50 protein-coding genes (2 of these 50 cut by a window edge) are annotated in these 57,671 nt (G+C 61.8%); 26 read left to right on the top strand and 24 right to left on the bottom strand.

All coding sequences use genetic code 11. The features are described 5' to 3' along the window. The 4 genes from R4P64_RS15680 to R4P64_RS15665 all read right to left on the bottom strand — a co-directional run. Positions 1 to 637, bottom strand: partial view of a glycerol-3-phosphate dehydrogenase/oxidase gene (locus tag R4P64_RS15680; protein WP_317821595.1) — the start only. Its footprint begins 908 nt before the window's first position; the window shows 637 of its 1,545 coding nt (coding positions 1–637); the start codon lies at positions 635 to 637; its stop codon lies off the left edge, out of view. Between the two features lie 4 nt (positions 638 to 641). Beyond that, a complete protein-coding gene (locus tag R4P64_RS15675; protein ID WP_033234835.1) occupies positions 642 to 1,280 on the bottom strand; it encodes a TetR/AcrR family transcriptional regulator in 639 nt (212 codons plus the stop codon). 65 nt (positions 1,281 to 1,345) lie between these two features. After that, positions 1,346 to 2,059 carry a PIG-L deacetylase family protein gene (locus tag R4P64_RS15670; RefSeq protein WP_219111613.1) on the bottom strand — a complete coding sequence of 238 codons (714 nt, stop codon included), beginning with the start codon at positions 2,057 to 2,059 and terminating at the stop codon, positions 1,346 to 1,348. 18 nt (positions 2,060 to 2,077) lie between these two features. Further along, positions 2,078 to 2,254 (bottom strand): hypothetical protein, encoded by a 177-nt coding sequence (locus tag R4P64_RS15665; RefSeq protein ID WP_033234837.1) that lies wholly within the window; start codon positions 2,252 to 2,254, stop codon positions 2,078 to 2,080. Positions 2,255 to 2,483: 229 nt separating this feature from the next. Here R4P64_RS15665 and R4P64_RS15660 point away from each other — a divergent pair, with 229 nt between their 5' ends. From R4P64_RS15660 to R4P64_RS15650, 3 genes are read left to right on the top strand one after another with little or no spacing between them, the layout of a single operon-like run. Beyond that, entirely contained in the window at positions 2,484 to 3,080 is a 597-nt protein-coding gene (locus tag R4P64_RS15660) for a biotin transporter BioY (protein WP_033234838.1), read from the top strand. Positions 3,081 to 3,087: 7 nt separating this feature from the next. Further along, positions 3,088 to 3,768 (top strand): energy-coupling factor ABC transporter ATP-binding protein, encoded by a 681-nt coding sequence (locus tag R4P64_RS15655; RefSeq protein WP_033234839.1) that lies wholly within the window; start codon positions 3,088 to 3,090, stop codon positions 3,766 to 3,768. Continuing rightward, a complete protein-coding gene (locus R4P64_RS15650; RefSeq protein ID WP_033234840.1) occupies positions 3,765 to 4,370 on the top strand; it encodes an energy-coupling factor transporter transmembrane component T family protein in 606 nt (201 codons plus the stop codon). The genes R4P64_RS15655 and R4P64_RS15650 overlap by 4 nt, the downstream gene beginning before the upstream one ends. Before the next feature lie 12 nt (positions 4,371 to 4,382). On the opposite strand, the gene pspM is transcribed toward R4P64_RS15650, so the two are convergent. The 5 genes from pspM to pgsA all read right to left on the bottom strand — a co-directional run bounded on the left by pspM (position 4,383) and on the right by pgsA (position 7,934). Further along, positions 4,383 to 5,165, bottom strand: a complete 783-nt coding sequence (gene pspM / locus R4P64_RS15645; RefSeq protein ID WP_245005988.1) for a phage shock envelope stress response protein PspM — start codon at positions 5,163 to 5,165, stop codon at positions 4,383 to 4,385. Positions 5,166 to 5,270: 105 nt separating this feature from the next. Then, on the bottom strand, positions 5,271 to 6,083 hold the full coding sequence (locus tag R4P64_RS15640; protein WP_033234841.1) for a PspA/IM30 family protein: 813 nt from the start codon (positions 6,081 to 6,083) through the stop codon (positions 5,271 to 5,273). A gap of 166 nt (positions 6,084 to 6,249) precedes the next feature. Then, positions 6,250 to 6,639, bottom strand: coding sequence for a helix-turn-helix domain-containing protein (locus R4P64_RS15635; protein ID WP_033234842.1), 390 nt, complete (start codon positions 6,637 to 6,639; stop codon positions 6,250 to 6,252). Positions 6,640 to 6,785: 146 nt separating this feature from the next. Continuing rightward, entirely contained in the window at positions 6,786 to 7,283 is a 498-nt protein-coding gene (locus tag R4P64_RS15630; protein ID WP_141485968.1) for a CinA family protein, read from the bottom strand. Between the two features lie 3 nt (positions 7,284 to 7,286). Next, a complete protein-coding gene (gene pgsA / locus R4P64_RS15625; RefSeq protein ID WP_045067376.1) occupies positions 7,287 to 7,934 on the bottom strand; it encodes a CDP-diacylglycerol--glycerol-3-phosphate 3-phosphatidyltransferase in 648 nt (215 codons plus the stop codon). Between the two features lie 120 nt (positions 7,935 to 8,054). On the opposite strand from pgsA, the gene R4P64_RS15620 reads away from it, so the two are divergent. Beyond that, the gene (locus R4P64_RS15620; RefSeq protein ID WP_033234845.1) at positions 8,055 to 8,579 is read left to right on the top strand and encodes an amino-acid N-acetyltransferase; all 525 of its coding nucleotides are present in this window, start codon (positions 8,055 to 8,057) and stop codon (positions 8,577 to 8,579) included. A 31-nt stretch (positions 8,580 to 8,610) separates the two neighbouring features. Beyond that, positions 8,611 to 8,892, top strand: a complete 282-nt coding sequence (locus R4P64_RS15615; RefSeq protein WP_033234846.1) for a YciI family protein — start codon at positions 8,611 to 8,613, stop codon at positions 8,890 to 8,892. Between the two features lie 6 nt (positions 8,893 to 8,898). Here the strand turns inward: R4P64_RS15615 and R4P64_RS15610 are convergent, their stop codons facing one another. From R4P64_RS15610 to thyX, 6 genes are all read right to left on the bottom strand, one after another. After that, entirely contained in the window at positions 8,899 to 9,873 is a 975-nt protein-coding gene (locus R4P64_RS15610; protein WP_045067374.1) for a TerC family protein, read from the bottom strand. 47 nt (positions 9,874 to 9,920) lie between these two features. Then, on the bottom strand, positions 9,921 to 12,725 hold the full coding sequence (locus tag R4P64_RS15605) for a DNA translocase FtsK (RefSeq protein WP_052683555.1): 2,805 nt from the start codon (positions 12,723 to 12,725) through the stop codon (positions 9,921 to 9,923). Positions 12,726 to 12,839: 114 nt separating this feature from the next. Beyond that, positions 12,840 to 13,463: a TIGR03085 family metal-binding protein gene (locus R4P64_RS15600; RefSeq protein WP_317821588.1), complete on the bottom strand. Its 624-nt coding sequence runs from the start codon at positions 13,461 to 13,463 to the stop codon at positions 12,840 to 12,842. Between the two features lie 46 nt (positions 13,464 to 13,509). After that, positions 13,510 to 15,516: a ribonuclease J gene (locus tag R4P64_RS15595; protein WP_033234848.1), complete on the bottom strand. Its 2,007-nt coding sequence runs from the start codon at positions 15,514 to 15,516 to the stop codon at positions 13,510 to 13,512. Further along, positions 15,517 to 16,422: a 4-hydroxy-tetrahydrodipicolinate synthase gene (gene dapA, locus R4P64_RS15590; protein WP_033234849.1), complete on the bottom strand. Its 906-nt coding sequence runs from the start codon at positions 16,420 to 16,422 to the stop codon at positions 15,517 to 15,519. Between the two features lie 69 nt (positions 16,423 to 16,491). Beyond that, complete coding sequence (thyX, locus tag R4P64_RS15585) at positions 16,492 to 17,241, bottom strand: FAD-dependent thymidylate synthase (protein WP_033235005.1); 750 nt, start codon at positions 17,239 to 17,241, stop codon at positions 16,492 to 16,494. 157 nt (positions 17,242 to 17,398) lie between these two features. On the opposite strand from thyX, the gene R4P64_RS15580 reads away from it, so the two are divergent. The 19 genes from R4P64_RS15580 (at position 17,399) to R4P64_RS15490 (ending at position 36,029) form a co-directional block, all read left to right on the top strand. After that, a complete protein-coding gene (locus R4P64_RS15580; RefSeq protein ID WP_033234850.1) occupies positions 17,399 to 17,857 on the top strand; it encodes a toxin-antitoxin system HicB family antitoxin in 459 nt (152 codons plus the stop codon). Positions 17,858 to 17,919: 62 nt separating this feature from the next. After that, positions 17,920 to 18,354, top strand: a complete 435-nt coding sequence (locus tag R4P64_RS15575) for an SRPBCC family protein (RefSeq protein ID WP_033234851.1) — start codon at positions 17,920 to 17,922, stop codon at positions 18,352 to 18,354. Between the two features lie 160 nt (positions 18,355 to 18,514). Next, positions 18,515 to 18,937, top strand: coding sequence for a response regulator transcription factor (locus R4P64_RS15570; protein WP_033234852.1), 423 nt, complete (start codon positions 18,515 to 18,517; stop codon positions 18,935 to 18,937). Positions 18,938 to 19,169: 232 nt separating this feature from the next. Then, positions 19,170 to 19,529, top strand: coding sequence for an NADH-quinone oxidoreductase subunit A (locus tag R4P64_RS15565; RefSeq protein WP_092808434.1), 360 nt, complete (start codon positions 19,170 to 19,172; stop codon positions 19,527 to 19,529). Positions 19,530 to 19,607: 78 nt separating this feature from the next. Then, on the top strand, positions 19,608 to 20,162 hold the full coding sequence (locus tag R4P64_RS15560) for a NuoB/complex I 20 kDa subunit family protein (RefSeq protein ID WP_033234854.1): 555 nt from the start codon (positions 19,608 to 19,610) through the stop codon (positions 20,160 to 20,162). Beyond that, a complete protein-coding gene (locus R4P64_RS15555; protein WP_317821586.1) occupies positions 20,159 to 20,821 on the top strand; it encodes an NADH-quinone oxidoreductase subunit C in 663 nt (220 codons plus the stop codon). The genes R4P64_RS15560 and R4P64_RS15555 overlap by 4 nt, the downstream gene beginning before the upstream one ends. An 8-nt stretch (positions 20,822 to 20,829) precedes the next feature. Then, positions 20,830 to 22,146, top strand: coding sequence for an NADH dehydrogenase (quinone) subunit D (nuoD, locus tag R4P64_RS15550; protein ID WP_411742674.1), 1,317 nt, complete (start codon positions 20,830 to 20,832; stop codon positions 22,144 to 22,146). Then, positions 22,143 to 22,958: an NADH-quinone oxidoreductase subunit NuoE gene (gene nuoE, locus R4P64_RS15545; protein ID WP_317821584.1), complete on the top strand. Its 816-nt coding sequence runs from the start codon at positions 22,143 to 22,145 to the stop codon at positions 22,956 to 22,958. The genes nuoD and nuoE overlap by 4 nt, the downstream gene beginning before the upstream one ends. A gap of 1 nt (position 22,959) precedes the next feature. Further along, the gene (nuoF, locus tag R4P64_RS15540; RefSeq protein WP_095886056.1) at positions 22,960 to 24,261 is read left to right on the top strand and encodes an NADH-quinone oxidoreductase subunit NuoF; all 1,302 of its coding nucleotides are present in this window, start codon (positions 22,960 to 22,962) and stop codon (positions 24,259 to 24,261) included. Further along, a complete protein-coding gene (locus tag R4P64_RS15535) occupies positions 24,258 to 26,672 on the top strand; it encodes an NADH-quinone oxidoreductase subunit G (RefSeq protein ID WP_317821583.1) in 2,415 nt (804 codons plus the stop codon). The genes nuoF and R4P64_RS15535 overlap by 4 nt, the downstream gene beginning before the upstream one ends. Positions 26,673 to 26,755: 83 nt before the next feature. Beyond that, on the top strand, positions 26,756 to 28,015 hold the full coding sequence (nuoH, locus tag R4P64_RS15530; RefSeq protein ID WP_411742679.1) for an NADH-quinone oxidoreductase subunit NuoH: 1,260 nt from the start codon (positions 26,756 to 26,758) through the stop codon (positions 28,013 to 28,015). Beyond that, positions 28,008 to 28,535, top strand: a complete 528-nt coding sequence (nuoI, locus tag R4P64_RS15525) for an NADH-quinone oxidoreductase subunit NuoI (RefSeq protein WP_033234861.1) — start codon at positions 28,008 to 28,010, stop codon at positions 28,533 to 28,535. Before nuoH ends, nuoI begins: the two co-directional genes overlap by 8 nt. Beyond that, positions 28,532 to 29,329, top strand: coding sequence for an NADH-quinone oxidoreductase subunit J (locus R4P64_RS15520; RefSeq protein ID WP_317821581.1), 798 nt, complete (start codon positions 28,532 to 28,534; stop codon positions 29,327 to 29,329). Before nuoI ends, R4P64_RS15520 begins: the two co-directional genes overlap by 4 nt. After that, entirely contained in the window at positions 29,326 to 29,625 is a 300-nt protein-coding gene (gene nuoK, locus R4P64_RS15515; protein WP_033234863.1) for an NADH-quinone oxidoreductase subunit NuoK, read from the top strand. The genes R4P64_RS15520 and nuoK overlap by 4 nt, the downstream gene beginning before the upstream one ends. Position 29,626: 1 nt before the next feature. Beyond that, positions 29,627 to 31,519, top strand: coding sequence for an NADH-quinone oxidoreductase subunit L (nuoL, locus tag R4P64_RS15510; RefSeq protein ID WP_233366172.1), 1,893 nt, complete (start codon positions 29,627 to 29,629; stop codon positions 31,517 to 31,519). Next, positions 31,516 to 33,135, top strand: coding sequence for an NADH-quinone oxidoreductase subunit M (locus tag R4P64_RS15505; protein WP_317821632.1), 1,620 nt, complete (start codon positions 31,516 to 31,518; stop codon positions 33,133 to 33,135). The genes nuoL and R4P64_RS15505 overlap by 4 nt, the downstream gene beginning before the upstream one ends. Beyond that, positions 33,132 to 34,727 (top strand): NADH-quinone oxidoreductase subunit NuoN, encoded by a 1,596-nt coding sequence (gene nuoN / locus R4P64_RS15500; RefSeq protein ID WP_033234865.1) that lies wholly within the window; start codon positions 33,132 to 33,134, stop codon positions 34,725 to 34,727. The genes R4P64_RS15505 and nuoN overlap by 4 nt, the downstream gene beginning before the upstream one ends. Positions 34,728 to 34,746: 19 nt before the next feature. Next, on the top strand, positions 34,747 to 35,403 hold the full coding sequence (locus R4P64_RS15495; protein ID WP_317821577.1) for a lysoplasmalogenase: 657 nt from the start codon (positions 34,747 to 34,749) through the stop codon (positions 35,401 to 35,403). After that, positions 35,400 to 36,029: a class I SAM-dependent methyltransferase gene (locus R4P64_RS15490; RefSeq protein WP_092808442.1), complete on the top strand. Its 630-nt coding sequence runs from the start codon at positions 35,400 to 35,402 to the stop codon at positions 36,027 to 36,029. The genes R4P64_RS15495 and R4P64_RS15490 overlap by 4 nt, the downstream gene beginning before the upstream one ends. A gap of 6 nt (positions 36,030 to 36,035) precedes the next feature. On the opposite strand, the gene R4P64_RS15485 is transcribed toward R4P64_RS15490, so the two are convergent. From R4P64_RS15485 to R4P64_RS15465, 5 genes are all read right to left on the bottom strand, one after another. Beyond that, the gene (locus R4P64_RS15485; RefSeq protein ID WP_317821575.1) at positions 36,036 to 37,292 is read right to left on the bottom strand and encodes a DUF1214 domain-containing protein; all 1,257 of its coding nucleotides are present in this window, start codon (positions 37,290 to 37,292) and stop codon (positions 36,036 to 36,038) included. A gap of 26 nt (positions 37,293 to 37,318) precedes the next feature. Beyond that, entirely contained in the window at positions 37,319 to 37,942 is a 624-nt protein-coding gene (locus tag R4P64_RS15480; RefSeq protein WP_317821573.1) for a helix-turn-helix domain-containing protein, read from the bottom strand. Positions 37,943 to 38,004: 62 nt separating this feature from the next. Then, entirely contained in the window at positions 38,005 to 38,241 is a 237-nt protein-coding gene (locus R4P64_RS15475) for an RGCVC family protein (protein WP_092808583.1), read from the bottom strand. A gap of 138 nt (positions 38,242 to 38,379) precedes the next feature. After that, on the bottom strand, positions 38,380 to 38,721 hold the full coding sequence (locus tag R4P64_RS15470) for a hypothetical protein (RefSeq protein ID WP_317540554.1): 342 nt from the start codon (positions 38,719 to 38,721) through the stop codon (positions 38,380 to 38,382). A 132-nt stretch (positions 38,722 to 38,853) separates the two neighbouring features. Further along, positions 38,854 to 40,401, bottom strand: coding sequence for an ABC transporter substrate-binding protein (locus R4P64_RS15465; RefSeq protein WP_317821571.1), 1,548 nt, complete (start codon positions 40,399 to 40,401; stop codon positions 38,854 to 38,856). 1,025 nt (positions 40,402 to 41,426) lie between these two features. Between R4P64_RS15465 and R4P64_RS15460 the strand changes: the two genes are divergently transcribed. Both R4P64_RS15460 and R4P64_RS15455 read left to right on the top strand, forming a co-directional pair. Continuing rightward, entirely contained in the window at positions 41,427 to 42,191 is a 765-nt protein-coding gene (locus R4P64_RS15460; RefSeq protein WP_411742673.1) for a histidine phosphatase family protein, read from the top strand. Positions 42,192 to 43,366: 1,175 nt separating this feature from the next. Continuing rightward, positions 43,367 to 44,638, top strand: a complete 1,272-nt coding sequence (locus tag R4P64_RS15455; RefSeq protein WP_317821568.1) for an alanine racemase — start codon at positions 43,367 to 43,369, stop codon at positions 44,636 to 44,638. A gap of 40 nt (positions 44,639 to 44,678) precedes the next feature. Here the strand turns inward: R4P64_RS15455 and R4P64_RS15450 are convergent, their stop codons facing one another. The 4 genes in view from R4P64_RS15450 to R4P64_RS15435 are tightly spaced (each overlapping or abutting the next) and all read right to left on the bottom strand, a layout consistent with a single transcriptional unit that may run on beyond the window. After that, positions 44,679 to 45,521 (bottom strand): siderophore-interacting protein, encoded by an 843-nt coding sequence (locus R4P64_RS15450; RefSeq protein WP_317821566.1) that lies wholly within the window; start codon positions 45,519 to 45,521, stop codon positions 44,679 to 44,681. Further along, entirely contained in the window at positions 45,518 to 46,831 is a 1,314-nt protein-coding gene (gene entS, locus R4P64_RS15445; RefSeq protein ID WP_095886037.1) for an enterobactin transporter EntS, read from the bottom strand. The genes R4P64_RS15450 and entS overlap by 4 nt, the downstream gene beginning before the upstream one ends. Continuing rightward, a complete protein-coding gene (locus R4P64_RS15440) occupies positions 46,828 to 47,841 on the bottom strand; it encodes a Fe2+-enterobactin ABC transporter substrate-binding protein (RefSeq protein ID WP_033235010.1) in 1,014 nt (337 codons plus the stop codon). The genes entS and R4P64_RS15440 overlap by 4 nt, the downstream gene beginning before the upstream one ends. Beyond that, positions 47,841 to 57,671 carry the 3' portion of a non-ribosomal peptide synthetase gene (locus R4P64_RS15435; RefSeq protein ID WP_317821562.1) on the bottom strand. The gene runs 2,622 nt beyond the window's last position, so the window shows 9,831 of its 12,453 coding nt (coding positions 2,623–12,453); its start codon lies off the right edge, out of view; the stop codon is at positions 47,841 to 47,843. The genes R4P64_RS15440 and R4P64_RS15435 overlap by 1 nt, the downstream gene beginning before the upstream one ends.

The raw sequence follows: 57,671 nt of genomic DNA, 5'->3' as shown, positions 1-57,671 counted from the left end.
TGGTCAGAATCCGAGCACCGAAAGATGCCGCTGTGCGGGCGATGTTCACAACCAGTCGAGCGTCGTCGATCAACTGACCGTCGTAGGCCGTCAGCGCACCACGAAGGTCCGCCTGCCGTACCGCCGGCACCAACTCTCGTGCCCGAGACGCGCTCACCGCGCGCGAGCGAGGCAACACCGACGACGGTGTCCGAGCCGTTGCCCGCAAGACGTCACCGGCTAGAAATCCGGTACGCACCAAGGACTTTCCGAAGAACGACGTCTGCGGGAGCAACGGTACGAGTTGCGGCATCGCCCGTACGAGATGCGGCGCCGTTCGCGTCATGAGGATTCCGCGTTCGACAGCACTCTCACGGGCAATACCGATATTTCCCGACGCAAGATACCGAAGTCCGCCGTGAGCGAGCTTGGAACTCCACCGACTGGTACCGAAGGCCAGGTCGTGCTTGTCCACCAACACAACGCTCAGGCCACGCGTCGCGGCGTCCAAAGCCACACCGACACCGGTGATTCCGCCGCCGATAACCAGAAGATCCACAGAACTTCCGCGTGAGAGTTCGTCCCACTCGCGTGTCCGACGGGCGGCGTTGAGCGCCGACGGATCGGCATTCGGTGCACTGCGATCGCTGTCGGCCATCGTTCTAACCGTCCGTTCCTGCAGTCGGCGTCAGGTACGCCGACACCGCAATTCTCAACTGCTGCACCGCTGCATCGGCAGAAAGTCGATCCTGCAGTGTCGGTGCCGAGAACACCACCGACTGTGCCATCAGCAACAGCATGGACGCTATCTCGTCAGCATTTCCGTGACGGATCGATCCGTCCTGCTGCCCGGCTGTCACCACAGCAGTCATGAGTTCGAGTATCGACTTCTGGCTGGCACCAATGCGATCCACGATGTAGGTGGTCAGCAATTCCTGATCCGTCGACCGGATCTTCACGAACAGCGGATGATCGCGGATCTCGGCGACAACGTCGACCACTGCGGAGAGAAGAAGATCCCGAGCCGAACCCGTCGTCTGTATGTCGGGGAGGACCTCCCGAATTTCGCGAGTGAGGAGGTCTGCGACAACTGCTCTGGTATCCGTCCAGCGCCGGTAGACCGTCGGCCGGCTGACGCCGGCGCGCCGAGCGATCTCGGCCAACGTGGTGCGCTGCATACCGAAATCGAGCACGCACGATCGCGCGGCATCAAGAATGAGATTGTCGATCGCGAGGTTTGGAGTGCGCTGACCGTCGCCCTTTCGCGGCAGGACTTGATCATCTGCGTTACGGATTGCCATCGTCTGTAACACGCTACCCGACGCGCCGTCCGGCAGTGCGACTAGTACACGGCGTGTTCCGACTATCAGAAATAGTACAACTCGAACCCGACGGCACGGTCGGCCTCGAAGCCGGGCTTCGGCCCCGACACCATGTCGATCTGAGCCTGCGCCTGCACGCGTACCGGAATCTCACTCAGCGCCGCCAGATACCGTGAATGCTCGGCCAAGGAATCCACCGCTCGCGCCACCGTTGTACTCACGTCGACGCCGTGAGTCGGTGTCATCGAATTCACTGCAACCCACCGAACTCCGGTCCACGGTTCGAGTCCGACGTCCGACAGTTCCGGAAAGATCCACTCGTTGGCCGCGTCCGCGGTCGCGTCAAGGACACTGATTCCCAGCGCTCGATGATCGGCACTGTTGAGATAGCCAGGGCCCCAGGTGTTCGAGAAGTTCATCGTCACCACCAGTTCCGGCCGGTGCCGCCTGATCGCGGCTGCCAAGACGGAACGCAATTCGAGTCCGGCAATCAGTCGACCATCAGGAAGACCCAGGAACTCGACTTCACTCACTCCCACAACAGCGGCGCTGCGACGCTCTTCTGCCTCGCGGATGGGTCCGGACTCCGCCGGCGGCAGTCCTGCAATCCCGGCTTCCCCGCTCGTCGCGAGTACGTATCTGACGTCCTTGCCTTGATCCGTCCAGCGGGCTACCGCTGCAGCTGCGCCGTACTCGATGTCATCCGGATGGGCGACGACCACAATCGCGCGCTGCCAGTCCTCGGGGAATGGTTCCATACCGCACGATTGTGCCTGTCACATCCTCGAAACGGGTGTGTTTTCATCGTTGCCCGACATCGCCTTCACGAGGAAGTAGATGCCGACGCCCAGCGCGCCGACCACCAGAATCCAGAACAGACCCTTGATCAACGCGCCGACCACTGCAAGCGCGATCCACACGAGGACCACAGCCAACACGATTTTCCAGAACATGACGTACCTTCCTTGCCGTGAGCTTTCGGACTGGCTTAGAGAAAGTCCGTGACACCAGCCTGACACGTTCGGCCGGACAAAGCAGCAGCTCACCGGCAAGATCAGGTAAAGATCAGGGTTCACCCTGATCAACCATGACGAGACTGGGCATGCATCCAAAACACCCGTGATTCGCGCTGACGTAGACTCGCGAAGTTCCATCCAGTACGCCCTAAGGAGCACGTTCGCCGTGTCTACCACCCGAATTCCGGCCCGCGACCTCGCGCACGTTGCAGTGTTCGCGGCCCTCATCATCGCGTTGGGTCTACCGGGGGCGATCAACATCGGAATCTCCGGTGTGCCGATCACCCTTCAATCACTCGGTGTGATGATGGCCGGTGCGCTCCTCGGGCCTCGCAAGGCCGTACTGGCGGTGCTGACCGTGATCGCGCTCGGCCTGGTCGGGCTACCGGTGCTCGCCGGCGGGCGGACTGCATTATTTGCGCTGTCGAGTCCCACTGCCGGGTTCTTGATCGGCTGGATACCTGCGGCGTTTGTCATCGGATGGCTGACGACGAAGATGCTCCCGAAGTACCGAATCATTCCTGGAATCGGCATCAACCTTCTCGGCGGTGTTGTTGTTCTCTACCTCTTCGGAATCGCCGGGATGATGATCCGTGGACACATGACCTTCCTCGCCGCGTGGACCGCCAACGCCGCCTTCATCCCCCTCGATGCTGCGAAAGCCGTTGTCACCGCAGTGGTCGCCGCTCAGGTCCATCGTGCGTATCCGGCACTGCTTCGTGACAGCGTCGCCGCACGCGCAAAAACAGCAGTGGCGAACTGATTCCTCGATGAGCGAGATCATCTTCGAAGGCGTCGGGCACAGTTTCGGCGAACGCACCGTGCTCGATCGTGTCGACCTGACACTGACCGAGCAGCGCATCGGGATTGTCGGTGCAAACGGAAGCGGCAAGTCGACGCTAGCCCGCATGATCAACGGATTGGTGATTCCGGCAACAGGTTCCGTCCGTATCGACGGTTTGGATACCGCCAAGAAGGGACGCGACGTACGCAAGCACGTCGGCTTTGTGTTCACCGATCCCAATCATCAGATTGTCATGCCGACCGTCGCCGAGGACATCGAGTTTTCGCTGCGGCGAAGCGGACTCGGCAAGGCTGAACGGGCCCAGAAAGTCTCGTCGGTCCTCGAGCGCTTCGGATTGGCGTCACACAGCGACCATCCCACCCACCAACTGTCCGGCGGTCAGAAACAACTTCTTGCCCTGGCCGCCATCATGGTGACCGAGCCGAAGGTACTGGTGGCGGACGAACCGACAACGCTGCTCGATCTGCGCAACTCGCAGCTCATCAGCTCTGTCTTCGCGTCCCTCACACAGCAGTTGATCGTGGTGACCCACCAACTGGATCTGCTCTCCTCGTTCGATCGAGTTCTGGTGATCGATCGAGGGCTTGTCGTGGCCGACGGCCCGCCCGCGGAGTCCGTCGACTTCTACCGTTCCCTCGTCTCGTGACCACACTCGGCCACTACCGCGCCGGCACGTCCATCCTCCATCGGGCGCGGCCTGGCTACAAACTTCTCGCGCTGATCGTCGCAATCGTCGCGGTATCGGTATTCGTGCGCAGCCCTTGGCAATTGGTGCCACCCACCGTTGTTGTTGTTGCGCTCTACGTAGCCGCGCGGATTCCGTTCCGCATTGCGATCGCCCATCTGCGCCCGGCATTGTGGATGCTGCTGTTCATCGGCGGATTCCAGATACTCGTCGCCGGGTGGGAGCGCGCGGCCGTCGTCTGTGGCGTTCTGATCCTGTCGATCGCGCTGGCCGCGCTCATGGGTCTGACAACCCGCATTTCGGAAATGCTCGACGCCATCACGGCTTTCCTCACCCCGCTGCGCCGATTCGGGGTCAATCCCGAAAGAATCGCGCTCTTGCTGGCGATGACCATCCGGTGCATCCCGTTGATGTTCGAGGTCATCACACAGGTGTCCGAAGCACGCAAGGCCCGCGGTCTCGGCTTCTCACTGCGATCCTTTGCCGTTCCCGTCATCATCGGAACCCTCATGACCGCCGACGCGATGGGTGAGGCACTGGCTGCGCGCGGAGCTGACGACTGAACGCGGACCAGCTCAGCGATACTTCTGGGTGATCTCGTCGACCTCGCCGATCGCGTCGGCCAGGCTGGACAGACGCTCTGCGGCCGCGTGCAGAGCCGACAGTTCACGGTTGAATCCCACCAGGGCAGACGGGGTATGCGGCGCCGTCAAGGTGGCGGCTGAATTGACGAGATCCTCGTACTGACCGAGTCCGGCCTGCAGTTCGCGAACGGCACCTGCGATAGTCGGTTCGAGTGTCTCGGCAACCTTGGGGGTCGATGTCACGGCCCGTTCCATCGACGCGATATCGGACGACACCGCAAACATCGCGCGCAATGCGGAATCTGCAGTCACGGTGATCTCGTCGAGTTCGCCGGGATCGATGGTGTCTGCGCGTCGCAGCACACCAAGAATTTCGAACAGCGACGTTTCTGCTCCGACCAGTCGTGACATCGGTATGAACGCGCGCGAGGACGACGGTGGCAGTCGCCGCCGGATCGGAGCGGGCGGCGGCCCGGCGTTCATCGCCCGGTAGCGCCCGACCGCAACAACAGCGGGTACCGCAAACAATGCGGCTCCCCCACCAGCGACAACAACAGACCATTCCGGCGCCGACGCCACCGCAAGCCCGGCAGTGCCGATCACGGTTCCACCGGAGATGAATCCCCAGCGCTGAGCGCGTCGCCTCGCACGTGCTCGTTTGCGCTCGAATTTTGCCCGCGGATCTTGCCACCGCCGGGCTGCCTCCGCAGCGGACGCCGTCACTTCGCGGAGCGAATCTGCAGTACGGCCCAGCGCACCGAATGCGCCGGACATGGAAACAGGAACGGCCGACCTGGGCTCTCGCTCAGGCCGGCCACCTCGTGAAGAAAACATCAGTGTGTCGAATCGTGTATCTCTGGAAAACTGCAGACCGTGGATCTACTGGCCGGTGGTTCCGGCAGCAGGCGGCTGCTTTTCGATTGATGTCGGCGCAGGTGCCGCCGCAGTCCCACCGGACGGCAGTGCCTCGCCCTTCATGGATGCGCGAATCTGCTCGAGTCGGCTGTGCCCGGCCATCTGCACGGAAGCCTGCTGGACCTCCATCATCCGACCCTGCACCGAGTTCTGGGCAAGTTCGGCCGAGCCGAGGGCATTTGCGTAGCGACGCTCGATCTTGTCGCGAACGGCGTCCAGGCTTGGCGTGTTGCCGGGTGCGGACAGCGTGCTGTCCATGGATCGCAGCGATTCGCTGACGCGTTCCTGCATCTTGGCCTGCTCGAGCTGGCTGAGCAGCTTCGTGCGCTCGGCAACCTTGGCCTGAAGCGTCATAGCGTTCTGTTCGACGGCCTTCTTCGCCTGCGCAGCAGCCTGCAACGACTGATCGTGCAGCGCCTTGAGATCCTCGACACCCTGCTCGGCGGTGACGAGCTGAGCGGCAAAAGCCTCAGCGGCATTTGTGTACTGGATCGCCTTGTCGTTGTCGCCCGCGGCGGCAGCCTGATCGGCGAGGTTGACGGCCTGACGCGCGTTGGCGTTGAGCTTTTCGACCTCGTCGAGCTGACGACTGAGCTTCATTTCAAGCTGACGCTGGTTACCGATCACCGACGCGGCCTGCTGCGAGAGCGCCTGGTGCTGACGCTGCGCGTCCTCGATCGCCTGCTGGATCTGGATCTTCGGGTCGGCGTTCTCGTCGATCTTCGAATTGAAGAGCGCCATCAGGTACTTCCAGCCCTTGACGAAAGGATTAGCCATGGGTTTGATCCTGCCTCCATCTGATGCGCCGCGCGCTACGCGACCCGGTGAACGACCGTCGCACACCGAAACTCACCAATACATCAGGGCTGCGCTCCAACTGCCCTGACCCTGCACTGCCATACCGGTATATCTACAGAATCTATCGGGTTCAAGCGGCCAGTAGCTACGCAGCAGCCAAACTGCGCGCGTTGGGCGCCGGAATCACCACTCGGGTATCCCGGGCGATGGACGGCGAACCGGACACCTGTGCCGACACAGCAGCGGCTGCACCGGTCGGCGCGGCACCGGAAACCGGACGACCGAGCGCAGAGTTGGACTTCTTGGTGGCCAGAGTTTCACTGACGTCGACCAACACGTCGGACAGCGGTACGGCAAGCGCATCGCAGATCGCGGCCAGCAGTTCACTCGACGCTTCCTTGCGTCCACGTTCCACCTCGGACAGGTAGCCCAAGCTCACACGCGCACTGTTCGACACCTCACGTAGCGTGCGACTCTGCGAAACGCGCGTACGCCGGAGACTGTCACCGATTGCCTCACGCAATAGCAGCGCCATCTCGCTCCTCCTTCATCCGTCGTGCCGTACCTGTCTTTTCACAGGTCCGCACCGTCACCTGGCCACATCGGTACCGTCTCGACACCGTGGCTGTTGCACACCTTCACAACAGTCAACGTCCGAACTCGACCGATTGGTTCCCGAGCCTATCGTGCCCGGCGCTCTTCAACACGATCACATAACCGCGACACGGCTGCCGCGACTGCAGCGATTCGAATCTCCCACCGCTCTCCTGTCAACGACAGACGCTCACACAGAGTTCCGTCGGGCCCGGCAATCCCCAAGAACACCGTGCCGACAGGGTTCCCGTCTTGTTCGGTCGGCCCCGCTACACCGGTCAGTCCGACACCCCAATCGGCGACGCACCGAGTGCGGGCACCGTCGGCCAGAGCAATCGCCGTGGATGCGGACACCGGGCCGTCGAGTGCCAACGCATCGGGATCTACGCCTGCCAGCGTCGCTTTCAGATCGGTGGCGTACACCACCAGGCCGCCGCGCAGGACTTGGCTCGATCCGGGAACCGACGCCAGCGCAGCAGTGAACAGTCCGGCCGTCAGCGACTCGGCAGCCGCGACGCTCTCCCCTGCCACCACCAACGCGGCGATCAGTTCGCCGACACCGAGGTCGAGCAGCGGATCGCGCACAGGTCAGTGTCCGTCTCGTTCGGCGAACCGGACGCCGGCCCGCAATCTGATGGCTTGAACAACATATTCGAGGCCGGTGACCACGGTCAGCACAACCGCCGCGGCCATCAGGAGCCAGCTGACCACGTCCCAGCTGCTCGGCAAAGGGCACAGGTAGAAACCGATCGCTACGGCCTGGACGAGGGTCTTGAGCTTGCCGCCCTTGCCGGCAGGAATCACGGCATGGCGGAGCACGGCAAAACGCAGCAGCGTGATTCCGAGTTCGCGGGCGATGATCACGCCGGTCACCCACCACGACAGGTCACCGAGTACCGACAACCCGATAAGCGCAGCGCCGATCAGTGCCTTGTCCGCGATGGGATCCATCAACTTGCCGAAGTCGGTGACCAGACCGTATTTCCTGGCCAACTGGCCGTCGATCCGGTCGGTCACCGCGGCGACGATGAAGATCGCCATCGCGCCCAGACGCCACGACGTCGACTGACCGTCGTCGACAAAAAGCACGACGAGAAAGACCGGAACAAGAACGATCCGAATCATTGTCAAGATGTTCGCGATATTGAAAAGTGGGACGGGTTTGTCGGCCGGTGTTTCTCCAGTGGGCCCTACAGCAGCCCGATGGGCATCTGCTTGATCACGCGGGGAACTCATCGGATCACCGCGCGGAAGGCGGGCCGAACCCGGACGGTGACCGGGCGGGCGAGGTATTTCGTGGAGCGGACAGGCACGCGACTCAGAATATCGGTAGACCCATTGACTAATGTGCACCACATGACTTCCACCGCGCGCAGCGACACCGAAAGCCACTTGATCGTGCGGCGGGCACGAACATCCGACGTCCCGGAAATCAAACGCCTCATCGACATCTATGCCGGCAAGATTCTGCTGGAAAAGAACCTGGTGACGTTGTACGAGGCTGTGCAGGAGTTCTGGGTCGCCGAAAAGGACGGCCAAATTCTGGGTTGCGGGGCGATGCACGTCCTGTGGGCGGACCTCGGCGAGATTCGCACTGTGGCAGTCGATCCCACCGTCAAGGGTCAGGGAGCAGGCTTCCAGGTGGTCGACAAACTGATCGAAGTTGCACGCGAGTTGGAATTGGAGCGGTTGTTCGTGTTGACCTTCGAGACCGACTTCTTCCACCGCCACGGCTTTGTCGAAATCGAGGGAACTCCGGTCACCGCCGAGGTCTATACCGAGATGTGCCGGTCATACGACGCCGGTGTCGCCGAGTTCCTCGATCTCAGCTACGTCAAACCCAACACCCTCGGCAATACCCGTATGCTTCTGACGCTCTGATCGGTTCACTCACATCCCGAAAGCGGTCCCGATGTCGTTGTTCCTCGTCGAATACACCTATGACCCCGCAAAAAACGCCGAGCGTGACGCCCTCCGCCCCGATCACCGGGCATGGCTCGGTGATCTTCTCGAGCGTGACATCGTCGTGACGTCCGGCCCGTTCGCCGACGGCCTCGGAGCACTCATCATCGTCGACACGGCAGACGCCGACACCGTGGCACTTCTCTTCACGCACGATCCGTTTGCCAAAGCCGATCTAGTCGCGAATATCCGGATCACCGAGTGGGTGCCGGTACTGGGTCAGTTGGCCTGAACCTACTCAGGCGCGGTCGCGGGTCTTCATCAGGCTCGCGACCGTGGTCACGGCCAACACACCGATGATGACGGACAGGGACAATGCCGTCGAAATCTCCGGCACGCTGACGTGTTCGCCGCCGTTGACAAACGGCAGCGTGTTCTCGTGCAATGCGTGCAGGACAAGCTTGACGCCGATGAAGGCGAGGATGATCGACAGCCCATACGAGAGGTAGACCAACCGCTCGAGCAGTCCGCCGATGAGGAAATACAGTTGGCGTAGGCCCATCAACGCAAAGGCGTTGGCGGTGAACACGATGTACGGCTCCTGGGTCAGACCGTAGATCGCCGGGATGGAATCCAGCGCGAACAACACGTCCGCAAATCCGATGGCAATGAGCGCCAACATCAACGGCGTAATGACACGCTTGCCGTCGATCCTGGTGATCAATTTGTCGCCGTCGTACTCCTCGGTAGTGGGCAGTACACGCTTCACAATGCTGATGATGCGGCTGTCACGTTTCTCTTCGGCTTCCTTCTCGTGTCCGTGGTCGCGGACCAACGTGTACGCGGTGTAGATCAGGAAGGCTCCGAAGAGGTAGAACACCCAGCTGTAGGCATTGATGGCCGCAGCGCCCACCGCAATGAAAATCCCTCGCATCACCAATGCGAGCACGATTCCGATCAGCAGGACCTTCTGCTGGTACTGGGGCGGGACCGCAAACGTCGACATGATGATGACAAACACAAAAAGGTTGTCGACGGACAGCGCCTTCTCCGTGACGTAGCCGGCAAAGTACTCGCCGCCGTACGTCGTCCCCCAGATCCACATCACGATCAGGCCGAAAATTATCGCGATCGAGATGTAGACCGTCGACCAGAAGGCCGACTCACGGAAGGTCGGTGCATGAGGCGTCCGGACATGCGCGAAGAAATCGAAGACAAACAGGCCGAGTATCACCACTATCGTGATAACCCACGTCAACGGTGTCACATGCACGAGCAGCCTCCGATCGTCTGCCGACGGTTACCCGCCGACCCACGTCACTAGTCGTCGGATGAACTATCCTCCGGATCGCCGCCCCGAATGGACCACAACAATCCGTCCAACTCGTCGGGCTTCACCAGCACCTCGCGAGCCTTGGACCCTTCACTCGGTCCCACGATTCCACGATTCTCCATGAGGTCGATGAGTCGTCCGGCCTTCGCGAACCCGACGCGCAGTTTGCGTTGCAGCATCGACGTGGAACCGAACTGGCTGGTCACGACAAGTTCGACAGCTTGCAGCAGCACGTCCATGTCGTCCCCGATATCGGGATCGACGTCCTTCTTCTCGCCGGCCTTCGCCGCGGTGACGCCTTCGGTGTACTCGGGTTCTGCTTGGTTCTTCGCAAAATCCACGACCGCGGTAATTTCTTCGTCCGTGATGAATGCGCCCTGCATACGGGTCGGCTTACCCGCACCCATGGGGAGGAACAGTCCGTCACCCATACCGATGAGCTTCTCGGCTCCCGGCTGATCGAGGATGACTCGCGAGTCCGTCAAGGACGACGTCGCAAACGCCAATCGGGACGGCACGTTCGTCTTGATCAGACCGGTGACGACGTCGACGGACGGGCGCTGTGTCGCGAGCACCAAGTGGATACCCGCGGCACGTGCCTTCTGCGTGATTCGCACGATGGCCTCTTCGACATCACGCGGAGCGGTCATCATGAGGTCTGCCAACTCGTCGACGATCGCCAGGATGTAGGGGTACGGCCGGTAGACGCGTTCGCTACCCAGCGGTGCGGTGATCTCGCCGGATTTCACCTTCGCATTGAAATCGTCGATGTGGCGTACCCGGTTGACCTGCATGTCCTGGTAGCGCTGCTCCATCTCCTCGACCAGCCACGCAAGCGCGGCCGCCGCCTTCTTCGGCTGCGTGATGATGGGCGTGATCAAGTGCGGAATACCCTCGTACGGCGTCAGTTCGACCATCTTGGGGTCGATCAGGATCATCCGAACTTCGTCGGGAGTCGCGCGGGTCAGCAGCGACACGAGCATCGAGTTCACGAAGCTCGACTTACCCGAACCGGTGGAACCGGCAACCAGCAAGTGGGGCATCTTCGCGAGGTTCGCATGGACGAAGTCGCCCTCGATGTCCTTACCCAGTCCGATCACGAGCGGGTGGTGTTCGCGTCGCATGCTCGGCGCCGTCAGCACGTCGGCCAAGCGGACCAGTTCGCGGTCCGAGTTGGGCACCTCGATGCCCACGGCCGACTTGCCCGGAATCGGAGCGAGAAGACGCACGTTGTCGGTGGCCACCGCGTACGCGATGTTTCGAGCGAGCGCGGTGATCTTCTCGACCTTGACGCCAGGACCGAGTTCCACCTCGTATCGCGTTACTGTCGGTCCGCGCGTGAATCCGGTGACGGCAGCATCGATCTTGAACTGTTCGAGTACCTCGCTGATCGCCTCGATCATCGCGTCGTTCGCCGAACTGCGCAGCTTCGGCGGGTCGCCGTCGATCAGCAGCGATGTGGGCGGAAGGTTGTAGTCGCCGTCCGTCACACGATCGGTGACAAAGCTTTCGGCCTCTTCGGGTTCCGGCTCGGGCTTGGGTGCCGGCTTCGCCACCGGAACCGATCGCGCGGGAGGTCTGGTCCGGGTCACCGGCTTTTCGGCGACCGGCGCTTCCGCAGCGGAGGCGGTCTCGTCCGCTGCCGGGGCAACTTCGTCCGGGTCCGCTGACCACAGGTCGAGGATTTCGGTCTTCTTGTCGCCGGATTCGAATTCGTCCGTCGGGTAGTTGTCGATCGGCGCCCGGCGGCTCGACCGTTTGGACGGCCGCAGCGGAGGCTCCGCATACGTGTCCACCGGATAACCGTCGGCGTCGAACTCCGATGACTCGTACGAGCCTCCGCCGTAGTCGCGACCGTAGCTGTCGTCGTCGAATTCGCTGCCGTAGTCCTCGAATTCGTCGTCGTCGCCGGACGGAGATCCGAAGAAGGACTGAAACTTGCCGGGGACCTGTCGCAGGGTGGTTCCGGTCAACAACAAGATTCCGAAGCCGACGGCGATCACCAGCAACGGCACCGAGAGCCAGGCCGTCAGACCATTGGTCAATGGTCCGCCGACAACAGAGCCGACAAATCCGGCTCCGATTTCACGTGTGTCCGCAGTTGTCTCCGCACCGGAACCGATGTGCCACAAGCCCAGTGCGGGTAGCCCCACCAGCAACGAACCCATGATGAGACGGGTCCGGATCTCGGGGCGTGGCTCCGTGCGCATCAGCAGGATTGCGATTCCGACACACAAGATCGGCAGAACGGCCGACACAGCACCGAACACCGCGCGAACGGCCGTTTCGATTCCGCCGCCGATCGGTCCACCCGCCGCGAACCACACACTGCCCGCGACGACAACACTGAAAGCAATGAGCCCGAGGGCAATTCCGTCGCGTCGGTGGCCTGCCTCGATATCGCCGACTTTGCTCACCGTGCGAGTGGTAGCGCCGACGCCACGAGCGGCCAGCGACCACCCGGCGGCAATGCCTTTGCCGACAACATCGAGCGGGCTTGCGCTCTGCTTCGATTTTGCGACCGGCCGACGAGCCGCCGAGGACGCACCGGACGCCTTCCTGGGGGCTGCCTTCTTCGCCGGCGCTTTCCTCGGGGTCGATTTGGCTCCTTTACCCGCTCCCGCGCGGCCACCGGCGTGCGACGCCGTCGTGACATTGCGGGGGGTGGAGACTGTTCGTGTTCGCGACTTTGCCGCGGGAGTTGACGCTGACGACCTGGTCGATGCCCTGGACGCGGACGTGCTTGTACTCGAACCTGTACCGGATCCTCGGGCGCTCGACTTACCTGCCATGACGTTCAGGCTAGTCGGTGCAACCCCATCCGGACCATCCGCAACACCAGCAACACCGTTCATACGTGCGAATCGTGATGTTCGCTACGCCGGCCGAATGGATCGAGCGCCGAATCAGAAACCGCGATCCAAGCCCATGACGGACTGGACGTCGGCCAGTTCTCCTTTGGCTTCGATCACCACTTCGTTGCGTCCGAAAGCGTGTAACAAGAGCTCGGCCGGCTCCCCCTGCAGAACCACCGTCCGGGTATCTGCTTTGTGCACAACGGCACTTTCACCCGATGGTAATTCGAAGATCACTTCGACGTCGGACTTCCGGTACCCCAGCTTGGCTACTTGGCGTGCATACTTCCACAAATCCGCCTGACGATCTTGTGGCAGCGCCCTGGCCACCCAATGCTGATGCGCTCGGCGCACATCCTCGTGATGGACGAACATCTCGGTGGTGTTGACCTGAGAATCGAGCCAGTACATCGGCGACCAGCGCGGCGGTCCGCTTCGAACGTCACGGAGTAGTTCTTCCCACGGGCGCGATGCGGCCGCTTTTCTGACGCTTTCGGTATGTCCGGCCAAGGCAGTGATCATGATTCCGGGAGCGGCGTCGAGACGCCGCTCCCGGACGATCAAATGTGCTGCCAGGTCACGATTTGTCCACTCCCCGCACAGGGTGGGTGCATCGGGGCCGAATTCGACCATGCTGTCCACCAGGGCGAGTCGTTCGTCATATGCGAAGGTCACCTTCGCCAACGTACGCGAAACTTCTCCCACTACCGGGAGAAGTCGCTCAGGAAACCGCGATAACCGTCGGAATGATCATCGGGCGACGACGGTACTTGTCCGCAACCCAACGGCCGACCACGCGACGCACCGACTGTGCGATGCGATGTGCGTCGGTGATTCCTTCGCCCGCGAGGCGCAGAAGATCTGCTTCCACGAGTTGTGCAGCGTCCTTGAGAGCGGTCGGGTCGTCGGAGAATCCACGTCCGGACACCTCGGGGGTACTGACCGCGCGTCCCGTCGACTCGTTGATGACGATGGTGATGGCGATGAAGCCACCCTCACCGAGCACCAGACGGTCCGAGAGCGTCGGCTCGCCGACATCACCCACGGAGAGTCCGTCGACGTACACATGTCCGACCGGAACTCGTCCGACGATCTCGGCAAGACCGTCGACCATGTCGACGACAACGCCGTCCTCGGCCAACACGATGCGCTCTTCCGGAACACCCGTCGCCTTGGCCAGGGCTGCATTGGCGCGCAGGTGGCGCCATTCACCGTGCACCGGCATGGCATTGGTGGGGCGCACCGCGTTGTACAGGTACAGCAACTCACCGGCGGAGGCGTGACCCGATACGTGGACCTTGGCGCTTTGCTGAGTGACGACAGTGGCGCCACGCTTGGCCAAGCCGTTGACCACGGCAAAGACGGAGTTCTCGTTGCCAGGGATCAGCGAGGATGCAAGAACGACGAGGTCGTTGGCACGGATGTTGATCTGGCGATGCTCACCGCGAGCCATCCGCGAGAGCGCTGCGAGAGGCTCGCCCTGCGAACCCGTGGAGATGAGAACCAGTCGATCATCGGGAAGTGTGGCTGCGGTATCGATGTCGACGACCAGACCGTCTGGCACCCGCAGGTAGCCGAGATCCTGTGCGATCTGCATGTTCCGGACCATCGACCGGCCGACGAACACGATGCGACGGTTGTACCGCGCCGCGACGTCGACAACCTGCTGGATACGGTGCACGTGGCTGGCGAACGACGCCACGATGACGCGTTGCTTGGCCTTGCCGATGACGTTGTCGAGCACGCCGCCGATTTCGCGTTCGGGCGTGACGAATCCCGGCACTTCCGCATTGGTGGAGTCGACGAGGAAAAGGTCGACACCCTCGTCACCAAGGCGGGAGAATCCGGCGAGGTCGGTCAGGCGCCCGTCGAGCGGAAGCTGATCGAGCTTGATGTCACCGGTGTGCAGTACAACTCCGGCGTCGGTGCGGATCGCAATGGCGAGCGCGTCCGGGATGGAGTGGTTGACCGCGAAGTACTCGCAGTCGAACGGACCGTGTGTGGTGGAGTCACCTTCCACGACCTCGACGAGGTTGGGGCGCAGGCGATGTTCACGGCACTTCGCCGCCACGAGCGCGAGTGTGAACTTGGCACCGATGACGGGAATGTCCGCGCGCAGGCGCAACAAGAACGGCAACGCGCCGATGTGGTCTTCGTGGCCGTGCGTGAGGATGACGGCTTCGACGTCGTCCATGCGGTCTTCGATGTAACGGAAGTCCGGGAGGATGAGGTCGACGCCGGGCTGCTGGTCCTCGGGGAACAGAACGCCACAGTCGACGATCAGCAACTTGCCCTTGTGTTCGAACACGGTCATGTTTCGGCCGATTTCGCCGATACCGCCGAGCGCAACAACACGAAGTCCACTGGCCGGGGCCTTGGGCGGCATGCCCAGACGCGCGGTCGGGTCCACCTGCGGACGGTTGTCGGGACGCTTGTTCCCGGAACGCGAGTTACCGGACTTGCCGGCTGACGGGCGGTTGCCTGCAGCGCTCTTCCGGGCTTGTTTTTGCGGTGCTGCGTTTTGCGGCGCCGATTTCTGGGCTGCAGCCTTTTGCGGTGCAGCCTTTTGCGGTGCAGCCTTTTTCGGGGCCGACGCCGCGGCAGCAGGCTCAGCTGCTACCGGAGCCGGAGCTGCCGGCGGGGTTGCCGGCGTAGCTGATTCGGGTGCCGGGATCGAAGGCGGTCCGGCTTGGCGACTGGCACTACGACGTCGGGGGGGACGGGTCATTTACAAAACTCCTGCCGCATGCAGATCGGCGGCCAAACCGTCGATCTGCTCTTTAGTGGGTGCAACCTGCGGAAGGCGCGGTTCTCCGACATCGATACCGATGAGTCGCAGACCCGCCTTCGACGCGCTGACGCCACCCAAACGGGCGACGGAACGGATCACAGGGATCAAACTGAGGTTTATTTCGCGTGCACGGGCGATGTCGCCGGTGACAAATGCGGTGTGAAGCTCACGCAGTCGACCAGGAACCAGGTGTCCGATGACGCTGACGAAGCCGGTGGCTCCGACTGCGAGCCACGGGAGGTTCAACGGGTCGTCGCCGGAGAAGAACTGAAGTTCGGTGGTGCCGATCAATTCTGCACCCGCGTTGAGATCACCCTTGGCGTCTTTGACGGCCTTGATGCGGGGATGCTCGGCAAGACGACGGATTGTCTCCGTCTCGATGGGGACAACGGAGCGGGGCGGAATGTCGTAGAGCATGACGGGCAGGTCGGTGGCGTCGGCAACTGCGGTGAAGTGCGCGTAGAGCCCGGCTTGCGGGGGACGTGAGTAGTACGGCGTGACAACAAGAAGGCCGTGAGCGCCGACGCGGGCCGCGTCGCGGGCGAGTTCGACACTGTGTGCAGTGTCGTTGCTGCCGGCTCCGGCAACGATCTTGGCGCGGTCGCCAACTGCGTCGATTACCGCGCGGAGCAGGTCGAGCTTCTCCGATTCGGTGGTGGTCGGAGACTCACCCGTTGTGCCGGCAAGGACAAGGCCGTCGCAGCCGTTGTCGACGAGATGGGCTGCGAGGCGCACGCCCGTGTCGACGTCCAGCTTCCCGTCGGCAGTGAACGGGGTCACCATCGCAACGGAAATGGTGCCGAACGGACGCTCGACGAGAGAAGCGGAATCACCGTAGGTCATGGTCAGAAGGTTACCCGGTCAGTCGCTTACTTCTGCACACGAGTCTTCAGTCGAGTCGCGAACGTAACTTCACTCGGCAGCGAACGAGCTGACGGCAATTTCCGATCCGTCACTTCTGCGCAGAATCTCGTAGTCTCCGAACACATTTGGCGCAGCGGTTTGAAGTTGCCGCAAGCACTCGATCGCGACGCGCCTGATCTCGACGTCCGCGTGCTCGGTGGCGCGCATATCCACGAAGTGTCGCCAAGCACGGTAGTTTCCGCTGACTACGAGACGGGTTTCCGTGGCATTGGGCAGCACCGAGCGAGCGGCTTGACGCGCTTGCTTGCCGCGCACGGGTGCGCCGGGGACGGACTGCAATTTGCCTTCCAACGCAGCGAGCAGTTCGCCGTAGGCCCGTCGACTTTCCTCGGTGGCGGCCAGGAACAGCGCTTCGAGTTCCGGGTCACCTTCGACAGCCGGCGGGACCACGACACTGGCATCGTTCTCCCTAACGAACCGCTGGGAGAGTTGCGAGTACGAGAAGTGGCGGTGACGGATCAGTTCGTGGGTACAGGACCGCGAGATTCCGGTGATGTAGAAACTGACCGTCGCATGTTCGAGGACAGACGAATGCCCGACTTCTAGGAGATGTCGAATGTATCCGGCGTTCGTGGCTGTGCGCGGGTTGGGCTTGGACCAACTCTGATAGCAGGCGCGGCCGGCGAATTCCGCAAGTGCCTCACCGCCGTCGGCATCGGTTTCCCAGTCGATGTCGTCCGGCGGGAAGAACTCGGACTTTGCCACCATCTGCACTTTCAGTGACACCGTGTGCGGCACTACATACTCCTCGAGTCCGCCGGACACTTCCGGCTGTCAGGCCAACCGGACGCTTCCGGCCTTGCTGCGCGGCAACTCTATAGGCAGAAACCACCTGGGAAGCCCTGACGCCAGACGGCACCTTGACTGACGTCACTTTTGACGTCACTGTGGTGTCATGGATATTTCGGAGTACACCGCAAAGCTGCACGATGACCTCGTCACGGCGGCCGAACTCGGCGACGACCACACCCGTCGCATCGCGGCGTCACTCGCGGCCGCCATGGAACCGTCGATACGCCTCGTTCTGCTGGCCGCGGCAACCGAGCTCGCCAAGGAAATCGGGGCCGAGATCGAGGACCGCGACGTCAAGGTCCATCTCGACGGCAACAACATTCTGGTCGACGTCCAGAAAGCATCGAAGGATTCCGGGGCCGAGGAGCCCGCCAAGGAAAACGTCTACTCGTTCGACGACGTCAGCGGCGACATCAGCCGGGTCACCCTGCGCATGATGGAGCAGATCAAGGCCCGCGCCGAGGAAGCCGCAAATCAGAACGGCGTCTCCTTGAATTCGTGGGTGTCGCAAGCCGTACAAGGCGCTTTGCGGGATCAGATGCGTAAGAACGGCATGGACTGATCTAATTGCGTCCGAGCAAGTCCACGAAGTTGTTGCCGTCAGGCATGTAAGGAGTAAGACGTATGGCCGTTTCGGGCGTCAAGGAATTCGAGATCAAGGCCGATCCGGCCACGGTCATGGCAGCGGTTGCGGCGGTGGACCGGTTGCCCGAATGGTCGTCTGCGCACAAGAAGATCACGATCGAGACCACACATGACGACGGTCGGCCGCATCGCGTCCGGATGGCCGTGTCGATTCTCGGCATCAACGACGAGCAAGTTGTGGACTACACCTTCGACGGTGACGAGAAGGTGAGCTGGACCCTCGTCGAGAGTGGACAGCAGAACCAGCAGGACGGCTCGTACACCCTGACCCCGACCGACGGCGGAACGAAGATCAGTTTCGAACTGACCATCGACCCCAAGATTCCGCTGCCGGGATTCCTGGTGAAGAAAGCCCAGAAGACGGCGCTGGAGACCGCCAGCAAGGGACTGACGAAGTTCGTCGAAAACTTCTGACAGTCAGCACTATTCGCGCGCAACCCTCGCCTCCCGCAAGCTCGGACGCGAGGGTTGCCGCATTTCACGATCGCCCCGGACCTCCGCACTCGACGGAAAGTCCTTGGTGAAGTTCATGATTCACTGCCGCGACGGATAGTCGCGGGGTAACGTCGGCCTCGTGTCCGACGCGGCAGCACCTCCTCGCACCCCCGCCACCGTGCGTGTACTCGTCTTCAGCGACGACGCCCATACGCGCGAACAGGTCCGCCTCGCCCTCGGCGAGCGCCCCCATCCTGATCTCCCACCGATCGAATACGTCGAGGTGGCCACAGCACCGGTGGTGATCGATCGACTCGACCGCGGCGGCATCGACCTCGCCATTCTCGACGGCGAGGCAAGCCCGGCCGGGGGCATGGGCGTCGCGAAGCAACTCAAAGACGAGATCGCGAACTGCCCGCCGATCGTGATTCTGACCGGTCGACCCGACGACGCCTGGCTCGCGTCGTGGTCACGCGCGGAAGCTGCCGTTTCCCAACCACTCGACCCGATCGAACTGGCGTCGGCCGTCATTCGTTTGCTCCGCGTTCGCCTGAACCTCTGATCGGCCGGTGCCTACACAGTTCCCTTGCGGCGGCGAGCACTTCGGCATCTCGGGAGCAAAACTCCACAGTTCGAAAATCAGCCCCAATGTCGGAGGCACCACCTAGGGTAAGTGTCACAGGTCACACGATCGGCGAGATGCTGGCAGTATCGATCTGGCAGGAACAGCAGGGCCTTCTGGGGCAGCGTCATTCACGGGGCGTCACGCTAAACGGAGAGAGGTTCGGTGCGACATGAACGCGTATGTGCCAATTCTCGTTCTGGGTGCCATTGCGATGGCCTTTGCCGTGGTGTCAGTCGTTCTTGCCTCCGTCGTGGGGCCTCGCCGGTACAACCGCGCGAAACTCGAAGCCTACGAATGTGGCATCGAACCGGCGCCCCGCGCCGCCGGTGGCGGACGGTTTCCCGTCAAGTTCTATCTGACGGCCATGCTGTTCATCATCTTCGACATCGAAATCGTCTTCCTCTATCCCTGGGCAGTCCATTTCGATTCGCTCGGTTTGTTCGGACTCGCGGCCATGGGCCTGTTCGTCGTCAACGTCTCGGTTGCGTATGCCTACGAATGGAGACGAGGCGGTCTGAGTTGGGACTGACCTGATTTCCCTGCAGTTGCAAACACAGCAAGTGCACACGCATCCGACGGCAACTCTCACGACGGAAACGAGTCGAATATGGGTCTTGAAGAAAAGCTTCCGAGCGGTTTTCTCCTGACAACTGTCGAGGGCCTGGCCGGCTACTTCCGCAAGGGATCGCTGTGGCCGGCAACCTTTGGACTTGCGTGCTGCGCCATCGAGATGATGTCGACTACGTCCGGCCGATTCGACTTGGCGCGCTTCGGCATGGAAGCCTTCCGCGCGTCACCCCGGCAGGCAGACCTGATGATCGTCGCCGGACGGGTCAGTCAAAAGATGGCGCCGGTCCTGCGGCAGGTCTACGACCAGATGGCCGAACCCAAATGGGTGCTCTCCATGGGTGTCTGCGCGTCGTCGGGCGGAATGTTCAACAACTACGCGATAGTCCAGGGCGTCGACCACATCGTGCCGGTCGACATCTACCTGCCTGGATGCCCGCCACGTCCGGAGATGCTGCTCAACGCAATTATCGAACTGCACAAAAAGATTCAGGACATGCCACTCGGCGTCAACCGCGAAGAAGCACGCGCCGCTGCCGAGCGCGCCGCACTGGCGTCCACTCCCCTGATTGACATCAAGGGACTGCTGCGATGACCGATGAATCCTCCGACCGCCGCGGAATGTTCGGCGCACGCGGCAGTGGCGACACATCCGGGTACAACCGGTTGGCCCGCCCTGCCGCCGCACCGGATGCTGCGACGCGGCCTTACGGCGGATACTTCGACGAGATCGCGGACGGATTGTCGGCTGCACTGTCGGACAACGGAACTGCCTTCGACGACGCGGTCGAGAAGGTGGTGATCTTCCGCGACGAGTTCACGTTGCACATCGAACGTTCGCACCTACCCCAGGTGGCCCGGCGTCTTCGCGACGAACCGGACTTGCGGTTCGAATTGTGTCTCGGCGTCAACGGCGTTCACTACCCACAGGATGCCGGACGCGAACTGCACGCGGTGTACCCCTTCTCGTCGATCACCCACAATCGTCGTATCCGGTTAGAGGTGTCGGTACCGGATTCCGATCCGCACATTCCCTCGCTGGTGGGCACCTACCCGGCCAACGACTGGCACGAACGCGAAACCTACGACTTCTTCGGCATCATCTTCGACGGCCATCCGTCGCTCACTCGCATCGAGATGCCGGACGACTGGCAGGGCCACCCCCAGCGCAAGGACTACCCGCTGGGCGGAATCCCCGTCGAATACAAGGGAGCACATATCCCGCCACCCGACGAGCGCAGGTCGTACATCTGATGAACAACATGGCTGACACACCATCGCAAGAGACGGTCTACACCGCCTCGGGTCAGGACTGGGACCAGATAGTCGCCGCGGCGGCAGCGGGCCGATCCGATGCCGGTGCCGAACGCATCGTCGTCAACATGGGTCCACAGCACCCGTCGACGCACGGCGTGCTCCGTCTCATTCTCGAGATCGAGGGCGAAACGGTAATCGAGGCGCGATGCGGAATCGGATACCTGCACACCGGAATCGAGAAGAACCTCGAATACCGGAACTGGACTCAGGGCGTCACTTTTGTCACCCGTATGGATTATCTGTCTCCGTTCTTCAACGAAACCGCGTACTGCCTGGGCGTCGAGAAGCTACTCGGTATCACCGATGACGTCCCGGAACGCGCCACCGTTGTGCGCGTGATGTTGATGGAACTCAACCGGATCTCCTCGCACCTTGTTGCGTTGGCTACTGGCGGTATGGAGTTGGGCGCTGTCACTGCCATGCTGTTCGGGTTTCGCGAGCGCGAACTGATACTCGACGTCTTCGAGACCATCACCGGTCTTCGGATGAATCATGCGTTCATCCGTCCAGGCGGACTGGCTCAGGATCTACCCGCAGGTTCGATTCCGAAGATCCGCGAACTGTTGAAGGTTCTGCCGAATCGCCTGCGCGACATGGAGTTGATGCTCACCGACAACACGATCTGGAAGGCGCGAACCAGCGGCATCGGATACCTGGACCTCACCGGATGCATGGCGCTCGGCATCACCGGTCCGGTACTTCGGGCCACCGGCCTCCCCCACGATCAGCGTCGAGCGCAGCCGTACTGCGGTTACGAGAACTACGAGTTCGACGTCATCACACATTCCGGGTCCGATTGTTACGGAAGGTACTTCATCCGGGTGGAGGAGATGAAGGAGTCCTTGAAGATCGTCGAACAATGCCTCGACAAGCTGGCCCCGGGGCCGATCATGGTCGACGACCGGAAAATTGCGTGGCCGGCAGATCTCCAGGTGGGTACTGACGGACTCGGCAATTCGCAGAAGCACGTCGGCAAGATCATGGAGTCGTCGATGGAAGGCCTCATTCACCATTTTAAATTGGTGACCGAGGGTATCCGCGTTCCGGCCGGTCAGGTGTACACGGCGGTCGAGTCACCGCGCGGAGAACTCGGCGTTCACATGGTGTCCGACGGCGGCACCCGTCCGTACCGAGTGCATTTCCGGGATCCGTCGTTCACGAATCTCCAAGCGGTAGCTGCGATGTGTGAGGGAGGCATGGTGTCCGATGTGATCGCGTCGGTGGCCAGCATCGATCCAGTCATGGGCGGAGTGGACCGATGACAGACTCCACGAAAAACGGTGGCACCCGCGTCTTCCTCGAACTCGGTCCACGGCCCGAAGAGCCCACCCAGTTGGTGCGACCAGGGGCTCGAAGCAGCTACCCTGCCGATGTCCTGGCACGACTCGACGCGGACGCCGAGGCCGTCATTGCGCGATACCGTGACGATTCGGCAGGCGAAGGCGCGATTACCAGCAGATCCGCGCTGCTGCCACTACTGCATCTTGTCCAATCCGAGGACGGCTACATCACGCCGGCCGGAATCGACTTCTGCTCAGGCAAACTCGGCTTGACCGGTGCCGAAGTCGCGGCAGTGTCCACCTTCTACTCCATGTATCGGCGCGGACCGACGGGCGAGTACCTGGTAGGCGTCTGCACCAACACTCTGTGCGCGATCATGGGCGGCGATGCCATCTTCGAGGCGCTCGAGGAGCACCTCGAATCGGCGGGCTCGCGTGACGAGGCGTCACATTCGATTTCCACGTCGGACGGCAAGATCACTCTCGAACACATCGAGTGCAATGCCGCCTGCGACTACGCACCGGTGGTGATGGTGAATTGGGAGTTCTTCGACAACCAGACGCCCGAGTCAGCACGCACGTTGGTCGATGCACTCCGTAGCGGCGACCGTGTCACCCCCAGTCGCGGTGCCACGCTGTGTTCTTTCCGCGAAACCGCCCGCACCCTGGCCGGATTCGCGGATTCCCGCGCCGAAGCTGCCAAGGCTCAGACCAGCGGCGCCGCAAGTCTCGCGGGACTGAGAGTGGTCGCGGCGCACTCCACCGACAATCCCAGCTCCGGCGAAGGGAAATGACATGGCACTTGCGCCTGTACTGAGCCGGTACTGGGACGAACCCCATTCGTGGACTCTCGACGCCTATCTTCGGCACGACGGTTATCAAGGGTTGCGCAAGGCACTCGCGGGCACCGCCGACGACGTGATTGCCACCATCAAGGACGCGGGTCTGCGTGGCCGTGGTGGCGCCGGATTCCCTACCGGTTTGAAGTGGAGTTTCATCCCGCAGGGCGACAACAAGCCGCATTACCTCGTGGTCAATGCCGACGAGTCGGAACCCGGAACATGCAAGGACATGCCGTTGATGATGGCAACCCCTCACACGTTGGTCGAGGGAGTCATCATCGCGGCCTATGCAATTCGCGCGGCCAAGGCGTTCATCTACGTGCGCGGCGAGGTTGTCCCGGTGCTACGACGCCTACAGACTGCGGTTTCGGAGGCCTACGCGGCCGGTTACCTGGGACGCGATATCCAGGGTTCCGGCTTCGATCTCGATCTGGTGGTGCACGCCGGCGCGGGCGCGTACATCTGCGGCGAGGAGACCGCGCTGCTCGATTCATTGGAAGGGCGCCGCGGGCAACCGCGATTGCGGCCGCCGTTTCCGGCAGTGGCGGGCTTGTATGCGTGCCCGACAGTGGTCAACAACGTCGAATCGATTGCGAGCGTGCCGGCCATCATCCAGAACGGCCCCGAATGGTTCAAGTCGATGGGTACGGAAAAATCGCCCGGATTCACGCTGTACTCGTTGTCCGGTCATGTCACGACTCCCGGGCAGTACGAGGCGCCTCTCGGCATAACGTTGCGCGAACTGCTTGGTTACGCCGGCGGCGTCCGGGCCGGCCACACTCTCAAGTTCTGGACACCCGGCGGATCGTCGACACCGATCTTCACCGACGAACACCTGGACGTTCCACTCGATTACGAGGGTGTCGGCGCCGCCGGATCCATGCTGGGCACCAAGGCTCTGCAGATCTTCGACGACACGACGTGCATCGTGCGGGCGGTGCTGCGGTGGACGGAGTTCTATGCCCATGAATCGTGCGGCAAATGCACCCCCTGTCGCGAAGGCACATACTGGCTCGTGCAGATTCTGCGTCGCCTCGAAAGTGGAGGCGGAACCGAGTCCGACCTGACAAAACTGCTCGACATCTCCGACACCATTCTCGGAAAGTCCTTCTGTGCCTTGGGCGACGGGGCGACCAGCCCGATCATGTCGTCGCTGAAGTACTTCCGCGACGAGTACCTGATGCATTTCGATCAAGACGGCTGCCCGTTCGATCCCGCGCGGTCCGTTCTGGCGACAGGAGCGTACACCTCATGACTGCAGCGGCTGATGTCGAAACCGGTGACGTAATCCCGTCGGACCTCGTCACCCTCACCATCGACGGCACCAAGGTCCAGGTTCCCAAGGGCACGTTGATCATTCGCGCCGCAGAGATGATCGGTACTGTCATTCCCCGATTCTGCGATCACCCCCTTCTCGATCCCGTGGGCGCGTGCCGACAATGCATCGTCGAGGTCGAGGGCCAACGCAAGCCGCTTGCCTCCTGCACCACGACGGTCGCGGACGGAATGGTTGTCAACACCCAGGTCACCTCGCCCGTCGCCGAGAAGGCGCAGCGCGGAGTGATGGAGCTGCTCCTCATCAATCACCCTCTCGACTGCCCGGTGTGCGACAAGGGCGGCGAGTGCCCACTGCAGAATCAAGCGATGTCGACGGGCCGGACCGAATCCCGGTTCGGCGAGGAGAAGCGGACGTATCCCAAGCCGATTCCACTCTCATCCGAGGTTCTGCTCGATCGGGAGCGGTGTGTTCTGTGCGCGCGGTGTACCCGGTTCTCGCAGCAGATTGCGGGTGACCCGTTCATCGATCTCCTCGAGCGCGGAGCGTTGCAGCAGGTCGGGATCTACGCCAACGAACCCTTCGAGTCGTACTTCTCCGGAAACACCATTCAGGTGTGCCCCGTTGGCGCTCTCACCAATACGTCGTACCGCTTTCGCGCTCGTCCCTTCGATCTGGTGTCCAGTCCCAGTGTCTGCGAACACTGCGCTGACGGGTGCGCCCAACGGACCGATCATCGCCGCGGGAAGGTACTGCGGCGCCTCGCCGGCGACGACCCGGACGTCAACGAGGAGTGGAACTGCGACAAGGGGCGATTCGCCTTCTCGTATGCAACACAACGCGACCGGATCACCACTCCATTGATCCGCGACCGCGAGGGCGCACTGGTTCCCGCGTCGTGGCCGTTCGCCGTTGATTTGGTGGCCCGGAAGTTTGCGGAATCACGGGGCAATGCCGGCGTACTGGTGGGTGGACGGTCCACCATGGAAGACGCGTACGCGTACAGCAAGTTTGCACGTATTGCATTGGGCACCAATAATATCGACTTCAGGATTCGCGCCCAGTCCCAGGAGGAATCCGAATTTCTCGGCGCTCACGTCGCCGGCCGATCGCTCGGGCAATCTGTCACCTACGCAGACCTCGAGGCTGCCCCGGTCGCACTTCTGGTGGCACTCGAACCGGAAGAGGAATCGCCCATCGTCTTCCTTCGCCTCCGCAAGGCTGCGCGGACGCAGCAGACTCGGGTTCTGTCTCTCGCTCCTTTTACAACCCGAGGTCTACAGAAAATGGCCGGCACACTTCTGCAGGCGTCACCAGGGGGCGAACCTGTCCTTCTGGATTCACTGAGTGATCCCGACGGCGAAGTCGGCCGGCTGCTGCGTCAGCCTGGTGCGGTCATTCTGGTCGGCGAAAGACTTGGCGCCATCGACGGCGGACTCTCGGCGGCACAGCGATTGGCCGAAACCACCGGTGCACGGCTCGCGTGGATTCCGCGTCGCGCCGGAGATAGGGCCGCCGTCGAAGTCGGCGCTGTGCCGGGACTGCTCCCCGGGGGCAGACCGGTATCCGATCCTGCTGCTCGCGAAGATATTTCCTCGACCTGGTCGGCGGAACTACCCACCGAGCATGGACTGAGTGCAACACAGATGTTGGGATCGGACTCAGCGCTGGGCGCTCTGCTGATCGGTGGGGTCGATCTTGCCGACATGCCGGATCCCGACGCTGCCCGCGCCGCCGTTCAATCCGCCGGCTTTGTCGTCAGCCTCGAGATTCGACATAGCAGCGTCACCGAACTGGCCGATGTTGTGTTCCCGGTGGCGGCCGTCGCCGAGAAACCTGGCACATTCATCGACTGGGAGGGCCGCGAGCGTCCCTTCGAGACTGCCCTGCGGACCACCGGTGTGATGCCTGATCAACGAGTCCTCCAGGCGATTGCGACCGAGATGGGCATCAGCCTTGGACTTCCCGACGCTGCCACCGCGCACGCCGAGATCCTCGCGCTCGGAACGTGGTCGGGCAAGCGGGTACCCGCTCCCCGCTCCCCCGCGTCGGCGCGTCCCGAACCACAACCCGGCGAAGCCGTCCTGTCGAGTTGGCACCTACTTCTCGACCGAGGACGACTACAGGACGGTGATCCCAACCTGGCCGGAACAGCCCACGAACCGGTTGTGCGGCTGTGCGCGAGCACTGCCACGGAGATCGGAGCAATCGAAGGTCAGCCTGTGTCGGTCAGCTCGGACCGTGGAACTATCACGCTGCCACTGGCCATCACGGATCTGCCGCCGCGAGTTGTCTGGCTCCCCCTCAATTCGACCGGCAGCGAAGTCAATCGAGCGCTGGGAGTATCCCCAGGCGACATAGTCACGATCTCCAATCAGGTGCCGCAATGAGCACTGTCACGTTTATCGCTGAACCCGTGGACCTTTCGGCGTTCGGGCACGATCCACTGTGGCTGGTGATCGCCAAGGCCTTGGTGATCTTCGTGTTCCTGTTGCTCACAACGCTGATCGCGATCTACGTCGAACGCAAGGTCATGGCCAGAATGCAGATGCGTGTCGGCCCCAACCGGGTTGGCCCGCGCGGATTGCTGCAAAGCCTGGCAGATGGCGTGAAACTGGCTCTCAAGGAAGGCATCACACCGTCCGGCGTCGACAAACCGATTTACATGTTGGCTCCGATCATTGCCGTCGTGCCTGCGTTCATGGCGTTTGCGGTTGTCCCGTTCGGCCCCGAAGTGTCGATCTTCGGAACGTGGTCGCCGTTGCAGCTCACGGACCTTCCGGTCGGCGTTCTGTACATCCTCGCCGTCACCTCCGTCGGGGTGTACGGAATCGTTCTTGCCGGGTGGTCGTCCGGATCGACCTATCCGCTGCTCGGCGCTCTTCGATCCACGGCGCAGGTCATCTCGTACGAAGTGGCGATGGGCTTGTCGTTTGCCGCCGTATTCCTTTACGCCGGAACCATGTCCACGTCCGGGATCGTCAGCGCCCAGGAAGGATCCTGGTACGTCTTCCTGCTCCTTCCCTCGTTCCTCATCTACGTAGTTGCCATGGTCGGCGAAACAAACCGCGCGCCATTCGACCTTCCCGAAGCCGAAGGCGAACTGGTAGGCGGATTCCATACCGAGTACTCGTCACTCAAGTTCGCGATGTTCATGCTCGCGGAATACGTGAACATGGTGACGGTCTCGGCCTTGGCCACGACACTCTTCCTCGGCGGCTGGCACGCACCGTTCCCGTTCAATCTCTGGGACGGCGCAAATTCGGGGTGGTGGCCGGTGCTGTGGTTCATCGGCAAGGTCTGGTTCTTCCTCTTCATCTTCATCTGGCTCCGCAGCACGCTGCCCCGGTTGCGCTACGACCAGTTCATGAATCTCGGATGGAAGATCCTCATTCCAGCAGCATTGGTGTGGGTCATGGCAATCGCCTCGGTACGCGCCTTCCGCAACGCGGGGTACAACACCTGGCTGGTGCTGCTGTGCGTCGGTGTGGCGCTAGGCGGCACGCTTGTTCTTGCAGTCGGTGGCCTCTACCGGGGCCACCGACGCGACGTCGAGCAACCACCTGCCGCAACCGCAACCGCGCCTTTCGATCCCACGCCGTTCGATCCCATGGCCGGCGGCTTCCCTGTGCCGCCGATGCCTGGTCAGACGGTTTCTGCATTCAGCCGAACCGGGGTTACACCCACCGAGACAGCTGCACCCACCGAAACATCGGAGGACTCCCATGCCTGAATTCCTCGGACCCCTTGCCGGATTCGGCGTCACGCTTTCGACCATGTTCAAGAAGCCGGAAACCGAGTTCTATCCGGAAGAGAAGCGGCCGACGGCGCCGGGTTATCACGGTCGCCACCAACTCAATCGGTATGCCGACGGTCTCGAGAAATGCATCGGCTGCGAGCTCTGCGCGTGGGCGTGCCCCGCCGACGCGATCTATGTCGAAGGCGCGGACAACACCGAAGACGAGCGATACTCCCCCGGTGAACGGTACGGCCAGGTGTACCAGATCAACTACTTGCGGTGCATCGGTTGCGGATTGTGTGTGGAGGCGTGCCCCACCCGTGCGCTGACCATGACCAACGAATACGAGATGGCCGACGACAATCGCGCCGGTTTGATCTACGAGAAGGACCGCTTGCTCGCACCCCTGAAGCCCGACATGGATGCGCCTCCGCACGCATTGCGCCCGGGAACAACGCAGGACGACTACTACCGCGGCGACATCGCGGCGGCCGGCCAGGAGCCGGAACAATGATCAGCGCGATCACCGCGGAGGTTCTCGCACAGGGAACGCTGACGTCGACGTCGACGGGTGAGGCCGTGCAGTTCTGGATTCTCGGCACTCTCGCCGTGATCAGCGCACTCGGAGTTGTTGCGGCGCCGAAAGCTGTGTATTCGGCGCTGTTCCTGGCGATGACCATGATCATCCTGGCCGTGTTCTACATAGTTCAAGGTGCCTTGTTCCTCGGAGTTGTTCAGGTTGTCGTGTACACGGGTGCGGTGATGATGCTGTTCCTGTTCGTCCTGATGCTGGTAGGCGTCGACTCCTCGGACTCGCTGGTCGAAACACTGCGGGGACAACGCGTCAGCGCGATCGTGATCGGTCTCGGCTTCGGTCTGCTGCTGATCGGCGGACTCGGCAACGCATCGATCTCGGGATTCACCGGGTTCACCAACCTCGAGCAGGGCAACATCGACGCGCTCGCAGATCTGATCTTCATTCGCTACGTCTGGGCCTTCGAATTGACCGGCGCACTGCTTATCACGGCCACGCTGGGCGCGATGATGCTGGCACACCGGGAGAAGATCGAGGCATCGATGAGTCAACGCGAACTCTCGCAGCAGCGATTCAAGTATTTGGGCAGCGACGAGCACAATCCCGAAAAGGGCTCGGCCACACCGCTGCCCAGTCCCGGTGTCTACGCCCGGAACAACGCTGTCGACATACCGGCGCGGCTGCCCGACGGCTCGCCGTCGGGCATCTCGGTCTCGAGCGCCCTCACGCCGCGCATGCAGGATCCGACAAGCAGAGAGGAGAACAACCGATGAATCCCGAGAACTATCTCTACCTGTCGGTTCTGCTGTTCACCATCGGCGCGGCCGGAGTTCTCCTACGACGCAACGCCATTGTCGTGTTCATGTGCATCGAGTTGATGCTCAACGCCGCCAACCTCGCGTTTGTCACGTTCGCGCGGATGCACGGCAACCTCGACGGCCAGATCTTTGCGTTCTTCACGATGGTTGTGGCCGCCGCGGAAGTGGTTGTGGGCCTGGCAATCATCATGATTATCTTCCGATCTCGGCGTTCTGTATCCGTCGACGACGTAGACCTGCTGAAGTACTGATATGTCAGGAGGAATCACGTCCGCCATCTGGTTACTGCCTGCCCTGCCGCTGTGCGGCGCTGCCGTCCTACTCCTTGCCGGTCGTCGCACCAACACCTGGGGGCACCTGTTCGCGTGCGTCATGGCGTTGGCGTCGTTTGCCGTGGGAGTGGCGTTCTTCGTCAGCATGCTCGGCCGCGACACCGCCGATCGGAGCATCAACGAGCACCTGTTCAGCTGGGTGCCCGTTGACAGTCTGCAGGTCCAGTTCGGCCTCGAACTCGACCAACTCTCCATGTGCTTTGTTCTCCTCATCACCGGCGTCGGCTCGCTGATCCACATCTACTCGGTCGGATACATGGACCACGACCCCGAGCGCCGCAAGTTCTTTGCGTACCTCAATCTGTTCCTGGCGGCGATGCTGCTTCTGGTCCTCGCCGACAACTTCCTCGGCCTGTACGTCGGCTGGGAAGGCGTCGGATTGGCGTCGTACCTGCTCATCGGGTTCTGGCAGCACAAGCCGACGGCAGCGACCGCGGCAAAAAAGGCGTTTGTGGTCAACCGAGTCGGCGACATCGGCCTGATGATCGCAATGATGGTGATGTTCAACACTTTCGGATCGCTGTCGTTCACCACAGTTTTCGGCAACGCCTCAGGCGCAAGTGAAGGGGTTCTGACGGCCATCGGTCTCATGTTGTTGCTGGCGGCGTGCGCGAAGTCCGCGCAGGTGCCGTTGCAGTCCTGGCTGGGCGACGCGATGGAAGGCCCGACACCGGTGTCGGCGCTGATCCATGCGGCAACGATGGTCACTGCGGGTGTCTACCTCATCGTGCGTTCCAACCCGATCTTCAACCTGGCACCCGACGCCCAAACAGTGGTGGTGATCGTCGGAGCGGTCACGCTCCTGTTCGGCGCGATCATCGGCTGCGCGAAGGACGACATCAAGAAAGCTCTCGCCGCGTCGACCATGAGCCAGATCGGGTACATGGTGCTCGCAGCCGGTTTGGGGCCCGCCGGATACGCGTTCGCGATCCTGCATCTCATCACCCACGGATTCTTCAAAGCCGGTCTCTTCCTCGGCGCCGGTTCGGTGATGCACGCAATGAACGATGAAACCGACATGCGACGCTACGGCGGACTGCGAGCATTCATGCCGTTGACGTTTGTCACGTTCGGGCTCGGATACCTTGCCATCATCGGTGTTCCGCCGTTTGCGGGCTTCTTCTCCAAGGACAAGATCATCGAAGTTGCCATCGGCGACGGCGGGGTCAAGGGCATAGTCCTCGGCCTGGTCACGTTGCTGGGTGCCGCACTCACCGCGTTCTATATGACCCGCGTGATGCTCATGACCTTCTTCGGGAAACCTCGATGGGACAACCAGAATCCACACGAATCCCCTTCCGTGATGACGTCTCCGATGATTGTGCTCGCGGTGGGATCCGTCGGCGCCGGCATGCTGCTGACCATCGGGTCCAGCTTGCAGAACTGGCTCGAACCCGTTGTCGGCGCCCATCACGTGGAGCCGCCGATACCCGCGTGGACCATTACCCTGATGGCCCTGGTCGTAGTCGCGCTCGGCGTCGGAGTTGCCTACCGCGAGTATGCAACTCGGGAAATCCCGGTGGAGGCGCCCACTGCCGTGTCCGCGCTGACCGTCGCCGCCCGTCGTGATCTGTACGGCGACGCATTCAACGAAGCGGTGTTCATGAAGCCCGGCCAACAGCTCACCCAGACGTTGGAGGTGGTCGACACCAAAGGCATCGACGGTGCGGTCGACGGCTTTGCCGGGGCGGTCAGCGGACTTTCCGGCCTGGTCCGCAAGCTGCAGACAGGCTTCGTCCGTTCCTACGCCTTGGTGATGTTCGTGGGTGCAGCGCTGGTGGTCGCGACGATGATGGCGGTGACACTGTGGTGAACGAATCTGTGACAAACGCCGGCTTCCCCGCTCTGACATTCCTGTGGCTACTCCCCCTTGTTGGCGCCGCAGTGGTGGTCGCACTTCCGGCCCGGATGTCTCACATCGCCAAATCCGTTGCTCTTGCGGTGTCGTTGGGTGTCCTCGCGATCGGTGTGGCCCTCGCCATCACGTTCGACCGCGGCGGACAGCAGTTCCAATTCGTCGAAAGGCACAGTTGGATACCCGCATTCGGGACCAGTTACAGCCTGGGACTGGACGGCATCGCACTTGTTCTCGTTCTACTGACGGCAGTACTGGTGCCGCTGCTCTTGGTTGCCGGATGGAACGACGTCCCCGCGGTGCCGGCGGAGACCCCGGACGAACCGCCACGACGCTTGCCGCACACGTACTTCGCCTTGATCCTCGTAGTCGAATCGATGGTGCTGCTGTCGTTCAGCGCGCTCGACGTTCTGCTCTTCTACATTTTCTTCGAGGCAATGCTGATACCGATGTACTTCCTGATCGGTGGTTTCGGTGGTGCCAACCGGTCACGCGCCGCGGTCAAATTCCTGTTGTACAACCTGCTCGGCGGGTTGGTCATGCTCGCGGCAGTCGTTGGCCTCTACGTGGTGACCGCCCGCGCGGAGAGCCCATTCACCTCAGGAACTTTCGACTTCCAAACCATCGCCGCAGCAGCTGCGAACGGCGATCTGGGTGTCGGGCCAGGTGTACTCAACGCACTGTTCCTCGGCTTCATGTTTGCGTTTGCGGTCAAGGCCCCACTCTGGCCGCTGCACAGTTGGCTGCCGGATTCGGCGGTGGAATCCACGCCGTCGACAGCTGTTCTGATGATGGCCGTCGTCGACAAGGTGGGTACCTTCGCGATGATTCGCTACTGTCTGCAACTGTTTCCGGAGTCGTCCGCGACGTTTGCGCCATGGATCATCACGCTCGCAGTGATCGGCATCGTCTACGGCGCGATTCTCGCGATCGGGCAGACCGACATCATGCGCCTGATCGCGTACACGTCGATTTCGCACTTCGGGTTCATCATTCTGGGGATCTTTGCGATGACCAGTCAGAGCCAGGCCGGTTCCGCTCTGTACATGGTCAACCACGGAATCTCGACGGCCGCGCTGTTCCTGATCGCGGGTTTCCTTGTCTCACAGCGTGGTACACGCGCCATCGCGGCGTACGGCGGTGTGCAGAAAGCTGCACCGGTTCTTGCCGGCACCTTCCTCGTTGCCGGACTTGCCACTCTCTCGCTTCCCGGCCTGGCGCCGTTCATCAGCGAATTCCTGGTCCTGATCGGCACATACACGCGCTATCACGTCGCTGCCATCATCGCGACCAGTGCGCTGGTCCTGTCTGCGATCTACATCCTGTGGCTCTACCAGCGGATCATGGGTGGTCCCGAGAAAGAAGGCTCCGACAAAATCCGCGATTTGGTTCGCCGCGAACTTGTTGTGGTGGCGCCGTTGATCGCGCTCCTGCTCTTCCTGGGCATCTACCCCAAACCGGCTCTCGACATCATTACCCCTGCGGTCAGCCACACCGTCGTCGATGAGGTGCCCACACCCGTGATCGCCGATGCCGATGCCGATGCCAGTACCGAGGAAGGTGCCCACAAATGAGTTCCTTCGACGGATTGGCCCTTCTCGCGGAGCCTGCATCCCATTCCACGAGTGTCGAATACAGCCTGCTGTCACCGATGCTGATCGTATTCGGTGTCGCGGTGGTGGGAGTGCTGGTCGAAGCGTTTGCACCTCGCTCCGTGCGCTACCCCGTCCAGTTGGTCCTCGGTATCGGCGGATTGGCTGCGGCATTTGTGGCTGTCGTCGCACTCGCGGGCACTCGATCACTGGCAATGGCGGGATCCGTTGCCGTCGACGGTCCCACCCTGTTCTTGCAAGGCACCATTCTGCTGGTTGCGATTCCGGCCGTGTTGCTGATCGCCGAGCGCGGATCAGGCGATACGGTGCCTGCCGAGAATCACGAGGACGCGCTGGGGAGTTTCACGCCTCAAGCGTCGAGCGTTCCCGGCAGCGTTGCCGAACAAGAAGCAACCAAAGCCGGTGTTGCACAAACAGAAGTGTTCCCACTGACGCTCTTTGCGGTGGGCGGAATGCTCCTCTTCCCCGCATCCAACGATCTCCTCACGATGTTTGTTGCGCTCGAAGTGTTCTCACTTCCGCTGTACTTGCTGTGCGGATTGGCGCGACGACGCCGTCTCCTGTCGCAGGAAGCGGCGATGAAATACTTTCTGCTCGGGGCATTCTCGTCGGCGTTCTTCGTGTTCGGCATTGCCCTGCTCTACGGCTATGCCGGCACGGTCACGCTCTCCGGTATCGCCGATGCGGCACGAATCGGAACGGAGAACGATTCCTTCCTGTGGCTCGGCACCGCCCTGCTTGCAGTAGGTCTGTTGTTCAAAGTCGGCGCAGTGCCCTTCCATTCGTGGATTCCCGACGTGTATCAGGGTGCACCGACCCCGATCACCAGTTTCATGGCTACTGCCACCAAGATCGCCGGCTTCGGAGCCATCCTGCGAGTGTTCTACGTGGCGCTGCCCAACGAGTACGTGAATTGGCGTCCACTGATGTGGGGCGTTGCGATCGCCACGATGGTTGTCGGTTCCGTTGTCGCTCTCACGCAGACCGATATGAAGCGAATGCTGGCGTACTCGGCCATCGCACACACCGGATTCATCCTGACCGGGGTGGTCGCCGATTCGGATGCGGGTCTGTCTTCGACGATGTTCTACCTACTCGCGTACGGATTCAGCACGCTCGGCGCTTTTGCGGTGGTCACTCTGGTGCGTGACTCTGACGGCGAAGTTGCCACACTGAATCGCTGGGCCGGATTGGGTAGACGCTCACCGTTGATCGGAGTCGTGTTTGCACTGTTCCTCCTCGCTTTTGCCGGAATTCCCTTGACCAGTGGATTCATCGGCAAGTTCGCGGTGTTCCAAGCCGCCGCGGAGGGCGGCGCGGCCCCACTCGTGATTGTCGGTGTCCTGTGCAGCGCGATTGCGGCGTACTTCTACGTGCGAGTCATCGTGTTGATGTTCTTCACCGATCCTGTTGACGACGCCCCGAGCGTCGTTGTTCCGAGTGCGCTCACCAGCAGTGTCATCGGCCTCGGCGCCGGCGTGACACTGATCCTCGGAGTGCTGCCGCAACCGGCACTCGATCTTGCCGAGCGAGCAGCGGAGTTCATCCGTTAAGTCCCGATACGGTGGATCGATGACAGTGGAAAAGCTCATCGTGCGGAGTCCGTGGTTTGTTGCCTTCGCGATTGTTGCCGTCGCGCACCTGATCCTCAACGGCGCGGACGTGACGCCGTGGGATGGCATCACAAAAGTGATGCTCGCTCCGCTCCTTGCCGCCTGGGTTCTGGTGGATCACGGACCGAAAATTATCGCCGCCGCGCTTATCGCGTGCGCCTTCGGCGATCTGTTCCTTCTCTGGGACGGCACCTTCATCGTCGGAATGGCGGCCTTCGCGATCGGCCACCTCTGCTTCATCCGTTTCTTCATCTCGCGCGGAGCGCTGCAAGGTATCCGTAAAAACCCGTGGGTTCTCCTCGCCTACACCGCCGCCGCCATCGCCCTTGTTGTTTACACCTGCTCCGGCCTCGGCGAACTCCAGATTCCCGTCCCGATCTACGCCGCAATCCTGGTCTGCACCGCGGCAACCTCATTGGCTTACAACAAGACTGCAGGATTGGGCGGAGCACTGTTTCTCTTCTCGGACGCCATTATTCTGTTGGGCCAAGCAGACAAGTGGCAGCCCGAACCCACCGACATCTGGATCATGGCGTCGTACATCCTCGCGCTGCTCCTCCTGACGGTTGGCATCCTCAGTCAGGAGAAAATGAGGCTCGGTACCATCACAGGATGACTGAACCGGCCCCCAGCCAGCGCACACCCAGCCAGTGGGAAGAAATCACCGCTGCCGACCCATCACATTCCACGCGGTACATCGAACGCTTCCGGACCATGGCAGCGGAAGGCAATGACATTGTCGGTGAGGCTCGGCTGATCGACGCAATGCTCGGCCGCGGCGGCCGGGTTCTCGACGCAGGCTGTGGGCCGGGACGCCTGGGAGGTCACCTGCAGAAAGCCGGCCACGAGGTTGTCGGCGTCGATGTTGATCCGGTACTGATCGCCGCAGCGGAAGCGGACTACCCCGGACCCACGTGGCTCGTCGGCGATCTTGCGGAGTTGGATCTGCCCAGTCGTGGAGTTGCGGCCGATTTCGACGTCATCGTGTGCGCCGGCAATGTGGTGACCTTCCTCGCGCCGTCGACCCGACGGACCGTGCTGGCCGGGTTCGCCCGTCATATCTCCCCGACCGGACGCGTGGTCGTCGGTTTCGGCGCCGGCCGCGACTACGAATTCTCGGACTTCCTGGCCGACGCGTCAGCCAGCGGGCTTACGGTTGATCTGCTGCTCTCCACGTGGGACCTACGACCGTTCACCGACGATTCCGGCTTCCTGGTAGCGGTGTTCTCCCGCGCAGAATAGTCGGCTCTATCGCTGATAGCGAGCCAGTACCGCACGACGGCGACGATCGAGCATCGACTTTCTTTCGTCCGCCGAAATCCGTTCGACCCCGGGTAGTTCCTCGGCCAGGTCAGCAAACTTCACGACTCGCACGGTGGGCGTCGGCAGATCGTCACTGCCGGCGAGCCACCATCGGTACACGCAACGAGTGAAGCGGTTTCCGGCCGTGTCGAGCCAATTGGCCACTCCCGGATCACGATGTGCAAGAACTGCCCGAAAGACCCCACCGTCGAGCACTGCTTGGTGTCCGTTGAGCGACGTCTGGCGGAACGTGTAGTCCAGCGACTGGCCCCAGTAGTCGCCGAGATGGATATTCCAGAAATGGCAGTCCGGTGGTGTCACCTCGATGATGACGGCTTCGTCGTCGCCGATCTCGAAACTTCCTCCGCCGTAAGCGATGTACCCGGTATCGGAAGCGTAGGTCTCACTGACGGGTGGCTGTGTTCGCAGTACGTTGCGGTCACCGGCGCGGGCCGCATACATTGCTGCCCAGTAGTCCGAGAATCCGTCGACGAACTCACCGACTCTCGTCACCTGACTGGCGATCACCACGGGGTCCGGCACCGGACCAGTTCCTGAAAAGTCCAGCCGCTCGAGCGAAATATGATACGGCTCTTCATTTTCCCAGTCGTAGAAGTACTGACGGATCATCAGCTTCGTCGCAGCGGCGTCCATCGGCAGCCAATTCCCGTCATGGCGCTCAGCACTGATGATCACCTCGAAGTCGCCGTTTGCATCCAAGGTGATTCCGCCGGGATTCGACATCGCACCAAGGGTGCCGGCCGTTGCGGCCTTGAACGCTGCCGCAAAATCTCTGCGCTCGAGCGCAGCGCGGTCCAGGTTCTCGTACAGATTGACGGAGTCGTACAACGTCAGCCCAAGATATCGCGCGCACCCGCCGGTACCTGTCAGTCGATATGTACCGACCGCATCGAGAGTTGCGTGACCGAACAAGCAGTCCGGAGACTCAGTCGCATAACGCTTCGTATTATCTTGGAGGTGGCCGACTTCCGGGTATTGCGGGTCAGCACTGAACACCATCTGCTCCAGCCCCGCATTGAGAAGATTCAGCAAGTATCGGTATCCCGCCGAGCGCATCGTGGGATCGACTGCCACCGGGTCACGTGCCACAAGAGTGCCTGCGGACCGCAGGTCGTCACACATTTTTGCCCAGGCTGCATCCAACGCAGCATTATCGGCTTCGGAACGAGAGGAAACGTCCATCTTTGCTCATTTCTGTTTGTCAACAATCACACTGATTGCCCAGCGGACAACGCAGCAACAGCCACCACCAGGACATGTTCGACATAGTCGTCGAAAGTTGCTGAAGCAGAGCCAATTCCGAGCGCACCACGTTTCAGGTGTAGTGCGATCGCCGAGAACGCCATAGTGAACATCATCTCGACTCGCTCAGCAGCCTGATTCTCCGTCAGATGTGTCAATGAAGACACCAACCTTTGATGGATTTCTCGGTTCACATTGCCGGGGGAATCAAGATCTGGACCAAAATAGTCCACCGTAGGAAGGAGTCTGACAATGAATTCGGCGTAGTTCGCGCCGTCGACGGATCTGCTCACCGAGGACGCAAAAGGGACGATCGACGCCTCGACGAGTGCTCGCAATTCGCGGCCACGGCCGGCTGCGTCGATTGTCGCCAAGAAGGCACGTCGATCCTCTGCGATTGCCACCATTCGGCGACGGAACACTTCAATGAGCAGTTGATCGCGTCCACCGAAGTGATACTGCACCGCAGACGTATTGCGTTGGCCCGCAATGTTTGCCACATCTCGCATCGAGAGCGCGTCGACTCCCTGGGTGCCGAGCAACCGCTCGGCGACATCGACCATTGCACTTTTGGGATCTACTGATGCCATGCGAGGACGCTATAACGCACTGCATTAAATTGTCAATGCAGTGCGTTAATTCTGGGTGGTGTTCAATAGCGCGTGTAGTGCTGCATGCTCACATGCTCATCCGGGCAGATGCATTTTCGGTCAAGATTCCGCTCCGAGGTCACACCGCAGAATCGAATTCCGAGGGGATCGTGGGATTCCAGACTGTGCCCACAAGCCGGACAGGACGGCGTCGAATCTGCCGATCCTTGCGCCTGCTGCGCGGCAGGTGACTGGGAAACGTCGACAGAATTCGACACATCGGTCGGGTTCGAGGCCATGGCGGTTCTCCATTCTCGACCATTCAACTTCCGGCCGATGTGGATGACGAGGACGACGTGGCGTGACGGCACACATTCGATTTGCCCTCGGCATCCTCCACGCTACCCGCTTCGGTCTCGGCGTCGTCCCCTACCGGCCTAAGCCACTCGCTTAGCGGTACGCCCGCCGAATTCCAGCATCACAGCGCGTCCGGTGTCGTCGGTGACGAAGCGTCCCAACGCCCGAGTGGTGTCCGCACGAGCGGCGAAGTTGTTGTCGTTGACGAAGGCAATCGGGATCGCCGGCGGCCAGACGATGTCCTCGTACTCGCCGAGGTCCTTTGCGCTACCCATCCGGATGCCGATTCCCTCGTCACCAGGGGCGACTGTCATTGTCAGCGAACCCGCCTGATACTTGCCCAGGACCGCGTCGACCGCGGCGGGGGTGAGGTCGACCAGGTCGAGCGAAACGGGCGTGGGCAGTTCCGCGATGTTGCTCATGCACCAATCGACAATCTTCTTGGCGATTCCTCCACCGAGTGCATTGGTCAGAACGGAAATTTGCTGTTGGACAACGATATTAGCCCCAAGTCAAGTTTCTCGGCTACCGAAGTTTTGTCTTCGCAGCCCCGATCAGTTGAACCAGGCGCGCTCCCATTGGAACGCGGCACCTGCGGCAGTTCCTGTGGCGGCGATTCCCTCCACCTTGTCATCTGCGTAGAGGTAACCTGAGATGTTCTGCCAGATTCGGAACGGGGCGTCTTTCGAGATCTCGCCGTTGACGACCTGGTAGGCACTGGTGACTTCGTCAGGATTCGCGGATGCGCGCGTGATGTCGAGGGCTTCATCGACCTTGGGATTCGAGTAGCCCATGGCGTTAAGCGCTCCGTCGCTGTGGAACATGTCATACAGTGAGTCGAGGTCCTCGGACAGATTGGCGGTGACCACAATCTGGTACTCGCGCTGCCTCTTTCGCTTGAGCATCGTCGTGTTGTCGACAGGTTCGAGCCGTACGGTAAGTCCGTCGATCTCTTGCAGCTGTGCCTGGAGCAGTTGGGAAGTCTGTTCCATGACTGGAAAACCCGCGTAGGTCAGCAGGGAAATGGTTTCACCGGTCTTGCCTGTTTTCTTCAGATATTTGTCGAAGAGACGCTGCGCTTCGGAGAGATCCAGCGCCGGAAAGGTGCCAAGTGCGTGGTCATCGGTCCTGACGAACGTATCGGCCGCTGCCTCGCCGGGGGCCACAGCGTTGTTGATCTGGCTCCCATCGATGGCGTGCTGGATGGCTTGGCGAAGATCCTGGTCCTGAATCGCCGGATCGGTGTAGTTGAACATCAATCCGGTACCGCCGACCAGAGGGGTGTCGTAGATGTCGTAGCCACCTATGCCTGCGACGGTTTCGGTGTCTTTCTTGAAGGAGGACGTGGCGACCTCGACCTCGCCACTACGTAGAGCGTTCAACCGTTGGTCCTCGGAGTTGATTACCTTTGTGGTCAAGCCGTCGAGGTAGGGCAAGCCCTGTTCGAAGTAGGTGGGGTTGCGGGTTAGTTCCATTTGGGTACCGCGCGTCCACCGCGTGAGCACGAATGGGCCGGCACCGACCGGCGTGTTCCCCACTTCCGCACCCGCAGCCTGGATCGCCGTGGGTGAGCCGATCGCACCGAGACCCTTGACCAGCTGCCACGGGAGCTGATAGTTCGGCGACTCTGACATGACATTGACGGTCAGTGGATCGACAACCTGCCATGTCATGCCGTTCGTGGCGCGTATCGCGGGCGAAAGCGTCTGCGGATTTTTGATCCGGTCCCAGTTGAACACCACGGCGGCGGCATCGAACGGGGTTCCGTCGCTGAACGTGACTCCCTCGCGCAGCTTCAAGGTCCACTTCTGCCCGTCCACGCTCTCGAATGACTCGGCCAGGTAGGGAGTGAATTCTGCGGTCGCGTTGTCGTAGCGCAGCAGGGTCCCGAAGATCGTCGAGCATCGTGGGGGCGCAACCGTACTGCAGACGGCCGGGTCCATAGATGCGGTCTCACCGGTCACGGCCCAGGACAAGGTGCCACCGCTCTTAGGTTCTCCCACAGCATTATTGGGGGCCCCGGAGGAACTCGAGCATCCCGCCAAGGCCACTCCTGTCATGAGAACCGACGCGACAGTCACCGTTAATCGCCGAGATTTCATTCCTTTACTCCTGTGTTTGTCGAAGAAACAACTGACGCATAAACGTGCCTCTGCTCTGGAGCAGTTCAGTGTCGATCGGGAATAGCATTCAACAGCTCCACGAGCCGCGCGAAGACCCCAGTTGATGGTCTTCCAAACCGGTCGGTGGCGCCGTGGTGGCTACAACGAGGTCCTCCTCTCGGCGCACTAACCGGCCTCAAATTCGCAACCCGCGGGGAGCATCGCTTAGGCAGGGCTACTGCCCCCAACGAGGCTGTCATGATCCGTGAATGACCATGGTTCGCTTCGCGAACTCGGCGTTGCGCCTCGAAATAGGCGAGATGCTCACGCGCATAGCCGATTAGCTCTGCACCGAGCGTTTCGTACACGATGATACTGAACAGGTGGACAGTCCGGTTGACTGCGGCGTCGGCTGAGCGATAACGCCTTGCGGCGCCAGTACCGGCCATGTTGATCTCAGGTTTGATCCCGCAGCTCGCTGACAAGTTCGCGAAGGTCGTCATCTGTTCTGGCAATCCCTCCACAAGTGCTGCCCGCGGGCCGGGCAGCAGCAAAAGAGTTCAATATAAACGTAGACCACTTTGTACACTATGTAGCGCGCATCACACAAATGCGGAATCCCCTAGCGATGTACCTCTTCTCGAAGTTCGCTCGATATGAACGACCTTTTCGCTGACCGATCAGGAGAACTTGGGTTGGCGTATGAAGGGGCATGTTCTCGATTAGCCTCCCAACCTCTCCGACGCGCGAGGCGTCGGATTGCGCTTTTCGGATCCAGTTGAGCGGCGTCTGCACTGTTCTACCGGAGAGTTTGTCGACGGCGGATTCGACTGTAGCCCAACCCGATCGATACTCGTGTTGGACTTCTGCGTCAATCCGCACGCTTACCAGCTGGCAGTGGAGACGACGGCATCGTGGAGGAGCCGACAGGCTAGTTCCTTCTGTCGTCTGCGCAAAAGCCAGGACATTTTCGGATTTCAGGTGTCCAGCCGATGATTATAGGTATATTCAGTTAACTTAGTTAGATGATTGTAATCTGGCGCAATTGTTGCTTCCCACGAAAGAAGGTTCTCGTGTCCCTCGTCCCCCCGAGTTTTACCAACGCGGTAGTTGCCGTTGCGCTATTTGCCTCCGGAGGCTCATTCGGCACGGGTTCGAGCGAAGCCGTGAACGCGCGGGAGCCGATCGCAATTACCTTCATGCGACACGCCGAGTCCGCCGGCAATGTTTCCGGAGTCATCGACACCTCAGTGCCGGGGCCAGAGCTCACTGAAAAGGGCCGAAACCAGGCTCAAGTCGCGGCGGACACCTTCAGCAAGCTCGACTACGACGGGGTCTACGCCTCTACGATGATTCGAACGCAGCAGACTGCAGACCCCATGGCGAAAGCGGTGGACGCGACAGTCGAGGTGCTGCCAGGTCTGCAAGAAATCGAAGCCGGCGAATTTGACGGAAAGCCAGAAGAGGAAGGAAGAGTCGCCTACGCTGCCACCTCTGACTGGTTGAAGGGAAACCGTGACGCGCGGATACCCGGAGGGATAGACGGCGACGAGTTCGACCAACGTTTCGACAGTGCTGTTGAGAAAATCTACGCCAGCGGCGACACCCACCCGATCGTCTTTTCCCACGGCGCATCGATCCCGACCTGGGTTCTCATGAACGTAAGAAATCCCGATCTCACGTTGGTGACAACCGACCGTCTCCCGAACACCGGGTACATCGTCATCACGGGCACTCCCGAGACAGGTTGGACACTCACCGACTGGAACGGGAAGAACATTTCGCAATAGTGAATCTCACCCGGGTTGATCTTCGCGTGCCGACGAGGCATGCTCAGAAACTGAGCAGTCCGATTGCACAACATCGACTTTCGTAATCCATTGGGCGGCGCGATCCGGAATTCGCAGCCGTGACTCGTTCGTTCGGAGACTTCCCGCGATAGGCACGGGACCTTCTTCGTAGAGGTTGTCGAGTGCGTCGTTGGCGTGGCGGGTACATCGAAGCGCGCGCGGTACATGAGCGCGAGTTGGCGTTCTAACATCCAGACGGTGTCCGCGTCGTTGCGGATCGGAGCCCCGAAGCGAGCGGCTCCGAGCCATTCGGATGCATGATACCGAATTCGCTCGACCCCCAATGGTTACGGATTAGAAGGGAAAGTTGCTCGCCAGCAGCAGACTGCGGGTTTCATGCAGGGTGTTATCGACGGTTGAAACTGCCTCCACTCCTTCGCTTTTCGTAGATCACTACGCGTGCGTGGTCTGACAGCGTGAGCAAATGGATGTACCGGCACATAGGCATCTGGTCCGTGAGGCACACCGAGCGAGGCGGGTTGAGCGTTTGCGATCGCACACAGACCAAGTCGGTGAGAATACGGTATATATCCGTATTGATACCGGCCCCGACGCCCTCCATCGGCTTCCCGTCATCTGGATCGAACCCTTGCTGGACTCGCCCGATCTGGCATCTGAGATCGTCCGTCCCGCACGTTGCCCGGAAGATCACGCATTGCCGCGAAATACGGGTTCGTACTTCCGATGACGCGCTTCACACATTCTACCTCGCCCGTTTCGAAGAGGTTATTTACGTGTTGCACCGCGCCCCGAGGAAGACACAGAAGGGCATTGTCAAGTTATTTGGGGTTCAGCCACTTTCAGGGCAGCAGGGCTTCACACGCCACTGTCAGGTTGTTGAAAATGTCTCATCTGCGATGATGCGATGGTATTTGAAGTACAAGAGATACCGGTTCCCGAAGGAGATCATCACCCACTGCGTACGGCTCTACCACCGGTCCACGCCTGCGCTCCGGGAGATCGAGTGCTCATGGCCGCCCGTGGGGTCGTGGAGGCCTCCTCGTCGAGGATGCGCTGCCGGGTCGACCAATTCACCGATCGTGACCGAAAAGGCACTGACAGAAAGTCTTTCACTCATGAATACGTCACTACCAGCCAAAGGCACAAACGACGGCATGACCGACCACACGAACCCACCGATCGGCTGGCAGCACAAAGCCTTCGGAACCGACCTCAACGGTCTGCGCAGTTCCGACCTCGAAGCGTTGGGGATCTCCGCTCTCGACGGCGACCTCCCACTCCCGCTGATGACACTCAATCGGGAGGCGATCTCACACAATGTCGACCTCATGGCAAAGTTCTGCGCCGACCACGATGTCGACCTGGCACCTCATGCCAAGACCACGATGAGTCCGGAATTGGTTCATCGACAACTCGACGCCGGAGCGTGGGGAATGACCGCGGCGACGGTCGCGCAGGCCCGCATTCTCCGCGAGTTCGGCGTGGACACCATCATCATCGCGAGCCAAGTACTCGACCCGGCGGGCATTCGATGGATCTGTGATGTGCAGCAAACAGATCCCGGGTTCTTCGTCGCTACCCTGGTCGACTCGATCGAGAGCGTCCAGCTCATGGAGAGCTTGATCGCGAAAGTCTCACCGAGCAGCAGAATCCGAGTACTCGTCGAACTCGGCTACGACAACGGTCGCGCCGGGGCACGCACACTCGACCAGGCACTCGACGTCGCCCGCGCAGCGTCACAGACCCAGTCACTCGTCCTCACCGGAGTCGAGGGGTTCGAGGGCATGATGCCGGGCGCGTCAGTGGCTGCCCGCCGAATCTCTGTCGATTCGTATCTCAGATCCGCGCGAGTATTCACAGAAATCTGCGTGGCGGAGAACCTGTTCGAGAACAACTCGACACAAGCCCCGCTCCCCCTGGTCACCTTCGGCGGCAGCGCATTCCACGATCTGGTAGTCCGCGAGTTGGCCGGCCGTTGGGCAACAGGTAACGGTGTGCGCGTCGTACTGCGCAGTGGTTGCTACATCACTCACGATCACGGCCTCTACGCCGATACCTCGCCATGGGCCGATGGTCCGCGGACTTTGCGGGCAGCTGCCGAGGTCTGGGGCGTTGTGCTCTCCCTACCTGAGCCGGGCCGGGCGATCCTCGGCTTCGGTCGTCGCGACGTGGGTTCCGACGCAGGCTTTCCCACAGTACTGTGGCGACGCCGAGACGGCTCCAATCAGTCGGCTCGGGAACTGTCCATCTCTGCACTCAACGATCAGCACGCTTACGTCGATCTGCCGGGAAATTTCGACGTGCGTGTCGGTGATCTCCTGGGCTGCGGAATCTCGCACCCGTGCACAACTTTCGACAAGTGGTCACTGATTCCCGAGGTAGATGCACGTTATCGCGTCGTAGGGTCAGTCCACACGTTCTTCTGAAAACCCGAGAAAGGCGTCCCCGCGGGGACGCCTTTCTGGTTCAGTCTTCGTCGTCCTCGTCGAAATCTGCGACGCCACGCTTCCAGTAACCCGTTATCAGGTAGTCGCCTTTGTCCAACTTCAAGTTGTCGCGAACGAACCTGCGAAGCGGCTTGAGGCTCGTGGCTTCCCCGGAGATCCAGGCGTAGATACGCTCATCTTCAGCAACGGTGACAGTTCGCACTGCCTGCTCGAGCAGATCGGAATGTCCGGCCGGAACGTCACCGCGGTGCAGCCACCGGACCTCGACACCCTCCGGGACCGTCAACTCGATTTCCTGTGAAGCGTCGGTAATTTCGATGAACGCCCACCCGGATGCAGCTTCCGGCAGCATCTCGAGCCACCGGGCGATCGCGGGCAGCGCCGTGATGTCGCCGGCGAGGAGGTACCTGTCGTACGTCCACGGCACGATGACGCCACCGGGCGGACCTGCCACATGGATCCGGGTACCCGGCGTCACGGCCTGGGCCCAATCGGAGGCGAAGCCACCTTCGTGCAGGGCGAAGTCGATGTCCAATTCCGCCAGATCCGGGTCGTACCGACGGACGGTGTATTCACGCGAGATCGGAAGCGGTCTCGGCCATTTCAGCATTGTCCCATCACGCTCGGGCAGGCGAAGTGTTCCGTCCTCATTCGGGTAGACCAGCCGCACATGTTCATCCGGAGCGTGCGACTCGAACCCCTCGAGTTCGGGTCCACCCAACGTCAACCGCAACAACCCTGATCCGACCATGGTGCTACGAACAACTTCGAGTTCACGAATGCCGATGGGGTACGGCACTTTTGCGCCGCTGGTTCCCGCCAGCACGTCGGCAATGGTCGCGAGATGGAATTCTCGATTCATGAACTACCTTCCTTTTCCCGCGCAGCAGTGGCCACGGGCACCGCATTTTCTGGGTGAGAGTCTGGGCGATCGAGCACGATTACCTCTGAAGTTACCCGCCGCACCGAACCCAGTGTTGCGAGGAGTATCAGTCCCAACGTCAGGCCTGCAATACCCAGGGCCAGCAGTGCAGTTCCCGGTTCGAGCCACTGGCCGAGGAATCCCGCTGCCATGGACCCGATCGCCGTACCTGTGACGGCCTGCACCATCCACAGACTCGACACTCGTCCACGCAATTCGTCCGGCGTGTTCTGTTGCAGGACGGCGAATCGCAAGATGTCGTTGAGGGCTCGTCCGAGTCCGAATCCGGCAAGGCCGAGGAAGGCGAGGAATACAGCCCCCGAAGCCCCGAGAATCACCAAACCGAGCGGCATGAGCGCGACCGATATCAACATAGCCGCGCCGTTGCGGTGAACGCGCCCAGTCCATCCGCTGGTCAGCGAACCGATCACCGCGCCAACTGCCGGTGCCGCGTACAGCAGACCCAGCATCGTTGGGCCACCGCCGAGTACGTCGTCGACAAAGGCCGGAAGCAGGACCATCGGACCACTGACAAACATGACCAGTAATCCGCTGATCAGGATTCCGCGGATCACGGTATGGGTACCCGCGAACTTCACTCCGGTCACGAGGGCGCGGACGGGGCTTTCGTGGTTGGTGCCGGGCGCCGGCGCCGGTCCGACAGCTTGGAAGAGAGTAACCGTGCCCGCCGTGGCCGCGGCGGCCACGAAGTACGTCACAGGAATACCGCCGGAGGCGATGATCACTCCGGCAATCGCCGGTGAGATCATCGTCCCGACATCGGTGGTCAACGCCACCAGTGCGCCGGCTGCCGCCATCTTCTCGCGGGGCAGCAGCGCCGGCATCAAAGCCATCAGGGCCGAGCTACTGACGCCGCCGGCCAAGCCGTCGATCGCCGCTGCGACATAGATGACCCACATGGACGGATGCGGAAGCAGAGCGTTGCACCCGAGGATCACAAATCCGAGACCCGCAGCGCTGCGGGCAAGTTGGATAGTGCGTCGCCGATCGTATCGATCCGCAAGCACCCCACCGAACAGGCTGCCGACGAACATGGCGACGGCCATCGCCGTGGACACTCCGGCAACCTGCAAGGTCGACTTGGTGAGCTGGTACGTCTGCGCGGGAACGGCTACGACAAGTAGTCCGATCCCGAGCAGCGAGATCATTCGCGCGGAGAACGCGTACCGGAAGGGACGGCTGGTCCGCAATGGTGATACATCGATGACCAGCCCACCGAGTCGGGTCATGCGAAGGTCTGACCGATCAGGTCGAGGGTCGCCATTGCGCCGTCGTAGTCAGGACGGTAGCTGGTGGCGGGAAGCTCGAACGTCGTTCCGGCTTTGAAGGAAGGAAGCTGCGAGTACAGCGGATCGGTGGCAAGTTCTGCCATCGGGCGTCCGGATACCGGAATGACAAATGCGACAGGGGCGTCGGCAACCTGCGAGAGCATTTCCGGGCTGACCTCGAACGAGTCACCCGAGCCGAAGAGCTGCGGGTTTCCGGCCTTGGTCATGACGTCGTCGGCCTTGAATCCGAGTTCTGCAAGCATTGCGGGCAGAGCGGCAGTCGGCGGCACGAGGTACGGCTTGTTGTTCGCGAGCGAGAGGATGTAGACGACGTTGCCCTCGGGAACGGTGATCTTGCCCTTTACCTCTTTGACCTTGGCGTCGTATGCATCCATCAGAGCCGGAACCTGGTCGGAGCGTCCGGCTGCGTCGGCGACGATCTCGAGCTGCTTGTCCCATGCGGCAACGGTGCGCGGCACGAGGACGGTCGGCGCAATTGCTGTGAGCTGGTCGTAGAGCTCCTCAGCCTGCACCGAGGTGACACCCTGTCCGCCACCGATGATCAGGTCGGGCGCAGCTGCGGCGACGGCTTCGATGTTGAGCTGCTCACCGGCGGGCAGTTCCTTGGTGCCCTGGGCCTTTGCATCCGCTGCCCACGCCGGCGGGAAGCCGCCGTCGAGGTTCGTCACACCCAAAACGCGTGTGTCGGTTGCGACTACGGGTGCGTCGAGTGCATAGAGGTAACCGGCGAGGCCACCGCTGAGCACCACGATCCGTTCTGCCGACGCCGGTACGGTGACAGAACCCTTCTCGGTTTCGATCACACGCGTCGTAGGTTCGTCTGCCTTTGCAGGCTCGTCCGAGGACGCGCTGCTGCAACCGATCATCGCAACGAGTGCAACGATCAACAGACCCGCAATCGCGACGAATCGTCGCCAACTTCGAATCGCGAGGGGCGGTGTGGACTTCATCATTCAACTCCCATTGTGTTTCCAACTGTGTGGTTTGTGGGCTGCGACAGATGACTGTCGAGCAGTGGCGCAATTGCCGCCCAACCGGCTGGGGTCACCAATCCGGCGTGGTCGAACGGTAGGTGGTGGACTGAAAGTTCCTGATCCCCCCGGATTGTGCGCCAGCGATCGGCTAGCACTTCCCCGGACACACCCGTGTCAGCGGTGATCAGAGTAACCGACCCGGCGTAATTCGGGTCCACCGATCCCGACGCCAGTGAACGAGTGGCATCAAATCCGGTTCGCACCAACTCGACCAGGGCGGGTGCCTGCGCAAGGAGTTCCGGCGGGAGTGCCGCTGCCAAGTCCTGTTCGGTGCTGCGGTCTTCCCGGTTCTCAGCGGACCGGGTTCCGAGCGGGTGGGTGTCGATCAGACCGGTGAACCCTACCGCGTGTCCCGCCTCCGCCAACTGCGCAGCCATCGCGTGAACGACGTTGCCACCGAACGAGTATCCGAGAAGGTGATAGGGACCGTCCGGTTGCACGCCGCGAATCGTCTCGACGTACATCGATGCCAGTTGATCCACGTTCGTAGCTTCGAGGGTGTCGCCCGCGAGCGTCGGCAACTGCAGGCCCAACACCGGACGATCAGCCTCGAGCACCCCGGTCAGCGGTGCGAAAGGCCACGCGAATCCGCCCGCCGGGTGAACACAGAACAACGGTTCGGCGGCGCCTTCCGACCGTAGCGACACCAGGTGATCACGGCTGAGGTCCACGTCAAGGGGGCTTGCGATATGAGCAGCAAGCTCGGCAACGCTCGGGCGAGCCATCAACGTTCCCACGCCCACTCCGACGCCGAGTTCGTGTTCTACTTCACCCACTAATCGCATGGCACGCAACGAGTCTCCACCGAGGTCGAAGAAGCTCTCTTCCGGATCGACGGTGTCGACACCGAGAACATGCGCGAAGACCTGGCACAGTTGCTTTTCGGTCTCGGTGCGAGGCGCGCGTGCCGCTGCCCGGGTCGGCGGCGCGGGCAAGGCCGCTCGATCCAGCTTTCCGTTGGGTGTCAGCGGAATCGAAGCGACGGTGACGATATCCGACGGAACCAAATGCGCCGGTACACGTTCCCACATGACCGCCCTGAGGTCTCCCGGTGCACAACCCGTTTCGGGAACCACGTAGCCGATCAGCCGTGGCGCCGAACCGTTGTCACGCCGAACGGTCGCCGCGGCGCGAAGCACTCCGGGGCACGCTGCCAGTGCAGATTCCACTTCTCCCAGCTCGATCCGGATTCCTCGGATCTTCACCTGATGGTCTGCGCGTCCGAGGTATTCGAGTTCGCCGTCGCGCCGTCGACGCACCACGTCACCGGTCCGGTACATGCGCCCGCCGACGCTGAAAGGGTCGGCGACAAATACCGACGACGTCAGAGCGGTCCGATCGAGGTAGCCCATCGCTGTTCCGTCACCGGACATGTACAACTCCCCTGCCGCCCCTACCGGGACTTCGCGCAGGCCTGAATCAAGCACCCGCGCCGACGCATTGAGGATCGGCCGCCCCAAGCACGGGGTGTCACTTGCCCGAACTGGCGAGCCCATCGCATTGATCGTGAACTCGGTGGGGCCGTATAGGTCGTAGCCGTCGACGCCGTCCTGATCACGCAACCGCGACCACAATTCCGCGGGAACCGCTTCGCCGCCGAGCATGACCAGCGCCGGAGTGTGATCACCGTCGAGAAGTCCGGCCGCCGTCAATTCCCGTGCATACGAGGGCGTCACGTTCACCACATCGATGCCGACGGACTGGTAGTGCTTGACCAACGACACCGGATCCAGCCGCGCCTGCTCGTCGATCACATGAACCTCATGACCGGCGAGGAGCCAGAACAGTTCTTCCCACGACATGTCGAAGGAGAAGGACACCGTGTGCGCGATACGCAATCGTCGCCCGGCAGCGCTGTTTTCGGTCGGCGTGAAGATTTCGGCCTTGTGGTTGTGGTACATCGTGGTCAGGCCGCGGTGGCCCACCACGACGCCCTTTGGTTTGCCCGTGCTGCCCGACGTGTAGATCACGTAGGCAGGCTGATCCGCCGATGTCGGACCGCCTACCGCTGCGTCGGCAACAGTGGGTGTCTCGGCGCGGCCGTCAAGAATGTCAACGATGTTCGGCAGGTCGATGACAATGCTTGTCCGACCCTCGGCAGCGACGAGATCGTGTTGATCGGCGGTGGTGATCACCACGGCCGCATTGCTGTCTTCGATCAACTCCCGCAGCCTGGCGGCGGGATGCGCCAGATCCAACGGAAGGTAGGCAGCTCCGGCTCGCATGACGGCAAAGATCGCCACCACGTGATCCGCTGTCCGCGGAAGTGCAAGCGCAACAACGCCGGACGGCCCAGCGCCGGACGACGCAAGTATTCGCGCCAACCGATCAACTCGCGTATTCATCTGCGCAGCGCTCAACGTGACATCGCCGAATACGAGTGCGGTGTCGTCCGGTGTCGCCAACGCTCGTTCTCGCAGCAACGCGTCGACGCTGCCGCCCGGCTCTCCGGGAAGGGGCATCGTGACGTGCTGCGACACGAACTCGGTGGGCGTCTGTGCGCGCGGAACCGCCGTGTCGGCCACTGTCGCCGCCTCGGAACGCGCCATCAGTTCGAGGAGGGCTTCGGTACGAGCCAGAACGTCGTGCGCCACATCGCCCGGAACCAGATCCGGCCGGTTCTCGAGAACAAGCGCCATCGACGCGTCACCCACACCGGGATCAACATCGAGTGTGAGCGCGTAGTGGGTGCCGTCCACCGCGTCGAATCCGACGATTCCACTGCGCCCGAACGTGTCCTGGCGTGCCTGTTCGTCGCGAGGGGTATTACGGAAAACGTAGAGCGTGTCGAACAGTGCGGCAAATCCGGCCGCGCGCTGAACGTCGCCGAGACCCACATGGTGATGTTCGAGGAGTGAACCCTGCTCGCGGAACAACCGTCCGAGGAGGTCGGAGATCCGCTCCCCGGGGCGAACATTCATGCGCACCGGAATGGTGTTGAGCGCCAGACCCACCATGCGGTCCGCGCCGTCCACCTCAGGCGTACGTCCGGACACCGTCGAACCGAAGACCACGTCGTCACGACCGGTCACTGCTCGCAGAGCCAGTCCCCAGGCCGCGGAGACAACCGTAGACAGGGTCACACCGGTCCTGCGCGCAAGGTCCCGTACGTCACTACTGATGCTCTGTTCCAACACAACTCGCGTGAACACCGGAAGAGGCGCACTACCGCCGGAACCGGTGCCACCGACAAGCGTCGGCTGTTCGAGGTCTGCCAGATAGTTCTTCCACGACGAAAGAGCTTCCGGGCGATCTGCCTCGGCGATCCAGCGCAGGTGATCACGGAAATCCGCCGGGGTTTCCAACGCCGAGTCGAGGTGGACCGGATCTGTGCCGTTCGAACGAGCATATTCGTACAGCGCAAACAGTTCCGCGTACATCAGCGTCTGCGACCAACCGTCGGTCAGCAAGTGATGCTGGGTGAATACGAGATGCGCGCCGCCGCCCGGCAACCACGCCAGAACCATTCGGATCAGCGGTGGAGCGCTCAGATCGAAGACGGTGGCGAACTCTTCTTCGTCGAGTGCCTGTACTGCACCCTCGATCTCGCCGACCGGAGTAGTGCTCAGGTCAACTTCCCGGAAAGGCATGCGGGCTGCCAGCGGAACAAACTGAACCGGAGCGTCGAACCCGGCGTGAGTGAAGCCGGCACGCAGGTTCGGGTAGCGGCGCAGAAGTGCATCACCCGCCGCACGCAGCGCAGAAATGTCCACATCGGCCTCCGCCGAGAACGTGAATTTCGGCTGCATGTGGTAGACGTCAGTGCCGCCGGCACCGTCGAGTACCGATTGGAAGTACATGCCTTCCTGCAACGGACCGAGAGGCAACACATCCCGCCAACCCGGACTGAGAATGTCGAGACGTATCCGCCGATCGGAGTCGACGGTCACCAAGGGGTTCCGCAACCGATCCGGCGCCGTTTCGGGAAGCGCCTTGCGGTCGACTTTTCCGTTGAGCGTCAACGGAAGCGCATCCAGCACCGTCAGTGTCTGCGGCACCATGTGTTCGGGAAGCAGCAGCGCAACTTCCTTGCGAACCAAAGCCGAATCGAGGCCGGTACCGACTTCAGCCACCACGTATCCGTGCAGAGTACCGATGCCTGCCGCATCTACTCGGACGGTGGCCGCCGCACGAGATACACCGCTCACCGCGCAGAGCGCGCCCTCGACCTCACCGAGTTCGATACGGAACCCGCGGACCTTCACCTGATCGTCCGCGCGTCGCAAGAAATGCAACACACCGTTCCTGCGTCGAACCAGATCACCCGTGCGGTACAGGCGGGCGCCCGGCACACTCGGATCCGCTACAAACCTGGTGACCGTCAGATCGGGTCGGTTCAAGTATCCGCGTACCACCTGCGAACCGCCCAGGTACAGCTCGCCTGCAACACCTTCCGGAACGTTCCGCAGATCGTCGTCGAGTACCCGTGCGTGGACGTCGGTCCATGGCCGCCCGATCGTGACCCGATCATCGCGATCGAGTACCGCCGATGTCGCCCACACTGTCGCTTCCGTGGGTCCGTACACGTTGCGCACCGACGGGCAGAATGTCACCAGGTCATCGGCCAGGTCTTGCGGCAGTGCTTCTCCACCCACCAACGCTCGAACCTGGAGAAGGCGATGCGCATTCTCGTGTTCCATGACAACTCGCCACAGCGACGGAGTTGCCTGCATGACGGTGGCACGGCTTTGCGTGATCAACTCGAGCAGGGCATCCGGATCACGGACCGTCCCCCGATCGGCGAGCACAACGGTGGCACCGGCAGCCAGCGGACACAACAATTCCAGCGCGGCGATATCGAACGACACCGTCGTCACCGCAACAATGCGATCGCCTGGCCTGATCCACTGATCGCCGATCACAGTCTCGGCGAACGCCGCGAGATTGGCAGTGCTGACCATCACTCCCTTGGGTCGACCCGTCGAACCCGAGGTGTGGATGACGTAGGCAAGGTGCTCACCGGCCGGTCGCGGTTCTGCAAGAACAACATCCGAACTCGTCTGTGCTGCGTCCACGAGCACCACCGCCGGCGCAGTCGAAGGAAGTTGCCCTGCCACATCGGAACTCGTCAGAACACAAACAGGTGCCGCGTCCTCGATCATGAATTCGAGCCGCTCGGCCGGATAATCGACATCGAGTGGCAGGTACACCGCGCCGACGCGCAGAACAGCCAGCAGTGCTGCGACCAGGTCCACGGATCGGTCAAGGGCAACGGCAACAACCTGCTCCGGCCCGGCACCGGCGGCAACAAGTTCGCGCGCCAATTCGTCCACCCGGCGCGATAATTGGAGGTAGGTGAGCGTCGACTCGCCGGAGATCAGCGCGATGACGTCGGGTGCTGCGACGACATTCCGCTCGAACAGGATCGATATTCCCGCCGGAGCGTCAACTCGCCGCGGTGGGTCGTTATGCGGATGAGCCACTGTCGGCAGCAATTCGGGAACGGGAAGGTCCCCGTGCCGGGCGCCGCGCTCGAGTACCGAGATCACGGTGTCGAGGAGGGCGTCCGCGGTCGATCCGTCGTACACCTCGGCATTGACGGTCAGGTGAATCTCGGAACCAACGCGCACAAACTCGAGATCGACAACTGCGTCGGCATGCCCCACGCGAGCGGCACCCAGACTCGCCCGAGAACGATCCAGGAGGTTCGCGAGTCGATCGAAACTCACGTCGGAATGCAAACGGGCACCGGACATGGCGTTCTCGACCCGGTCCACGACCTGGGTGAAGGTCGGACGACCGCTCAGATCGGCTCGGATGATCGACTCCGCTTCGGCGTCGACCAATCCGACAGCAATGTCGCGGCCGGCACCGAAGGTACTCAGCGCGGCGGCAACTGCAGCGAGCAGCATCGAATCCCGGTCGACGGTTTCGCCCAGCTGCCGAATGTACGTGTGGGCACGGTACGCCGGCGAAGGAGTTCGATCGTAGGGAAGATCCACGTCGAGCGGCACACCGCCGAGCACCTGAACCCAGTACTTTTCGTCGTCAGGATTTCCCGGCTCGGCGCCGCCGCGCGGCGCCTCGCTCTGATCCCCGACACCATCCACGGGCGCTGCCACGGTCGAGTCCAGCTCGAGCGCAACGAACTTCGTGTCGTCAATCCGCGCGACGCCGGCCAGCCCCAACGGGGTCGGCGTATCGAACACGTCCGAAACCGATACGCGTAAGCCCAGCTTGCGCAGGCTTCCCACCAAACGCATAGCGGTCAGCGAATGACCGCCGAGGGCAAAGAAGTTGTCGGCCGGGTTCACTACGGGAAGATCCAACACCGTTGCAGCGCAACGGCACAGTGCGTCCACGACGACAGGATCTACGGCGCCAGGCGCTGCCACATCCGACTTGATCGGCGCCGGGGAAAGTCTACGCATCGAAACGCGCTTCACGACGTCGAGGAGGTCCCCCGCGGGCAACGACGGCGAATGAACAACACTGCCCAGAATCTCACCCAATCGCGTCACCACCCGCGCAGCGGTGTCTGCGGGAATGGCAACAGGATCGTGGTAGAGCACAAGATCGAGGCACAGGCTCGGCGGTGCCATCAGCGTCATCGGGTAGTGCGTGACACCACGGTTCGTGAAGCTACTGACGCGCAGCTCGTGCGAGCTGGGCTGGCCGGCTCCGGAATTCGGGAAATTCTCGAAAACGAGAAGTGTGTCGAACAGTTGCCCGATTCCCGCGATTCGCTCGATCTCCGCCAGGCTGGCGTGCTCGACCTCCTGCATATCGAATTGTGCGTTCTGCAAACCGGCAAACTGCTCGAGAAGCGGCACGTCGGCAGCGATGTCGAACCGCGCTGGAATCGTGTTGCTGAACAATCCGACCATAGCTTCCACACCGGAAAGATCGGCGGGACGACCGGAGACTGTCGCTCCGAAAACAACGTCCCACTGCCCGGTCAGCTCGGCAAGGACTGCAGCCCAGGCCCCTTGGACCAGGGTGTTGACAGTCAACCCGTGGGTGCGTCCGAGTTCGATCAGCGCCGAGGCGTCCGTGTCCGACAGCGGTACCGGAACCTGCACCGGCACGCCTCGTTCCGACTGTCCGTCAGCAACGAGCGTCGGAGTGGTCAGCCCACGCAGACGCTTGCTCCACGCTGCCCGTTGCGCATCCTCGTCACGGTCGGCGATCCACGCCAGGTAGTCGCCGTACGGAGTCGGCGCCGGCAGACCGGCGTCACCGTCGTGGTAAACGTTCATCAATTCACGCAGGACGATAGGCGTGGACCAGCCGTCGGTGAGCAGGTGATGCGCATTGAGGATCAGCCGATGGACATCACCGGGGAGACGAATCAGTAGGGCGCGCAGCAGCGGCGGCATTCCGACGTCGAAGATGTGCTCGGCAGCCTCGTCCTCCAGGCGCTGCGCCGAACGCAGTGCTGCCGCCTTCGGTACCGCCGTCAGATCGACCGATCGCCAGGCGACCTTGGCCGAACGCGGAATTGCCTGCACCGGCCGATCGAACTGTTCGTAGTGAAACGCCGCGCGCAGGTTCGGATGCCGGTCGATGACCGTCTCGAATGCTTCGGCCAGCCGCGCGTCGTCCAGCGGTCCGGTGAGATCAAAACGAGCAGTGAGAGTGTAGACGTCCGCAACGCCATCTCGAACGGCGTGGAACAGCAACCCTTCCTGCAACGGGGACAACGGAAGAAGATCGGCGAGCGGGCCGTGAACCGACTCCAGTTCATTGATGCCGTCCTGATCGACCCAATGAGCCGAGCAGTCGGAGGGGGTCAACCCGCCGGCACACAGCGCTGCATGCGCGGTGAGCGCCGCTAGAGCTTGGTCCCAATGTCCGTGCAGTTCATCGACGATCGCGGCGTCCAGCACCCGGCCCGCTGCCGTCCACTCGACAGCCAATTGGGGGTCACCGTCTTCGCGAACAAAAGCATTGAGCGCCAACACTTCCGACATCGCCTTGGATGCCGGTTCGATCACGGAGAACGCGTCATGCTCGGGTAGCCTCCACCCGGTTCCCGGCAACGACGGGAAGCGTCCCAGATAGTTGAGCAGAAGTTCAGGCTCAACGACGTCGGAGAATTCCGGTGCCGCAACAGGATCGAGGTAGCGAAGTACCCCGTAGCCGACGCCCCCGCCCGGAACAGCGCGCTTCGCCTCCTTGACGCTACGCAGCAGAGCTCCGGCCGCCGCGCCACCGCTCAGAGCGTCGGTCAGTGCGTCGCGGCTCGAAATCGCGTCGGTGGGCACCGATACCGGGAACTCGCTGGTGAACCAGCCGACCGTTCCGGCGAAGTCGGTGTCGTCGGTCAGCGGATCACGACCGTGTCCTTCGACGGTCACCGTCTGCGTGTGACCCAATTCGTGCCCATGACTGTTCTGCCACGAACGCAACGCCAACATCAACGCTGCCAGCAATACCTCGTCTACCCGCGCTCGGTACGCCGCAGGAAGCGTGGTCAGAACCGCTTCGGTCACTGCTGCCGACGCTACGGTTGTGGTGCGGGCCGCAGTACTCACGGTGTCCGTCGTGGGGTCGAGTCGACGAGCGCCGATCGGAGCAGCGCCCCCACCGCCGGTTGCCGTGATGCCGGCGGCGGTCTTCCAGTAGTCGAGTTCGGATCGCAGTGTGCCCGAAGCCCCGAACTCCGCGAGCACGCCCGCGTGCCGACGCCACGAACTACCTGAGACGCCGAGCGTGGCGGATCGACGTTCGCGCGCAGCATCAGTTGCCTCGTGCAGATCGGGAATCAGAATCCGCCAGGAAACGCCGTCGACGATCAAGTGGTGCGCAATGACGATCAACTGATCCGGGTGACCGGTTGGGGTTCGCAGCAACACGACGCGCAGGAGATTGCCTGCACGCGGATCGAGTTGCGCCGCAGCTTCTTCAGCGGTGCGCTGGATCAGTTCAGTGTCAGCACTTCCCGCGATCTCACTCACGAGCCCCTCTGCGCGCACGGCACCCGAGTCACGAACGATCAATTCGGTGGCGGCGCCGCCAGTTCCCCGTCGCAGTAGAAGTCGCAGTGCATCGTGGCGATCGAGGATCGTCTGGACCCCTGATCGGATGTCGTCGAACGCGACCATCTCGTCGATACGCACAGCGGTCCACTGTGCGTAACCGGCAATGGACTCGTCGGTGGGGTTCTTGTCGGTCAATGCGCGCACGATCGGTGGTGCGATCACTGAGCCGGTCGCTACGTCGACTACAGCAGCGGCGCGGTTGTCATCGTCGGCGACCTCGCGGGCCGCCGCTGCGATGGTCCCCAAATCGCGCTGCGCCAAAAGCTCTTTCGGAGCAATGAGCACTCCGCGCACACGTAGCCGACTACTGACGCTGATGGCGGTGATGCTGTCACCACCGAGACCGAAGAAGTCCTCGTCGACACCAACTCGGTCCCGTCCCAGAACCTCCGCCACCACAGCACAGAGGATCTGCTCGCGGGGTGTGGATGCGGCACGACCTTCTGATTCCAGAACCGGAGCGGGTAGCGCCGCGCGATCAAGTTTTCCGTTGACAGTCACGGGAAGTTCAGTCAAGACAACAACAACCGAAGGCACCAGGTGATCCGGCACTCGCGTCGCAAGATCACGGCGCAGTTCGTCCTGCGGCGGCAAAGTAGCACCGGCCACAGCCACGACGTAACCCACCAAACTGGGGCGTCCACCGTCGGTGCGAATGACGGCTGCGGCCGCGCCGACGCCGGGCACGGCACCCAGAATCGCTTCGACCTCACTGAGTTCGATGCGATGACCACGGATCTTGACCTGCTTGTCGCCGCGGCC

The organism is Rhodococcus sp. IEGM 1366 (assembly GCF_033142425.1).
Taxonomy (GTDB): Bacteria; Actinomycetota; Actinomycetes; order Mycobacteriales; family Mycobacteriaceae; genus Rhodococcus_F; species Rhodococcus_F globerula.
The sequence above is the reverse complement of the archived record's forward strand: the minus strand, read 5'-3'. Positions and strand labels throughout refer to the sequence as shown.

Bases quoted from the DNA above. Each gene is read 5' to 3' on its own strand.
- R4P64_RS15675 (WP_033234835.1), bottom strand. From the start codon at position 1,280: ATGGCAATCCGTAACGCAGATGATCAAGTCCTGCCGCGAAAGGGCGAC.
- R4P64_RS15670 (WP_219111613.1), bottom strand. From the start codon at position 2,059: ATGGAACCATTCCCCGAGGACTGGCAGCGCGCGATTGTGGTCGTCGCC.
- R4P64_RS15665 (WP_033234837.1), bottom strand. From the start codon at position 2,254: ATGTTCTGGAAAATCGTGTTGGCTGTGGTCCTCGTGTGGATCGCGCTT.
- R4P64_RS15655 (WP_033234839.1), top strand. From the start codon at position 3,088: ATGAGCGAGATCATCTTCGAAGGCGTCGGGCACAGTTTCGGCGAACGC.
- pspM (WP_245005988.1), bottom strand. From the start codon at position 5,165: ATGTCCGGCGCATTCGGTGCGCTGGGCCGTACTGCAGATTCGCTCCGC.
- R4P64_RS15640 (WP_033234841.1), bottom strand. From the start codon at position 6,083: ATGGCTAATCCTTTCGTCAAGGGCTGGAAGTACCTGATGGCGCTCTTC.
- R4P64_RS15635 (WP_033234842.1), bottom strand. From the start codon at position 6,639: ATGGCGCTGCTATTGCGTGAGGCAATCGGTGACAGTCTCCGGCGTACG.
- pgsA (WP_045067376.1), bottom strand. From the start codon at position 7,934: ATGAGTTCCCCGCGTGATCAAGCAGATGCCCATCGGGCTGCTGTAGGG.
- R4P64_RS15620 (WP_033234845.1), top strand. From the start codon at position 8,055: ATGACTTCCACCGCGCGCAGCGACACCGAAAGCCACTTGATCGTGCGG.
- R4P64_RS15615 (WP_033234846.1), top strand. From the start codon at position 8,611: ATGTCGTTGTTCCTCGTCGAATACACCTATGACCCCGCAAAAAACGCC.
- R4P64_RS15605 (WP_052683555.1), bottom strand. From the start codon at position 12,725: ATGGCAGGTAAGTCGAGCGCCCGAGGATCCGGTACAGGTTCGAGTACA.
- R4P64_RS15595 (WP_033234848.1), bottom strand. From the start codon at position 15,516: ATGACCCGTCCCCCCCGACGTCGTAGTGCCAGTCGCCAAGCCGGACCG.
- dapA (WP_033234849.1), bottom strand. From the start codon at position 16,422: ATGACCTACGGTGATTCCGCTTCTCTCGTCGAGCGTCCGTTCGGCACC.
- R4P64_RS15580 (WP_033234850.1), top strand. From the start codon at position 17,399: ATGGATATTTCGGAGTACACCGCAAAGCTGCACGATGACCTCGTCACG.
- R4P64_RS15575 (WP_033234851.1), top strand. From the start codon at position 17,920: ATGGCCGTTTCGGGCGTCAAGGAATTCGAGATCAAGGCCGATCCGGCC.
- R4P64_RS15565 (WP_092808434.1), top strand. From the start codon at position 19,170: ATGAACGCGTATGTGCCAATTCTCGTTCTGGGTGCCATTGCGATGGCC.
- R4P64_RS15560 (WP_033234854.1), top strand. From the start codon at position 19,608: ATGGGTCTTGAAGAAAAGCTTCCGAGCGGTTTTCTCCTGACAACTGTC.
- R4P64_RS15555 (WP_317821586.1), top strand. From the start codon at position 20,159: ATGACCGATGAATCCTCCGACCGCCGCGGAATGTTCGGCGCACGCGGC.
- nuoD (WP_411742674.1), top strand. From the start codon at position 20,830: ATGGCTGACACACCATCGCAAGAGACGGTCTACACCGCCTCGGGTCAG.
- nuoE (WP_317821584.1), top strand. From the start codon at position 22,143: ATGACAGACTCCACGAAAAACGGTGGCACCCGCGTCTTCCTCGAACTC.
- nuoF (WP_095886056.1), top strand. From the start codon at position 22,960: ATGGCACTTGCGCCTGTACTGAGCCGGTACTGGGACGAACCCCATTCG.
- R4P64_RS15535 (WP_317821583.1), top strand. From the start codon at position 24,258: ATGACTGCAGCGGCTGATGTCGAAACCGGTGACGTAATCCCGTCGGAC.
- nuoI (WP_033234861.1), top strand. From the start codon at position 28,008: ATGCCTGAATTCCTCGGACCCCTTGCCGGATTCGGCGTCACGCTTTCG.
- R4P64_RS15520 (WP_317821581.1), top strand. From the start codon at position 28,532: ATGATCAGCGCGATCACCGCGGAGGTTCTCGCACAGGGAACGCTGACG.
- nuoK (WP_033234863.1), top strand. From the start codon at position 29,326: ATGAATCCCGAGAACTATCTCTACCTGTCGGTTCTGCTGTTCACCATC.
- nuoL (WP_233366172.1), top strand. From the start codon at position 29,627: ATGTCAGGAGGAATCACGTCCGCCATCTGGTTACTGCCTGCCCTGCCG.
- nuoN (WP_033234865.1), top strand. From the start codon at position 33,132: ATGAGTTCCTTCGACGGATTGGCCCTTCTCGCGGAGCCTGCATCCCAT.
- R4P64_RS15495 (WP_317821577.1), top strand. From the start codon at position 34,747: ATGACAGTGGAAAAGCTCATCGTGCGGAGTCCGTGGTTTGTTGCCTTC.
- R4P64_RS15490 (WP_092808442.1), top strand. From the start codon at position 35,400: ATGACTGAACCGGCCCCCAGCCAGCGCACACCCAGCCAGTGGGAAGAA.
- R4P64_RS15485 (WP_317821575.1), bottom strand. From the start codon at position 37,292: ATGGACGTTTCCTCTCGTTCCGAAGCCGATAATGCTGCGTTGGATGCA.
- R4P64_RS15480 (WP_317821573.1), bottom strand. From the start codon at position 37,942: ATGGCATCAGTAGATCCCAAAAGTGCAATGGTCGATGTCGCCGAGCGG.
- R4P64_RS15475 (WP_092808583.1), bottom strand. From the start codon at position 38,241: ATGGCCTCGAACCCGACCGATGTGTCGAATTCTGTCGACGTTTCCCAG.
- R4P64_RS15470 (WP_317540554.1), bottom strand. From the start codon at position 38,721: ATGAGCAACATCGCGGAACTGCCCACGCCCGTTTCGCTCGACCTGGTC.
- R4P64_RS15465 (WP_317821571.1), bottom strand. From the start codon at position 40,401: ATGAAATCTCGGCGATTAACGGTGACTGTCGCGTCGGTTCTCATGACA.
- R4P64_RS15460 (WP_411742673.1), top strand. From the start codon at position 41,427: ATGATTGTAATCTGGCGCAATTGTTGCTTCCCACGAAAGAAGGTTCTC.
- R4P64_RS15455 (WP_317821568.1), top strand. From the start codon at position 43,367: ATGACCGACCACACGAACCCACCGATCGGCTGGCAGCACAAAGCCTTC.
- R4P64_RS15450 (WP_317821566.1), bottom strand. From the start codon at position 45,521: ATGAATCGAGAATTCCATCTCGCGACCATTGCCGACGTGCTGGCGGGA.
- entS (WP_095886037.1), bottom strand. From the start codon at position 46,831: ATGACCCGACTCGGTGGGCTGGTCATCGATGTATCACCATTGCGGACC.
- R4P64_RS15440 (WP_033235010.1), bottom strand. From the start codon at position 47,841: ATGAAGTCCACACCGCCCCTCGCGATTCGAAGTTGGCGACGATTCGTC.